Here is a 57671-nt window from a genome sequence, read left to right on the forward strand (position 1 = left end):
TTTCCAGCGGCAGCGCCCAGCCCAGGATCAGCAAGCTATTCACCACGCCGGTCACCAGCACCGCAGCCACCGCGAGATGCCCGTAGCGCGAAAAACGCATCATTGCCGTAATCGCCGGAGTACGCCAGCGCGGCTTGTGCGCCATATGCATACAAACCAGCAAAGGCAGAAGCCCGCCTACCCACCAGCCCGCGCTCAGAAGATGAATCGCGTGATTGATTCGTTGGAAGGCCCCCAGCGCGCCGTCGTGCATGGCGGCGTGCCCGACGCCAGCCAGCATAATCAGCTGCGCCGCGGCTAATAACAGCAATAAACCCGGCATTGCCCGAGGCGCGATCAGCACGGCGGCCAGAGTAGCCACGCCGAGCACCAGCTGCCATATCCATACCGAACCAAAACGCGTCGTCAGGACCGCCTGCCAGACATCCGGCGAGAGAGTATCGCTCCAACCGTCTCCCATCTGGCCTGCCTGAGCCATAAATAACAGGCAGGCGCTAATCAGCGACAGCCAGACGGCAGGCCGCCACTGTGCCCTGAGGCGGCGCACAAGCACGGGCTTAAACTTTTGCGGGGCAAGCAGCGAACAACAGATGGCGCTGCCGAGCAGCACCATCAAAGCAGTGAAATGGATAAAACGCAGCGCGATGTAAAACGCCGACAGCATGGCGATTACTTCACGGAGAAGTGATAGTTACCTTTGGTTTTGTGCCCATCGACCGACACAACATGCCAGTCCACGGAGTAATCACCCGGTTTCAGGGCTTCTTCAACCGGCACAATCAGCTGTTTGTTGTCGGTTTCAGCAACCTTCACTTTCCCGGTTTTTACGGCTGATTTCTGTGGGCCGGTCACGGTCACGCCACTGAAGCCAGGCTCCACGCCTTCAGAGAAGTTCAGGGTCAGCGACTGCGGCGATGCGGTCACGGCAGAATCTGCCGCCGGAGACTGCTGCTTGAGGTGCGCATGCGCAAACACGGCTGGAGAAACGGCCATAGCAGCGACAAATGCCGCCACGGTTGCGATGCGGGAGGAGATGAACGCCATATTAACTATTCCTTTTTGTTATGTGTTGAGGCGGCAAGGATACCCCCGCGTCAATACCAAGTCGAGACGGGAAAAGCTATTGTTGCTTGTCATCCGGGGCGCAAAACAGTAACTTCTGCGCTGACATTGCAGGAGGATATGATGAGCTACAATCTCGCCGATTTACCCCAGGAAGAAATGGATAAAGTTAACGTCGACCTTGCCGCTGCCGGCGTGGCGTTTAAAGAGCGCTATAACATGCCCGTTGTGGCCGAAATGGTGGAACGTGAGCAACCGGAACACCTGCGGACCTGGTTCCGTGAAAAGCTGATTGCCTATCGTCTGGCCTCGGTTAATCTTTCTCGTTTGCCGTATGAACCAAAGCAAAAATAAAAACTTAAGAATTTTCTCTTTGATTCAAAACTAGTGCTACTCTCTTCCTTGTTCAGTTGACCACAAGCTTTGGCTCATCCCTCACGGTTGCAGGATGCAATCGTTGGATGAAAGATTAAGGAAGAACCTATGCCACGCTGGAATGTTGCCGCTGCGCAATACGGTGCTGTTGCCGGAAGTTATCAGGCCAACATCGACCACCACCTCGATTTTATTCGCTGTGCCGCCGAACAAGGCATTGATCTTCTGGTTTTCCCTCATCTCTCTTTATCCGGATTACGCCCCGATAACCACCCTCCGGCGTTTACCGATCCGCTGTTCGACCCGCTCAGCGAAGCTGCCCGCCGCTATCATATGACCGTGATCGTCGGCATGTCGCTCAGTGACGAGGCGCATAGCGCCGCCGGTATGGTCGGATTTCTGTCAGACGGGTCACGAATCGCCTGTTGCAAACGTCCCGCAGAGTCTGTCGGTATGAGCGCTCAAACACCCGTCGCACCACTTTTGGGGCAACGTTCCCGCAATATTGCCCTTGCGGTTTGCGCCCAAAGCGATGATGAAGCCTGGCCCCGAAGTGCGGCTGACATCGGAGCAGACCTTTACGCCACCGGTGCCGCGATGACGGAACTAAGCTACCAGCAAGACGAAATGTATATGCAGCGCTGGGCGCACAAATATGGTCTCACCATTTTGCAGGCCAACTACGCCTGGTCCGGGGCTGAACTTCGCTCCGCAGGCCGCAGCGCATGTTGGGATAATTTAGGCCAGCTCGTCGTCAGGGCTGACCAGGGTGAATTGCTGGCGATTGGCCGCCGGGACGAGAGAGGTTGGCACGGCGAGGTCATTCCTTTACGCTAGTCGCCTGAAGCCTGTTAACGGAGACTGCGATGCTGCGCATTATTGATACGGAAACCTGTGGGTTACAGGGAGGCGTAGTGGAAGTTGCGTCGGTGGATATCATCGACGGCAAGATTGTAAACCCGATGAGCGATCTTGTCCGTCCTGACCGGCCGATAAGTCACCAGGCGATGGCCATCCACAAAATTACCGAAGAGATGGTGGCCGATAAACCCTGGATTGAAGAGGTCATCCCCCGCTATATGGGGAGCCCTTATTACGTGGCACACAACGCCAGTTTCGACAGCCGCATGCTGCCGGAGATGCAGGGCGACTGGATTTGCACGGTGAAGCTGGCGCGTCGCCTGTGGCCGGGCATCAAGTACAGTAACATGGGCTTGTATAAATCGCTAAAGCTGCATGTGGATACCCCCGCCGGGCTGCATCATCACCGCGCCTTGTTCGATTGTTATATTACCGCCGCCCTGCTGTTGAGAATTATGGATGTGTCTGGCTGGAGCGCGGAAGATATGGTCACCATTACCGGGCGTCCGGCGCTGGTGACCACCATGATGTTTGGCAAATACCGGGGCAAACGCATTGCGGAAATAGCGGAAGATGACCCGGGCTATCTTCGCTGGATGCTTAATAACATCAAGGAGCTAGCGCCGGATCTCCGCATGACGCTAAAACATTACCTGGCCGCCAGCGCGGCCGATTAATGCACGCGCCCTGGCAGGGTCCCCTGCGCCAGGGCAATCAGGAAAGCAAACTCCAGCGCAACGCCTTCGTAAGATTTGAAGCGCCCCGACTTACCGCCGTGCCCGGAATCCATGTCGGTACAAAGCAGCAACAAGGTCTCATCCCGCTTATAGTCGCGTAATTTGGCAACCCACTTAGCCGGCTCCCAATACTGCACCTGTGAATCATGCAGCCCGGTAGTCACCAGCAGATGGGGATAAGCCTGCTCGCGAACCTGGTCGTAAGGGCTGTATTGCTTCATGTAGCGGTAATACTCTTCGTCCTGGGGGTTGCCCCACTCTTCAAACTCTCCGGTGGTGAGCGGAATCGACTCATCCAGCATCGTTGTCACCACATCAACAAACGGCACCTGAGCCACCACGCCGTGAAATAACTCAGGGCGCAGGTTGATAGCTGCTCCCATCAGCATCCCACCCGCGCTGCCGCCCATCCCATAAAGCAGTTTAGGATCGCCATATTCCTGCCTGAGCAGCTCGTCGCACACGTCCAGATAGTCGTTAAAGGTATTCATCTTTTTCAGGTATTTACCGTCTTCATACCATTGTTGCCCCAGTTCACCGCCGCCGCGTACGTGAGCAATGGCAAAGACAAAACCTCTGTCCAGCAGGCTCAAACGGCTGCTGCTAAAGTCCGCATCCATACTGCTGCCATAGGATCCATAGCCATAGACCAACAGAGGACTTTTGCCCCGGCGAAAGTGTTTCCGGTGATAAACCAGCGACACCGGAACCTGAACGCCATCCCGCGCCGTCACCCACAGATGCTCGCTGCGGTAATTATTAGCGTCAAAACCGGCAACCTGGGTTTGCTTGATAACCCGGCGCTCTCCGCTGTCCATATCCAGTTCAAAAAGCGTATCCGGCGTAGTCATCGAAGAATAGCCGTAGCGTAAATGCGAGGTCTCCGGCTCAGGGTTGTAGCCAAGCCAGGTAACATAGGCTGGATCGTCAAAAGCGATGCCCGTGGACTCACGCGTATGGCGATTAATCTGACGCAGGCTTGTCAACCCCTGCTGGCGCTCGGCAACCACCAGCCAGTCACGGAACAGCGTAAAGTCTTCAAGCATGACCTGTTCCCTTGCGGCAATTAGCGTTTCCCACTGTTTTTCGTCCCGCACGGCGCAGCGGTAGAGCCCGAAGTTTTTACCGTCTTTGTTGGAACGAATGTAGAACCCATGCTGGTAGTGATCGACAGTGTATTCATGATCTTTCCGGCGCGGGGCAAAAACTTGCGGCTCGGCGTCTGCCAGTTCGGCATCCAATAACAAAGCCTCACTCGTCGTCGCGCTGGCAAGATGGATGACAATAAAATGCTGGGAGGTTGTTTTGTGCACGCTGACGTAAAAAGCGTCATCTTTTTCTTCATACACCAGTTGGTCATCGGCCACCGGGTGGCCCAGCGTGTGCCGCCAGACCTGATAAGGCAGTAAGGTTTTGGGATGCTTGCGCACGTAGTAAAGCGTGGCGGAGTCATTTGCCCAGACAAAACTGGTCGAGACGTTATCCAAAAGCTCCGGGTACCAGTTTCCGGTTTTCAAATTACGCAAACGAATGCCGAACTGACGACGAGAGAGATAGTCCTCCGCCAGGGCCATCACGGTATTGTCCGGCGTAATAGCAAACCCGCCCATCGTGTAAAACTCGCTGTGGGCAGCGCGCTGATTGGCATCCAGCAGCACGTCCCACTCGGCCCACTCTTCTCTGACCGCAGATTGCCGCTGATAAATCGCGTACTCATTACCCTTTTCATAAACCTGGCGGTAGCGATAGCCGTTCTTCACATAGGGGGCGGAAACATCACGAGGCGGAACGCGAGCGATCATCTCTTTGAGCAATTGCTCCTGCAGCGCGCGCTGGCTCTCCATGATCCTTTTACCGTAATCATTTTCCTGCTCGAGGTATTTCAGCACATCGGGATCGGCGCGGTCATCATCCCGCAACCAGTAATAGTTATCCGTGCGGGTATCGCCATGCAGCATCATAGCGTGAGGTATTTTTTTGGCTTTTGGCGGCATCACTTTCATCATTTTCCGTTTAACACCCCGTAAGGGTGGCAAATTCAGCCGGGCTTGCAAGCGGAACATGAAGGATTAAAAGAAAATGCCGGGAGAAACCCGGCACAGGATGATTGCAGGAGGATTAAACCGCGAGCGGTTGTTTTTGCTGCTGAATATCTTGCTCAATACCGGAGCGGACATCCGGCGGTATATTTAGCGCATCGCCCAGAGCGCTCAGATAGCTACGTTCCATAAAGTGATCGATATCGATAGCCGTACAGCTTAGGTAATAAAGCTCGAGCGCTTCTTCCTCGTTTCTCACCCCTTGCGCGAGCTGGTGAGGATCTAACGGCCTGTCGATAGCTCGTTCGACAAGCGCTTTGCCTTCGTCGTCGATGCCGACTTCACGCAGCTGTTGCTCAATAAACTGACGCTCTTTTGCATCAATATGGCCGTCGCTTTTAGCGGCAAAAACCAGCGCGGTAATTAATCTTTCGGTACGAACATCAACCGACGAGTGCGAATGATCATAACCCGCTGAAGCAGGCTGATTCTCACGGACGCGTGCCTTGTATTTGTTCCATAACACGCTTCCGGCCACCGCACCGCCGCCGACCAGGAGCGCACTGGTGCCGTATTTTGTTAACAGTTTTCGGGACGACTTACTCGCCAGCAGTAATCCGGCTAATCCGCCCAGCGCCCCCGGCACCAGAAGTTTACCGATCCCTTCAGGGCCATTACCGGCTGCAGGCTGTGAAGATTGAGGGGAAGTAGATTGCCCCAGGAGCGACTGAAGCTGCTGTAACCAGTTATTCATGACGAAACCCTCTGTTGACTTAACTCGTCGAGAGTAGGTCACAGGACGTCAAGAAACGTCGGGCAGCGCTAAAGATGGGAAAAGAATCGCGCCGGCTGCCCGGCGCTTACTGCTGCAACGTATCACGCGGCTTTGGTGCGCTTACGTCCGGGGTGCTCGCTGACGTTGTCTTCCGCCGCTGGCGACTGCTCAGCCACAGAAGATTCCACATCTGGCTCAGACTGGCTTACTTCAGGCTCTGGCAGCTTGCCGTTTTTCAGCACCCCCGCCAGCAGATCCTTGTTTTCCGCCATCCACATCGCCAGGGTATCGCTCTGCCCTTCATCCAGCGCAATCGGGCTTTGCTGCAGCCAGTCGCCGAGGACTTCAGCCAGATCCAGCATTTTGTCGTAAGCGTCAGCATCCTTTTTACTGGCAAAGGCCATTTTTTCTTGTCCCTCTCTCACCACAACATATTTAATCTCGACCGCCATTTTGCAGCTCCGTTTTACCTGTTCATTTATCCAGTATATCGACATTCATTTTATCACACAAGCCGGAAAGCCGCTGCCAACGCAAACGTTTTCGTTTATACTTCCCCGGTCTTTTTCTTTGTTAAGGCTAAATCACATGTCAACGTTGGGAACTGCTCTGCGCCCGGCAGCTACGCGAGTTATGCTGCTGGGTTCCGGTGAATTGGGTAAAGAAGTGGCCATTGAGTGTCAGCGCCTCGGGGTCGAAGTTATCGCCGTCGATCGCTATGCAAATGCACCAGCGATGCACGTCGCGCACCGCAGCCACGTGATTAACATGCTGGATGCCGCAGCGCTAAAAGCGCTTGTCGCCGCCGAAATGCCTGATTTTATCGTTCCTGAAATTGAAGCCATTGCTACCGATGCCCTGCTGGAGCTTGAAGCCCAGGGCCAGCGCGTAGTGCCGTGCGCCCGCGCCACCAAACTCACCATGAACCGCGAAGGGATCCGCCGCCTGGCCGCAGAAGAACTTCAATTGCCCACTTCCAGCTACCGCTTCGCCGACAGTGAAGACGCTTTCCGCCAGGCCGTGCAGGAAATTGGTTTGCCGTGCATCGTTAAACCGGTGATGAGCTCCTCCGGCAAAGGTCAAAGTTTCATCCGCACCGCAGATCAATTGGCTAAAGCCTGGGAATACGCCCAACTTGGCGGACGGGCTGGCAAAGGCCGCGTCATCGTCGAAGGCGTGGTCAATTTTGATTTTGAAATTACCCTGCTAACCATCAGTGCCGTTGATGGCGTGCATTTCTGCGCGCCTATCGGCCACCGTCAGGAGGATGGCGACTACCGCGAATCCTGGCAGCCGCAGCAGATGAGCGACATCGCGCTGGCAAAATCGAAAGAGATTGCTGAAAAAGTGGTTACCGCCCTGGGCGGCCACGGCCTGTTCGGCGTTGAGCTGTTTGTCTGCGGCGATGAGGTGATTTTCAGTGAGGTCTCCCCTCGCCCGCATGACACCGGCATGGTGACGTTGATTTCGCAGGATCTGTCTGAGTTTGCCCTGCACGTTCGCGCCTTCCTCGGCCTGCCCATCGGTGACATTCGTCAGTATGGCCCTGCTGCGTCGGCGGTGATCCTGCCAGAGCTGCATAGCGACAACGTCAAGTTCAGCAATGTAGGCGCTGCACTGGGCGGCGGTTTACAGGTTCGCCTGTTCGGTAAGCCGGAGATCGCAGGTAAACGCCGTATGGGCGTGGCGTTGGCTACCGGGAATAGCGTCGATGAGGCAGTTTCCAGAGCCGTGGCGTCAGCCGCACAGGTAAAAATTGAAGGATAAAAAAATCGCCCTCAAATGAGAGCGACTGAATCATTAGGCCCGCGTACTGCGGGCTTTTTTATGGCTTACAGCTTAGCGCCTTCCACCGCTTCGCGGGCAAGCTTGGTGATGCGGTCATAATCGCCCGCTTCCAGCGCATCCGCCGGCACCAGCCATGAACCGCCGATGCACAGCACGCTTTTCAGCGCCAGGTAATCGCGGTAGTTAGCCGGAGAGATGCCGCCGGTTGGGCAGAAACGTACCTGAGAGAACGGCCCGGCAATGGCCTGCAGCGCTTTAGTGCCACCGTTAGCTTCTGCCGGGAAGAATTTGAACTCTTTCAGGCCGTAGTCCATCCCCAGCATCAGTTCTGAAACGGTGCTGATGCCTGGGATCAAAGGAATAGTGCCTTCCGTCGCGGCTTTCAGCAGCGGCTCGGTCAGGCCCGGGCTGATGGCGAACTGCGCGCCCGCTTCGGTCACTTCCGCAAGCTGCTGTGGGTTCAACACGGTACCCGCGCCGATAATCGCTTCAGGCACTTCTTTTGCAATCGCACGAATGGCATCGATAGCACAAGCTGTACGCAACGTGACTTCCAGCACGCGGACGCCACCGGCTACCAGGGCTTTCGCCATCGGCACAGCATGTTCCAGCTTGTTAACAACAATGACCGGCACAACCGGGCCAGTTTTCAGGATTTGTTCTGCCGTAGTTTTCCAATTTTTCATCTGAGCGCCTCTTAGCCACTTTTAATCTGTTCCGGGGCAGTGCTGCCACGGGCTTAAAATTTAATGCAGGTTGCGCCTTGTTCAGCGCCCGAAAGCTGTTCGCGCAATGCGCCAAATAACTCCCGACCGGTCCCTACGCGCTCGGCGCTGAGATCCGGGTGATAAGCAGGGCGTGCCGCAAGTACGGCTTCATCGACCAGCAATGTCAGCTCGCCCGTTTGGCCGTTGACGCGAATCATGTCGTCATCCTGCACCTTCGCCAGCAGCCCGCCGTCATATGCTTCCGGGGTAACATGGATTGCGGAAGGCACCTTCCCAGAGGCACCGGACAGTCTTCCATCTGTCACCAGAGCAATTTTGAAACAGCGGTCCAATAATACTCCAAGCGGTGGCATAAGTTTATGCAATTCTGGCATGCCGTTCGCTTTTGGCCCCTGATGGCGGACGACAACAACGCAATCACGGTCCAGTTTGCCTGCTTCAAAAGCGGGCAATACGTCATGCTGACTTTCAAAAATCACCGCCGGGGCTTCAATAACCTGATTTTCTACCGGTACCGCTGACGTTTTCATCACCGCCCGGCCCAGATTCCCGCTCAGCACTTTAGTTCCGCCATGGCGGGAGAACGGTTTTTCCATGGTGGCAATAACATCACTGTCCAGTGGCTCGCTGGCGCCTTCACGCCAGGCAAGCTGGCCGTTGTCGAGCCACGGCTCCATGGTGTAGTGATGCAGGCCAAAACCGGCCACGGTGTTAACGTCTTTATGCAGCAGGCCACCTTTCAGCAGCTCACGCATCAGCACCGGCACACCGCCCGCCGCCTGGAAGTGGTTAATGTCGGCGGGGCCGTTTGGATACAAACGAGCCAGCAGCGGCACGATTTCGGAGATCTCAGAGAAGTCGTCCCAGTTAATAATGATCCCGGCAGCGCGAGCCATCGCGACAAGGTGCATGGTGTGGTTAGTCGAGCCGCCGGTAGCCAGCAGTGCAACAATGCCGTTCACCACCACTTTCTCATCAATCATTTTCCCGAGAGGCATCCATTCGTTGCCGTTGCCGGTCAGGCGAGTGACCTGGCGCGCCGCGGCATCCGTCAGCGCGTGACGCAACTCTGCATCAGGCTGAACAAACGACGACCCCGGCAACTGCATGCCCATAAACTCAACAACCATCTGGTTGGTATTCGCCGTGCCGTAGAAGGTGCAGGTTCCCGGCGCGTGATAAGAGGCGGCTTCCGCTTCCAGCAGCGCAAGGCGGTCAACTTTGCCTTCCGCATAAAGTTGGCGAATGCGAACCTTTTCTTTGTTAGGTAAGCCACTCGCCATCGGGCCTGATGGCACAAAGAGCGCAGGTAAATGACCGAACGACAGCGCAGCCATTGTCAGCCCCGGCACGATTTTGTCGCACACGCCAAGGTAGAGCGCGCCGTCAAACATGTTATGGGAGAGGCCAACGGCGGTAGACATGGCAATCACTTCGCGGCTCAGCAGCGAAAGCTCCATGCCATCCTGACCCTGAGTCACGCCGTCACACATCGCCGGAACACCGCCTGCAACCTGCCCCACCGCGCCCACGGAGTGCAGCGCCTTGCGGATTTGCTCAGGATAATGTTCATACGGCTGATGGGCGGAGAGCATGTCGTTGTAGGACGTAATGATCGCAATATTGTTACGCAACATGCTTTTCAGCGCCGCCTTATCGTCCGGCTGGCAGGCAGCGAAACCATGCGCGAGGTTACCGCAGGCAAGTTCCGAGCGGTGAACCGTGTTGCTCCGGGCTTTCTCAATACGTGCCAGGTAGGCTTCGCGCGTTGGGCGGGAGCGTTCGATAACACGCGATGTTACCCGTAACAAATTTGGATGCATAGAAGTTCCTCAGAAAGTGGCTGTTCTCCCGCATTGATATCGCCATGTTCGGGGCTGATAAAAGTAACTTTGTAGCCCATCAGACTTGATGCCGGGAGCAAAAACGCTTCAGCTAGTGTAAATAAAAAAGCCCCGCGGGTGAATCCACGCGGGGCTATTATTCATAAAAAACTATGCCACTTCTGTGTTAGATCATGTTACCGGTAAAATGAGAACCATTTGTTAGCGACTTTTTACCGGCCATGTTCACAGCCTGTTACTCAAATTCGTTCCAGGAGTGGCCATCACGGGTAATCATCGCCACAGAAGCCACTGGCCCCCAGGTACCGGCCTGGTAAGGTTTCGGCGCATCGTTGTCCGCAGCCCAGGCTTCGGTAATGGAGTCGACCCATTTCCACGCCTCTTCTACTTCATCACGACGTACAAACAGCGCCTGAATCCCGCGCATGGTTTCCAGCAGCAGACGTTCATAGGCATCCGCCAGGTGAGATTCATTGAAGGTCTCGGAGTAGCTCAGATCCAGCTTAGTGGTTTGCAGGTTATGCTTGTGCTCCAGGCCCGGAACTTTGTTCAGGATCTGAATATCCACGCCTTCATCCGGCTGCAGACGAATAGTCAGTTTGTTCTGCGGCAATTCCTGCCACGAATCTTTAAACAGATTCAGCGCAGGGTTTTTGAAGTAAACCACGACTTCAGAACATTTGGTTGGCAGACGTTTACCGGTACGCAGGTAGAACGGCACGCCGGCCCAACGCCAGTTGTCGATATCTACGCGGATAGCCACGAAGGTCTCGGTGGCGCTGGATTTGTTCGCGCCCTCTTCTTCCAGGTAGCCAGGCACTTTCTTGCCCTGCGCAAAGCCTGCGGTGTATTGACCACGCACGGTTTTATCACGCACGTTGGTGCGGTCAATGCGGCGCAGCGACTGCAGAACCTTCACTTTCTCATCGCGAATATGGTCCGCGGTCAGGTCAGACGGTGGAGACATGGCAATCATGCACAGGATCTGCAGCAGGTGGTTTTGGATCATGTCGCGCATCTGCCCGGCCTGATCGAAGTAACCCCAGCGGCCTTCAATACCCACTTCTTCGGCCACGGTGATTTCTACGTGATCGATAGTGCGGTTGTCCCAGTTGTTAGCGAACAGGGAGTTGGCAAAACGCAGCGCCAGCAGGTTAAGAACAGTTTCTTTACCCAGGTAGTGGTCGATACGGTAAACCTGGCACTCTTCAAAGAACTCGCCCACCTGATCGTTGATCTGCTGGGAGGTTTCGAGGGAAGTCCCCAGCGGTTTTTCCATGACGACGCGAGCAGGCTTGGCGTTAAGCTTCGCTTTACCTAACCCTTTGCAGATAGCGCCAAAGGTGCTTGGTGGCATAGCAAAGTAGTTGATAGTGACGCGATTCTGCTGGTCGAGCATTTTGCCCAACTTGGTAAAAGCAGAGGTATCGTTGACGTCCAGGTTACAGAAATCCAGACGACCGCTCAGTTTGTCCCACAGGCTCTCGTCAATCTTCTCTTTCATGAAGGTTTCGAGGGCTTCGCGGACAACTTTGGTGTATGCCTCTTTATCCCACTCTGCGCGGCCAACACCCAGAATACGGGTCTCCGGATGGATTTGACCTGCTTTTTCCAGCTGATACAGGGATGGCAACAGTTTCCGGCGCGCCAGGTCGCCTTTTGCACCGAAAATGACCAGGTCGCACGCCTGGGCTGTTTGCGTTACCGCCATGTTTGTCTCCTCGTTTCGGATATCCCGGCTTTTACCGGCCCTCTGGGCGCGGATAGCATTAAGCCAGGCACGTCTTGTAATTTTATTACGCTGCAATGTACTGCTTTTGCTGAATTGAGGACAACCGTTAACCCCGGTTTGACCGCCTCAATTGCTAACTTTTCCCACAATGCCGCACTAAAGCGTCATTTACTGGCGTTTTTTTGTGCGATGTAACCGTTGCCAAAGTTAGACACCGATCATGTAATGAAAAAAAACAACAACATTAGCCGGGCGACTCGCCCTATCACATTTTAGCAAGAGTATATTCTTGCTAAATCGGCCCACGATTTCTTCTGTTGCTGAAATCGCTAAAACCCATGAGTGCCCGCCTTTATGAATATGCTGGAAAAAATCCAGTCACAGCTGGAACACCTTAGCAAATCGGAACGCAAAGTCGCAGAAGTGATTCTTGCTGCGCCTCAGGACGCCATTCACTCCAGCATCGCGACGCTTGCCCGCAGCGCGGATGTCAGCGAGCCCACCGTGAACCGCTTTTGCCGTCGCCTTGAAACCAAGGGCTTCCCGGATTTTAAACTGCACTTAGCTCAGAGTCTGGCGAATGGCACACCGTATGTAAACCGGAATGTTGATGAAGATGATAGCGTCGAGTCCTACACCGGCAAGATCTTTGAGTCTGCCATGGCGAGCCTTGACCGGGTTCGTCAGTCGCTGGATATGTCTGCGGTCAACCGGGCCGTGGATTTACTTACTCAGGCAAAAAAAATTGCCTTCTTTGGGCTAGGATCTTCCGCCGCCGTCGCGCACGACGCTACCAACAAGTTTTTCCGCTTCAATGTCCCGGTGATTTACTCAGATGACGTTGTTATGCAACGTATGAGCTGTATGAATTGTACCGAGCAAGATGTGGTGGTGCTTATCTCCCACACCGGCCGGACTAAAAATCTGGTTGAGCTGGCGCAGTTAGCCCGTGAAAACGATGCCATTGTGCTCGCCATCACATCGGAAGGCAGCCCGCTTGCCCGCGAGGCGACGCTTTCTCTGCTGCTGGATGTACCAGAAGATACTGATATTTATATGCCGATGGTGTCTCGTCTGGCGCAGTTGACCGTCATCGATGTTCTGGCGACGGGCTTTACTTTGCGTCGAGGGGCTAAATTCAGGGATAACTTGAAGCGAGTCAAGGAAGCGCTCAAAGAATCGCGCTTTGATAAAGAACGTCTTCTCTCAGGCGATGAACGTTAATTTTTGATAACAAAGTTGTAACTTATTAGGCTGTTCGGTTACGTTGTCATGGGTATTCACAGCACACCCTGACCTACCGAGTTTTTGTTCACGCAACACCAAGTTGTTTCAGTCAACGGAGTAATACATGTCCAGACGGCTACGTAGAACCAAAATCGTTACCACCTTAGGCCCGGCAACCGACCGCGATAATAATTTAGAAAAAATTATTGCCGCCGGCGCTAACGTGGTGCGAATGAACTTCTCCCACGGCTCAGCTGAAGATCATCAGCTGCGTGCAGATAAAGTGCGTGAAATTGCCGCAAAACTGGGGCGTCATGTGGCGATCCTCGGCGATTTGCAAGGCCCTAAAATTCGCGTATCTACCTTCAAAGAAGGCAAAGTATTCCTTAACCTGGGCGACAAATTCCTGCTGGATGCCAACCTCGGCAAAGGCGAAGGCGACAAAGAGAGAGTGGGTATTGACTATAAAGGCCTCCCGGCCGACGTCGTCCCAGGCGACATCTTGCTTCTCGACGATGGCCGTGTTCAGCTCAAAGTGCTGGAAGTCCAGGGCCTGAAAGTGTTTACCGAAGTGACCGTAGGCGGCCCGCTGTCCAACAACAAAGGGATCAACAAACTGGGCGGCGGTCTGTCAGCCGAAGCGCTGACCGATAAAGACAAAGCCGACATCGTGACCGCGGCCAAAATCGGCGTTGATTACCTGGCCGTGTCTTTCCCGCGCTGCGGCGAAGATTTGAACTACGCTCGTCGCCTGGCGCGTGATGCAGGCTGCGATGCGAAAATTGTGGCCAAAGTAGAGCGCGCGGAAGCCGTCTGCGATGAAGCCGCAATGGACGACATTATTCTCGCCTCCGACGTGGTGATGGTTGCTCGTGGTGACCTGGGTGTTGAGATCGGCGACCCGGAGCTGGTTGGCATCCAGAAAACCCTGATTCGCCGTGCACGTAAGCTGAATCGTGCCGTGATCACCGCCACCCAGATGATGGAGTCGATGATCACTAACCCAATGCCAACCCGTGCGGAAGTCATGGACGTGGCAAACGCCGTACTTGACGGCACCGACGCGGTGATGCTGTCTGCAGAAACGGCGGCAGGCCAGTATCCTGCTGAAACCGTCGCGGCAATGGCGCGCGTTTGCCTGGGTGCAGAAAAAATCCCAAGCATCAACGTCTCCAAGCACCGCCTCGACGTGCAGTTCGATAACGTTGAGGAAGCCATTGCGATGTCCGCGATGTATGCCGCTAACCACCTCAAAGGGGTTACCGCCATCATTTCGATGACCGAGTCCGGGCGTACCGCGCTGATGACGTCCCGCATCAGCTCTGGCTTGCCTATTTTTGCGCTCTCGCGCCACGAACGCACGCTGAACCTGACGTCACTCTATCGCGGCGTGACCCCGGTTTACTTTGACAGCGCAAGCGAAGGCGTGGCCGCCGCTAACGACGCGGTAAACCTCCTGCGTGACAAAGGCTACCTGATTTCCGGTGATCTGGTCATCGTGACTCAGGGTGACGTGATGAGCACCATCGGCACCACCAACACCACGCGTATCTTGTGCGTTGAGTAAACGTTAGCAGGCGTCCCCCGCCTGCTCTCCCCTGCAACATCCTCATTAAATCAGCGGCGAGTGCCCCGGCATTCTCCGCTGCATTCGCATGCCCTTTTATCCTCCCTGGAGTTATCACGAAATTGTTAACTCTTGAGGAGGATTTAGTAAGTATTCTTTTTATAAAGTGCAGGCATATCTCCATGAGGAGCCTCGTCCTTTCCGCCCGGCTCTCCGTTCTCTCTCTGACACAGGAACATCATGATGCTGGTCATTATTCTTGCTTATCTGGGCGGCCTGCTAACCATTGCCAGCCCTTGTATCCTGCCGGTGCTGCCGTTTGTATTCGCACGTTCCGATCAGCCATTTGTGCGTACCGGGCTGCCGTTACTGGCGGGCATGGCGTTAACGTTCACGTTATTCGCTACTTTGGCTGCCGTCGGCGGTGGCTGGGTCGTCGCGGCTAACCAATATGGCCGCGGCGTCGCATTAGTATTGATGGCTATTTTTGGCATCACGCTGCTATTCCCTCGCCTGGCTGAGCGCGTTATGCACCCTCTGGTTAACGCGGGTAACTCGCTGTCTAACCGCGTGGCACCAGGCCAGCCGGCAGGGCCTGGCGCTTCATTTTTACTCGGTATTGCAACCGGGTTACTTTGGGCGCCCTGCGCTGGCCCCATTCTGGGGCTGGTACTGACAGGCGCAGCGCTGCAGGGGGCAAACGTAGGCTCCACGCTGCTGCTGCTGTCTTATGCCGCAGGCGCGGCCACCTCGCTCGCACTGGCGCTGTTGATCGGCGGTAAAGTCTTCAGCGCCATGAAACGCTCTCTGGGTGTAGGGGAATGGATCCGTCGAATTCTGGGCGCTGGGATGTTACTTGGCGTCGTCGCTATTTCTTTTGGCCTGGATACCGGCGTACTGGCCCGACTTTCTACAGCGTCAACCGGCGGCATCGAACAAGCGCTGGTCAAACGTCTCTCCCCGGACAGCACCACGGCCAATGCCCCAACGTCCACCTCCGTGGTGAAAACCTCAGATGACGACACCATTCCAACGCTAACCGATGCTGGCGTGATGCCTTCGTTGAGCGGCGCGACACAGTGGCTCAACTCGCCACCGCTGACTGCTGAATCGCTGAAAGGCAAAGTCGTCCTCGTCGATTTCTGGACTTATTCCTGCATTAACTGCCTGCGCTCTTTGCCGTATGTGAAAGCCTGGGCCGAAAAATACCGCGATCAGGGCCTGGTGGTGATTGGCGTGCACGCGCCGGAGTTCGCCTTTGAACGTGACGTCAATAACGTCACAAAAGAGGCGAAAAAACTAGGCGTGACTTATCCCATCGCCATTGATAACGATTACAGCATCTGGCGGGCGTTCAATAATCAGTACTGGCCTGCGCATTACTTTATCGATGCCAGCGGCCACATTCGCTACGAGCACTTTGGCGAAGGCGATTATGCACAATCCGAACGCGTCATTCAGGAACTGCTGCGCCAGGCGGGTGCTAAAAACGTTAACAGCGGCATCAGCACTGTTTCTGCCAGCGGCGTAGAACAGGCAGCCAGCGGCCAGAATGATATCTCTCCAGAGACCTATCTCGGCTATATGCGGGCGCAGAACTTTGCCTCTGGCGAAGTCACCGGGGACAAACCGGCAGACTACAAAAAGCCTTCTGCACTGCCTCTGGACAGCTGGGGACTCGAAGGTAACTGGACCATCGGCGGGGAGAACATCACGCTTAATCGCCCGAATGGCCGCATTGTTTACCAGTTCCATGCTCGCGATCTGCATCTCGTTCTCGGCCCGGGTGCAGAAGGCAAACCGGTGCATTTTAAAGTCACTATCGACGGGCAGGCACCCGGTAGCGTCCACGGTTCAGACGTTAACCCGGACGGCAGCGGCACGGTGACGGAACAGCGCCTTTACCAGCTAATTCGCCAGTCGAGCGGCAGCGGCGAACACACGTTCAGCATTGAGTTTGAAGATCTGGGCGTGAACGCCTATGCCTTCACGTTCGGTTAACCGGGGAGAATTACGATGAAACAAACACTATTTTCTGCCAGCAAACGCCGGGTAGCCTTGTTTAGCGCACCGGTACTGATCGTCGCGGCACTTGTCTTTCAGAATACTGCCTGGTCCGAAGCCGAACGCGCGGTGGCTATTCCTGCGCCACTGCAGGACGAGTCGCCCACGAGCCAGCATCTTGAAACCGCCGTCTTTGCCGGGGGCTGTTTCTGGGGCGTCCAGGGCGTATTTCAGCATGTGAAAGGCGTAACCAGCGCAATATCTGGCTATACGGGCGGCAAAGCACGGACGGCGAATTATGAGACGGTAAGCATGGGGATGACCGGGCACGCCGAATCCGTTCAGGTTATCTTTGATCCGACCAAAGTAACCTATGGCCAGCTATTACAGGTCTTCTTTTCTGTTGCGCACAACCCAACAGAGCTAAACCGTCAGGGACCGGATTACGGGACACAATATCGCTCTACCGTTTTCCCGCTCAACGAGTCACAGGCGAAAGTTGCCAAAGCGTATATCACGCAGCTTAACGCCAGCCACAAGTTTAGTGCGCCGCTGGTCACCACGGTGGAAGAACATGCGCAGTTCTACCCGGCGGAGAAGTATCACCAGAATTTCCTGAACGACAACCCAAATTACCCTTACATTGCGATCAACGACATTCCGAAAGTCGAGCAACTTAAACAGCTCTTCCCGGAGCTGTGGAACAAAGATCCGGTGCTAGTGAAAGGGTGAAAAAAACCGCGCCAGTGAAATACAGTGGCGCGGTTTTCCATTTCGCAATATGCGCTATTTTTTCTTTTTCGGGTACAACTCATCCCGGCAGTACGGCTCTATCTCGCCTTCTTTGCGGGTCTTCAGGAGCTTGAGGATCCAGGTATATTGCTCCGGATGCGGGCCCACCAGCAATTCCACCTCTTCGTTCATCCGGCGAGCGATGGTATGGTCATCGGCCTCCATCAAGTCATCCATCGGCGGGCGGATAAAAATATCCAGCCTGTGGGTGTCGCTGTTATAAACCGGGAACAGCGGGATCACGCGGGCGCGACAGACTTTCATCAGGCGGCCAATGGCCGGCAGCGTTGCCTTGTAGGTCGCGAAGAAATCGACAAATTCGCTGTGCTCAGGGCCGTGATCCTGGTCGGGAAGATAGTATCCCCAGTAACCCTGACGAACGGAACTGATAAACGGTTTGATGCCGTCGTTGCGGGCATGCATGCGGCCGCCAAAACGACGACGCACCGTATTCCAGACATAGTCAAACAGCTGATTGCCCTGGTTATGGAACATCGCCGCCATTTTCTGGCCTTCAGAGGCCATCAGCATGGCGGGGATATCGACAGCCCAGCCGTGTGGCACGAGGAAAATCACGTTTTCCCCTTTGGCGCGGATCTCGTCCACAATCTCTTTGCCGTGCCAGTCCACGCGGGACATGACCTTCTTCGGGTCACGCAGTCCCAATTCCGCCATCAGCACCATCGCCTGCGGCGCCGTGGCGAACATGCGATCGATGATTGCCTCACGCTCGGCTTCCGGTAAATCAGGGAAGCAGTAAAGCAGGTTAATTTGCGCCCGGCGTCTGGCGCTTTTGCCCAGTCGCCCTGCTAAGCGCCCCACTTTCCCCAGCAAAGGATCCCGGAGCCCCGGAGGAAGAAGCGCCAGCCCCACAAAAGCGCCAACGCCAAGCCATGCCCCCCAGTAACGCGGGTGCAAAAAGGCTCTTTGAAATTCAGGGATAAACTCACTGTGGTTTTTTTTTGCTTTTTCCATGCGGCTCTCTGCAGTTCGCCAGCAGTCTGGCGAGACAAATTTATCGTTATTTTAGCGGGGCAACGGCCGGCAGACAAAAGAAAAAGCCGGCCACTGGAGCCGGCTTTTCGTTAAAGGGAAAAATCAGTCGATGCGCAGTTGCGGCAATACGTCTTTTACCTGCGCCAGGTAATCGCTGCGATCGGATCCGGTCAGGCCCTCAGAACGCGGCAGCTTGGCCGTCAGCGGGTTAACCGCCTGCTGGTTGATCCACACTTCATAGTGCAGGTGCGGGCCGGTAGAACGTCCGGTATTACCCGACAGTGCAATACGGTCACCGCGCTTCACTTTCTGGCCAGGTTTCACCAACAGCTTCTTAAGGTGCATGTAACGGGTGGTGTAAGTGCGACCATGGCGGATAGCCACAAAGAATCCGGCCGCGCCGCTGCGCTTCGCCATTACCACTTCGCCATCCCCGACAGCCAGCACAGGCGTACCCTGCGGCATCGCAAAATCAACGCCTTTATGCGGCGCAACGCGGCCAGTTACTGGGTTAAGGCGGCGTGGATTGAAGTTCGACGAAACACGGAACTGCTTCACGGTTGGGAAGCGCATAAAGCCTTTGGCCAGGCCCGAACCGTTACGATCGTAGAACTTGCCGTCTTCAGCGCGAATGGCGTAGTAATCTTTGCCGTCGCTGCGCAGGCGCACGCCGACCAGTTGGCTTTGCTCGCGCTTGCCGTCCAGCATTTCGCGGGACATCAGCACGGAGAATTCATCGCCCTTTTTCAGCTTGCGGAAGTCCATCTGCCACTGCATCGCTTTGATAACTGAGCTAATCTCCGCGCTGGTTAAACCGGCATCACGCGCGCTGGAAACAAAACTTGCCCCCACCGTGCCCTTCAGCACGCTGTTAACCCAATCGCCCTGCTGGGTTTCGCTGCTCATTTTGAAACCGTTATCAGTGCGATCGTAAGTGCGCGTTTCGCGGCGCGACATTTCCCAGGTCAGACGCTGCAAATCGCCGTCTGCGCTAAGTGTCCAGGAAAGCTGCTGACCAATTTTCATGTTTCGCAGGTCTTTATCAGCTGCAGCGAGCTGACTGATGTCACCCATGTCGATGCCATACTGATTCAGAATGCTGCTTAGCGTATCGCCTGTAGATACGACATATTCATGAACGCCTGCTTCACCGGAGGTTTTATCATCCAGTTCATCCTGAGGCAGAGTGTCATCTTCGGCGTCCGGGGACTGATCAAGGGGTTCGCTGGCTTCCGGCAGCAGCGAATGTATTTCGCTTTTTTGAAGTTCGATGGTCTTGATTATCGGACTGGACTGCGGATGGTAAATTGACGGTCGCCATACTGCGACCGCCAGAGTGAGAACCGTAAGCGACCCCAGCATAACGCGATGGGGCCGTGATAGATTGTCAAATGCCATGGCGACAGAGCGGGCTATCTGTTGCACGTATTCACTTCCTCGTTAATCTCCTTTCAGGCAGCTCGCATACTGGTTCGCAAGTCCGGTCATAAACTGCATATAGCTGTTTTTACCCAATGCGACTTCAATTCCCAGAGGATCTAAGGTGCCGGAGCGGACATTAGTGCCTCTGGCAACGGCGTTAATTACCGCTGGCCTGAATTGTGGCTCAGCAAAAACGCAAACCGCTTTATGCTCAACCAACTGTGTTCTTATTTCATGTAAACGCTGTGCACCAGGCTGTATTTCAGGGTTAACGGTAAAGTGGCCAAGCGGCGTTAAACCGTAGTGCTTTTCAAAGTAGCCATAGGCGTCATGAAAAACGAAATACCCTTTTCCTTTCAGCGGTGCCAGCACGGAACCCACCTGTTTATCGGCGTCGGCTAAGCCTGACTCGAAATCTTTCAGGTTGGCGTCAAGTTTGGCTCGATTTTCGGGCATAAGTTCCACTAATTTATCGTGGATTGCAACCGCCGACAGCCGCGCCACCTCTGGGGAGAGCCAAATGTGCAAGTTGTATTCACCGTGATGGTGATCTGCGTCACTCTTTGCGCCATGGTCGTGTTCATCGCTGTGCTCATGGTCATCGTCATCACCGCCTTTCATCAGCAGCGGTTTCACGCCGGTAAGAGCCGCCAGCTCAAGCTGTTTTTGTTCGGGAAGCTGGCGCACGGACTTCTGCATAAAGGCTTCCATTTCAGGACCAACCCAAACGACTAAGTCCGCGCCCTGTAAGCGTTTTACATCAGACGGGCGAAGTGCATAATCGTGCTCAGAGGCACCATCAGGCAGTAATACTTCTGTGCTAGTCACCCCGTCGGCAATGGCTGAAGCGATAAAGCCCAGAGGCTTAATGGACGCCACAACGGCGGCGTTGGTGCCGGTGACAGCAGAGCCCCAGAGGGCGGCGGAAAATGCAGCGAAAAGAAGTGTCTTTTTATGTAACATAATGCAACTTATCATCGTGATAACCAGAATAATTGTGATATTATAACATCCGCTAACTTATGCAACCCCTGAAATTGTCATGACAAATTTGGTTGAACTGGAAAATATCTCGGTCTCTTTCGGCCAGCGACGCGTGCTGGCCGATATCTCACTTGCGCTAAAGCCTGGCCGTATTCTTACGCTGCTAGGGCCAAACGGTGCAGGTAAATCCACCTTAGTGCGCGTCGTGCTCGGGCTGGTTACCCCCGACCAGGGCGTCATTAAGCGCGATCGGCATCTGCGCATTGGCTACGTCCCGCAGAAACTTCATTTGGACGCCACGCTGCCGCTCACGGTCAGCCGTTTCCTGCGGCTGCGTCCGGGAGTAAAAAAAGCAGACATTCTTCCTGCGCTTAAACGCGTGCAGGCCGCCCATTTGATAGATGCGCCGATGCAGAAGCTCTCTGGCGGTGAAAACCAGCGAGTTCTGCTGGCGCGCGCATTGCTTAATGAGCCTCATCTGCTGGTGCTGGATGAGCCCACCCAGGGCGTGGACGTCAACGGCCAGCTCGCGCTTTACAATCTGATTGACCAGCTTCGCCATGAGCTGAACTGCGCCGTGCTGATGGTGTCTCATGACCTGCACCTCGTCATGGCCAAAACCGATGAAGTGCTGTGCCTGAATCACCATATTTGCTGTTCCGGCACGCCAGAAGTCGTTTCTACTCATCCGGAGTTTATCTCGATGTTTGGGCCCATCGGTGCTGAACAGCTGGGCATTTATCGCCATCATCATAACCACCGTCACGATCTGCAGGGTCGCATCGTTCTGCGCAGAGGGAATGGACAGTAATGCTTGAATTGTTGTTGCCCGGCTGGCTAGCCGGGGTTTTGCTTGCCTGCGCGGCGGGGCCATTGGGCTCTTTTGTGGTCTGGCGCCGGATGTCCTATTTTGGCGATACGCTGGCTCACGCCTCATTGCTGGGGGTCGCGTTTGGTCTGCTACTCAACGTGAACCCCTTTTATGCCGTTATCGCGGTGACGTTGTTACTTGCCATTGGTCTTGTCTGGCTGGAGAAACGCCCTCACCTCGCCATTGATACTCTGCTGGGCATTATGGCGCACAGTGCCCTGTCGCTCGGTCTGGTGGTGGTCAGCCTGATGTCTAACGTCCGTGTCGACCTGATGGCATACCTTTTCGGCGATTTACTGTCGGTTACGCCGTCGGACATTATCTCCATTGCCGCTGGCGTTGCCGTCGTGCTTGGCGTGCTTGCCTGGCAATGGCGTAGCCTGCTGGCGATGACCATCAGCCCGGACCTGGCCCACGTAGACGGCGTCAATCTTCAGCGAGTGAAAATGCTGTTGATGCTGGTGACCGCCCTCACCATTGGCGTTGCAATGAAATTCGTCGGGGCGCTCATCATTACCTCACTGCTAATCATCCCGGCCGCAACCGCACGTCGCTTCGCCCGGACGCCTGAGCAAATGGCAGGCTTTGCGGTTCTCATTGGTATGATTGCCGTCACCGGCGGGCTGGCTTTCTCGGCGCTTTACGATACTCCTGCAGGCCCGTCTGTCGTGCTGGCCGCCGCTATGCTGTTTATTTTGAGCATGGCCAAAAAGCAGCCCGCTTAAATCTCACGCAGACACAAAAAAGGCGCCCTGAGGCGCCTTTTTTATTGCGGAATATTCACGGCTGAGCCGGAGGGACAATACCAAAGTGAGTCCAGGCCCGCGGCGTCGCAATACGCCCGCGCGGCGTTCGCTGCAGGAAACCCTGCTGAATCAGGAACGGCTCCAGCACATCCTCAATGGTTTCTCGCTCCTCGCCTATCGCTGCGGCAAGGTTGTCCAGCCCAACCGGGCCGCCGAGGAACTTGTCGATCACCGCCAGCAACAGCTTACGGTCCATGTAATCAAATCCTTCGCTATCCACATTCAGCATGTCCAGCGCCTGCGCTGCTACTTCGGCAGTAATTGCCCCGTCATGCTTCACTTCGGCAAAGTCGCGCACGCGGCGAAGTAAACGGTTAGCAATACGCGGCGTACCGCGTGCGCGGCGGGCAACTTCCAGAGCACCATCATCACTCATCTCCAGCCCAAGCACACTGGCGCTGCGCCCGACAATATGCTGCAGATCGGCCACCTGATAAAATTCCAGGCGCTGCACAATGCCGAAACGGTCGCGCAGCGGCGAAGTCAGGGAGCCCGCGCGGGTGGTCGCGCCAATCAGGGTGAACGGAGGGAGATCGATTTTAATCGAACGTGCAGCGGGGCCTTCGCCAATCATGATATCCAGCTGATAGTCTTCCATCGCCGGATACAGCACTTCTTCCACCACCGGGGAAAGACGGTGAATCTCATCAATAAACAGTACGTCGTGAGGCTCAAGATTGGTCAGCATCGCCGCCAGATCGCCGGCTTTTTCCAGCACCGGACCGGAGGTGGTTCGCAAATTCACGCCCATCTCGTTGGCCACGATGTTAGCCAGGGTGGTTTTCCCCAGCCCCGGAGGGCCAAAAATCAGCAGATGATCGAGCGCATCGCCGCGCAGCTTGGCCGCCTGAATAAAGATTTCCATCTGCGAGCGCACGTGCGGCTGCCCGACATACTCTTCGAGCAGCTTCGGGCGAATGGCACGATCGATTAGCTCATCCTGGGTAATATTTCCTGGGGATACCAGGCGGTCTGCTTCAATCATCCTCTACCTCATAGCGCCGCGCGGAGCGCTTCGCGGATCAGGGTTTCGCTGTCGGCACCGGCGCGGCCCACTTTGCTGACCATTCGGCTGGCTTCCTGTGGTTTATAGCCCAGAGAAACGAGGGCAGCAACGGCTTCCTGCTCCGCATCGTCCGCCTGGCCGTTATCCGGCGAGGTCAGCACCAGATCGGCCGCCGGCGTAAACAGGTCGCCATGCATGCCTTTGAAGCGGTCTTTCATTTCAACGATCAGGCGTTCGGCGGTTTTCTTACCCACGCCCGGTAGCTTGATCAGGGAGCCAATTTCTTCACGCTCGACGGCGTTAACAAATTGCTGAGCCGACATCCCGGAAAGAATAGCCAGCGCCAGTTTTGGCCCTACGCCGTTCACCTTAATCAGCTCGCGGAACAGCGTCCGCTCCTGCTTATTGTTAAACCCGTAGAGCAGTTGAGCGTCTTCACGCACCACGAACTGAGTGAACACCACCGCTTCTTTGCCAATGTCCGGCAGCTCATAGAAGCAGGTCATCGGCATATACACTTCGTAACCCACGCCGTTGGTTTCCAGCAATACCAATGGGGGCTGCTTTTCCAGAACGATGCCTCTGAGTCGACCTATCACATTGTACTCCTGCGTTTTTACGTTGATGCGCGAAAAAGTAACGCTATGATATAAAAAAGGCTGGATAGATATCCAGCCTTAATTATTTTAATCGTCCCCGCGCCAGGTTAAGCCGCGATTCGCTCATCTGGGCCGCGTTTTGCGTCACGTGGCAATGCGTGATGGCGATAGCCAACGCATCCGCCGCATCAGCTTGAGGATTAGCCGGGAGCTTAAGCAACGTGCGCACCATGTGCTGCACCTGACTTTTCTCCGCGCTGCCTATGCCCACCACGGTTTGCTTTACCTGACGTGCCGCGTACTCAAACACCGGCAGGTCCGCATTCACCGCCGCGACAATGGCCGCGCCGCGCGCCTGCCCCAGCTTAAGCGCGGAATCCGCATTTTTCGCCATAAACACCTGCTCGATGGCAAAATACTCGGGCTGGAACTGGGTAATGATTTCGCTCACCCCCGCGTAGATAAGCTTCAGACGCGAGGGTAAGTCGGCAACCTGCGTTCGGATACAGCCGCTGCCCAGATAGGTCAACTGCCGCCCGGTCTGGCGAATAACGCCGTAACCGGTGACGCGTGACCCCGGGTCGATGCCGAGAATAATCGCCATCACGCGTCTCCTGAGTACAGGTCAGATATTGGCTGCGCCATTAAAGGGTAGCCGCCACCTCGTCGGAGATCTCACCGTTGTGGTAAACCTCCTGCACGTCATCACAATCTTCCAGCATGTCGATCAGACGCATCAGCTTAGGCGCGGTGTCCGCATCCATGTCTGCTTTGGTGGAAGGGATCATTGAAACTTCTGCGTTGTCCGCCTTCAGGCCCGCCGCTTCCAGCGCATCTTTCACTGCGCCCATCTCTTCCCACGCAGTGTAAACGTCGATAGCACCGTCGTCGAAAGTCACGACGTCTTCAGCACCGGCTTCCAGCGCCGCTTCCATGATCTGATCTTCGTCGCCAGCTTCGAAGGAGATAACGCCTTTCTTGCTGAACAGATAAGCTACGGAGCCGTCGGTGCCCAGGTTCCCGCCGCATTTGTTGAACGCGTGGCGCACTTCGGCAACGGTACGGTTACGGTTGTCACTCAGACATTCCACCATCACAGCAGAGCCGCCAGGGCCGTAACCTTCATAAATGATGGTTTCCATGTTCGCATCATCATCGCCACCCACGCCGCGTGCAATCGCACGGTTCAGGGTGTCGCGCGTCATGTTGTTTGACAGCGCTTTATCGATAGCTGCGCGCAGACGCGGGTTAGACCCTGCATCGCCGCCGCCCAGACGGGCAGCCGTCACCAGCTCGCGAATAATTTTGGTGAAAATCTTACCGCGCTTGGCATCCTGTGCCGCTTTGCGGTGTTTCGTGTTGGCCCACTTACTATGACCTGCCATAACAATCTCCAAAAGCGCCTGTATCAGGCGGCATCAATTACAAACTCTTCAATCGCCTGCCGGTTGCTCCATGACTTGGTCATCAGGGCCGCCTCTTCGGCGGGCACCCATTTCCAGGCCAGATGTTCGGTAATCGTAATCTGGCGTTCATGAGGCAGCGCAAGACAGAACCACGATTCCGTATTGCGCGTGATCCCCGGCGCATAGCGATGACGCAAATGAGTAAATATCTCAAACTCCACCCGGCGCTGGCAGTCAACTAACGGCAGAGGCTCATTGAGCACGTCGATAGCGACCTCTTCCTTTACTTCACGCCGGGCGGCATGCAGCGCGCTTTCTCCTTCTTCGAGGCTGCCGGTGACCGACTGCCAAAAATCCGGATCGTCGCGCCGCTGTAACATCAGCACCCGCTTCGTATCTTCTGCGTAAATGACCACCAGAACCGAAACGGGACGCTTATAAGGCATCAGTTTTTCTCTGCCTTTTTGATGACTTCAATCCCCAGCTCGGCAAGCGAAGCCGGGTTAGCGAAGCTTGGTGCTTCGGTCATCAGACAGGCGGCAGCCGTGGTTTTCGGGAAGGCGATAACGTCACGGATGTTGTCGGTGCCGGTCAGCAGCATGGTCAGGCGATCCAGACCAAACGCCAGGCCTGCATGAGGCGGCGTGCCGTACTTCAGCGCATCCAGCAGGAAGCCAAATTTCTCGCGCTGTTCCTGCTCGTTGATGCCCAGAATGCCGAACACGGTCTGCTGCATCTGACCGTTATGAATACGCACGGAGCCACCGCCCACTTCGTAGCCGTTGATAACCATATCGTAGGCGTTGGCAATCGCGGTTTCCGGCTGAGCCGCCAGCTCTTCAGGCGTCATGTCTTTCGGCGCAGTGAACGGGTGGTGCATCGCGGTCAGGCCGCCTTCACCGTTGTCTTCAAACATTGGGAAGTCAACCACCCACAGCGGTGCCCATTTTTTCTCATCGGTAATCTGCAGGTCTTTACCGATTTTCAGACGCAGTGCGCCCAGCGCGTCGGCAACCACTTTCTTGCTGTCCGCGCCGAAGAAGATCATGTCGCCGTCGGCTGCGCCAGTACGTGCCAGGATAGCTTCAACGATATCCGCGTTCAGGAACTTGGCGACCGGGCTGGTGATGCCTTCAATGCCTTTCGCACGCTCGTTAACCTTGATGTACGCCAGGCCGCGAGCGCCGTAAATTTCAATGAACTTGCCGTAGTCGTCAATCTGTTTACGGCTGATCTGTGCGCCACCCGGCACACGCAGCGCGGCAACGCGGCCTTTCGCGTCGTTTGCCGGGCCAGAGAAGACTTTAAACTCTACGTCTTTGACCAGGTCAGCCACATCCACCAGCTCCAGCGGGTTACGCAGGTCCGGCTTGTCGGAACCGTAGCGGCGCTCAGCTTCGGCGAAAGTCATCACCGGGAAGTCACCCAGGTCAACGTTAATGGTATTGATCCACAGTTTGCGCACCAGATCTTCCATCACTTCACGCACCTGTGGCGCGGTCATGAAGGACGTTTCAACGTCGATCTGGGTAAATTCTGGCTGACGGTCAGCGCGCAGGTCTTCGTCGCGGAAACATTTCACGATCTGATAGTAGCGGTCAAAGCCGGACATCATCAGCAGCTGTTTGAACAGCTGAGGAGACTGCGGCAACGCGTAGAATTTGCCTTTATGGACGCGTGAAGGCACCAGATAGTCACGTGCACCTTCTGGCGTGGCTTTGGTCAGCATTGGGGTTTCGATATCGAGGAAACCGTGGTCGTCCATAAAGCGGCGCACGAAGCTGGTAATTTTTGCGCGAGTTTTCAGGCGCTGAGCCATTTCTGGGCGGCGAAGATCCAGATAACGGTACTTCAGGCGCGCTTCTTCGGTATTAACGTGGTTGGAGTCCAGCGGCAGCACGTCAGAGCGGTTGATGATGGTCAGTTCGGTGGCAAACACTTCCACTTCACCAGTCGCCATATCTTTATTAACGTTGCGCTCGTCGCGAGCACGCACGGTGCCAACAACCTGAATACAGAACTCATTACGCAGTTCAGAGGCGAGCTGGAACGCTTCCTGACGGTCCGGGTCGAAAAACACCTGCACGATGCCTTCACGATCGCGCATATCAATAAAGATAAGGCTACCGAGGTCACGGCGACGATTGACCCACCCACTAAGCGTTACTTGCTGTCCCACATGGGATTGATTGAGCTGCCCGCAATATACTGTACGCATGAGATATCCCTTAATCAGCTGCACGCGACCCGCCACCTGCGACGGCAGGCGCTTTGGTGGCAGCTATTTCGACTGTCACAACTGGATGAAAAAAGGGGGCTATTATACTGGAAATAATGGCTGGCGATAACCCCGAAACCGCCGACTGGCGCGAATCACAGCGCCGGTATTGCAGATTCTCACAAAAATTAACAAAATTTGTAAACTCAGCAACCTGGCTTCCAGCGTAAGGTATTGACCCTTAACCCCAATGTTAACCGGAGTCACAATGACACAACTCAACGCATCTCGTACTGCCCTGGTGGTGATTGACCTGCAGGACGGCATTTTACCGTTTGCCGGCGGGCCCCACAGCGCCAGCGACGTCGTGGCTCGTGCAGCGCGCCTGGCGGAAAAATTCCGCGCCAACGGTTCGCCGGTGGTGATGGTGCGCGTGGGCTGGTCAGCCGATTACGCCGAAGCCCTGAAACAACCTGTTGATGCCGCACCTCCGGGCCATGCCCTGCCTGAAAACTGGTGGAGTTACCCGACCGCGCTCGGTAAAAAAGAGAGCGACATTGAAGTCACTAAACGCCAGTGGGGCGCGTTTTACGGCACCGATCTCGAGCTACAATTGCGCCGCCGCGGCATCGACACCATCGTGCTTTGCGGTATTTCGACCAATATTGGCGTCGAGTCCACCGCTCGTAACGCATGGGAAATGGGCTTCTCGTTGGTTCTGGCTGAGGACGCCTGCAGCGCAGCCAGCGCCGAGCAGCATAATCACAGCCTGAAGTTCATCTTCCCGCGCATCTCCCGCATTCGCAGCACCGAAGAGATAATCGCTTCGCTATGATTTATATCGGCCTTCCTCAGTGGCAGCACCCGAAATGGAACCGGCTGGGCATCACGTCGCTGGAAGACTATGCCCGTCACTTCAACTGTGTGGAAGGCAACACCACGCTGTACGCTCTGCCAAAAGCGGAAATCGTACAGCGCTGGCGGGAAATGACAGGCGACAGTTTTCGCTTCTGTTTTAAATTTCCCGCCACCATTTCCCATACCGCCGCCCTTCGCAACTGCGGCGATCTCACCGCCGAGTTTTTTGACCGCATGTCGCCGCTGGCGGGCAGGATAGGCCAATACTGGCTGCAATTGCCGGCCACCTTCGGGCCTGGCGATCTCCCGGCGTTATGGAATTTTCTGGATGCATTGCCCGCAGAGTTCACCTATGGCGTTGAAGTGCGGCACCCGGCCTTTTTCGACAAAGGTGCGGATGAACAGGCACTGAACCGTGGCCTGCATGACAGGAAAGTGAATCGTGCCATTCTCGACAGCCGCCCTATTCACAGCGCCGTACCGCACAACGAGGCGGTACGAGAGGCCCAGCGTAAAAAGCCAAAAGTCCCGGTGCATGCCATCGTGACCGCCTCAAACCCGCTGGTGCGGTTTATCGGCAGCGACAACATGGAACAAAACGCCGCCCTGTTCGACGTCTGGTTAAAAAAACTGCCGGAATGGGCGACAAAAACAACACCCTACCTGTTTCTGCACACTCCGGACATCGCCCAGGCGCCGGAGCTGGTTCATACCCTGTGGCCCGCGCTGCAGCACGCTTTTCCTGAATTAGGTGCCCCGCCCGCCATCCCGCAGCAGGCCACACTTTTCTGACCACTAGCGACAGTACTTCACTTGCGAGCTATCATAGCCTGAGCCGTAACTATTTCGACATGGAGTTAATATGGTAAGCGCGCTTTATGCGGTGCTGGCTGCTCTGCTGTTAATTAAGTTTTCGTTCGACGTTGTTCGCCTGCGAATGCAGTACCGGGTCTCCTACGGCGACGGCGGCTTTAGTGAACTCCAAAGCGCCATTCGTATTCACGGTAATGCGGTGGAATATATCCCCATTTCCCTGCTGCTTTTATTGCTGATGGAGATGGACGGCGCCGAAACCTGGATGGTGCATATTTGCGGTATTATGCTGCTGGCCGGACGCCTGCTGCATTACTACGGATACCATCATCGTCTTATTCGCTGGCGTCGTTCCGGCATGAGCGCCACATGGTGTGCGCTATTGCTGATGGTGCTGGCTAACTTATGGTATATGCCGTGGGAGTTGGTTTTCTCGCTCCATTAACGCAAAATACGCCCCTTTCGAATTTCCGGATTTAACGTTATGTCTGACCGCGATACGCTGTTTTCCGCCCCGATAGCCAAACTGGGCGACTGGACCTTTGATGAACGGGTAGCCGAAGTCTTCCCCGATATGATCCAGCGCTCGGTGCCAGGTTACTCCAATATCATCTCCATGATTGGCATGCTGGCGGAGCGCTTCGTACAGCCCCACAGCCAGGTTTACGATCTTGGCTGCTCTTTGGGCGCGGCAACATTATCGGTACGACGCAACATTCATCATGATAGCTGCAAAATCATCGCCGTCGACAACTCGCCGGCCATGGTCGAACGCTGCCGTCGTCATCTTGACGCCTTTAAAGCGCAAACGCCCGTCGAGGTCATCGAAGGCGATATCCGCCATATCGCCATCGAAAATGCCTCGATGGTGGTGCTGAATTTCACGCTGCAATTCCTTGAGCCCGACGACCGTCAACTGTTGCTGAATAAAATCTGGCAGGGCCTGAAGCCGGGCGGCGCGCTGGTGCTTTCCGAGAAATTCAGCTTTGAAGATGCCGAAGTCGGCGAACTGCTGTTCAACATGCACCACGACTTTAAGCGCGCCAACGGCTACAGCGAACTGGAAATCAGCCAGAAGCGCAGCATGCTGGAAAACGTGATGCTGACCGACTCGGTCGAAACCCATAAAAAACGCCTCAAGCAGGCGGGCTTTGAGCACGCCGAACTGTGGTTCCAGTGCTTTAACTTTGGCTCTCTGGTAGCCGTCAAATCCGGAGAAGTCGCGTGATTGATTTCGGTAATTTTTATCAGCTGATTGCAAAAAACCACCTGGCCCCGTGGCTGGAAACCCTGCCCGCGCAAATTGCCAGCTGGCAGCGTGAATCCCTGCACGGCCAGTTCAAGCACTGGTACAACACGGTGAACTATCTGCCGGAGATGATGCCTCATCGTCTCGATCTCCTGCATAGCGTTACCGCAGAATCTGCCACGCCGCTAAGTGAAGGCCAACAGCTTGGCATTGAAAAGCTGCTCCGCAACCTGATGCCCTGGCGCAAAGGGCCCTACTCGCTGTATGGCGTAGATATCGACACCGAATGGCGCTCAGATCTTAAATGGGATCGTGTCTTGCCACATATCTCCCCTCTTGCCGGGCGAACCGTCCTCGACGTGGGCTGCGGCAGCGGCTATCACCTGTGGCGCATGATTGGCGCAGGCGCGCAGTTGGCGGTTGGTATTGACCCGATGCAGCTGTTTATTTGCCAGTTCGAAGCCGTGCGCAAGCTGTTGGGCAACGATCAGCGCGCCCACGTTCTGCCGCTGGGTATTGAGCAGCTTCCGGAGCTGAATGCCTTTGATACCGTGTTCTCTATGGGCGTGCTTTACCATCGCCGCTCGCCGCTGGATCACCTCTGGCAGTTGAAAAATCAGCTGGTCAAAGAGGGCGAACTGGTGCTGGAAACGCTGGTCGTGGAAGGCGATGAAAATACCGTCTTAGTGCCGGGCGAGCGTTACGCGCAGATGCGCAACGTTTACTACATCCCGTCCGCGCTGGCGCTAAAAAACTGGCTGGAGAAATGTGGTTTTGTCGACGTGAAGATTGTCGACCACTGCGTCACCACTCAGGAAGAACAGCGCCGCACGTCGTGGATGATCACCGAATCGCTGGGTGACTTCCTCGACCCGAACGACAGCAGCAAAACCATTGAAGGTTACCCCGCCCCACTTCGTGCCGTACTGGTGGCCCGCAAGCCATAATCCGCAAATAAAAAACCCGGCGCTGATTGCCGGGTTTTTTATCTTCGCCATCGCTTAGCGATAGACCTGTGCGGTTCCGCTCCACAGGCTGGAGTCGCTCGGGGTGCTGAGGCCAGTAATGTTAATCTTGCTACCACCGATTTTTTCGGCTTTGACCTGGAGCTGATTGATGGCGTCATCGGTGCTACCGGATACGCCTCGAACGGACACAACGCCAATCTGCTCCTCACCAGCAGCGCTACCGTTAAGTACTTGAGGCAACGGTGCGGCAAAAGCGGCAGATGCAAAGACGGATGACAGAGCCAGGATGACAGTTGCAGTTATTTTTTTCATTTTTAATTCCCTCTAACATGGATAGTTGTCGGAGAGGATTATTCACAATGGGGTGTTTTGTAACGTAAGTGGCTGGCAAACGATGTTAAACAATGTGTGCAAAAAATGCAGAATCCGTTACACAACGCGTCACTGGTTACAAAATAAAAAAAGCCCCAGCAATACGCCGGGGCCTGGTACGAGCAAGCATCATATTGGGCGACATGATGCGCGGTAGAAATCTTTTCAGCGCGGCGAGTTTGCGCTCGCAAGCGCGTTTTTCATGGCCGCTACTACATCACCATCCACGCAGTAGCGATTAAATTCATCGGCTTCAGCATCGGCGCTCATCGACACGCCTGCTTTGCGATAGCGCATCGGGGAAGGCACCGACCGCCCCGCCGAACTGTGCAGCTCCTCAATGCCGTTTGCAACAAACTTATTGAGGTTGCTCAGACGCACGCCTGCGCCAGCCATAATAATTGGAGCACCAGAATGCTGTTTTAGTTCCCGAAGAAGTGAGATTCCCGTTTCAGCCGTTTGCTGCTGCCCTGAAGTCAGTATTCTCGCTACGCCTAACGCCGCCAGTTGCTCAAACGCCTGCAGCGGATGATGGCACATATCAAAAGCCCGGTGGAACGTCACGGCCATGCCCTCAGCGGCCTGCATCACCTGCTCCATCCGCGGCAAATTAATATTACCGTCTTCGTCCAGCATCCCGATCACAAACCCAGGGAAACCGAGTTCGCGCACAAATGCAATATCCTCGAGCATGGTGGCAAATTCGCCGTCGGTGTAGCAAAAATCACCGCCGCGCGGGCGAATAATCGGATGCACCGGAATCGATACTTTTTGTCTCACCTGGCGCAACACCCCAGCAGAGGGTGTCAACCCGCCTTCTTTAGGCGCCGAGCAGAGTTCAATTCTGTCCGCGCCGGCCTGTTCTGCAGTCACCGCACAATCTATTCCATAACAGCATATTTCAAGCAAAGCCATTGATTACTCCTGATAAAACCTGCAGTTCGCCGGTTGTGTCCCCGTCACTGAATGATAATCTTAAAAGAGGTCCACAAAAAGGTAGCGTACTATGGCATTCAATTTTGATGAATGGATCGACAGGCGTCACAGCGACAGTTCGAAGTGGAATAAATTTGCTGAAAACGTGCTGCCCATGTGGGTTGCTGACATGGATTTTCGCTCCCCACCCTGCATTCTTGAGGCACTTCAGGCGCGCGTCCGGCACGGCGTATTTGGCTACGGCAAGCGCCCGCATGAACTGATAGATGTTCTGACCGAAAGACTCGCCAGCCGCTACCAGTGGCGCATCAAACCAGAATGGCTGGTCTTTTTGCCTGGCGTTGTTTCCGGCCTGAATCTCTGCGTTCGAGCCTTTACCGCCGCCTCTGAATCGACGATAGCCCCAACGCCGATATACCCGCCGTTTCGTAAAGCTTCCGAACTTGCACAGCGTACGCAGATTAACGCGCCGCTCAGGCTGAAAGAGAAACGCTGGATTCTCGAGCTTGAGGCATTAACGGCTGGTATGACGGGGAATGAAAAACTATTAATGCTTTGCAACCCGCAGAACCCAGGCGGCACGGTTTACCGCCGTAACGAACTCGAGCAGCATCTGGCCTTTGCACAGCGCCACGATTTAATTGTCTGTTCCGACGAAATCCACTGTGACTTATTGCTTGAGCCCGGCGTAACACACATTCCTTTCGCGACATTAAGTGAAGATGCTGCGCAGCGTTCGGTGACGCTACTCTCCCCGTCCAAAACCTTTAATATTGCCGGGCTTGGCGCCTCGGTGGCGGTTATTCCCAACCCTGAACTGCGGCGCAAATTCAAAGCCGCGCGAGCCGGTATTGTTCCGGAGGTAGATATTCTTGCCCTGACGGCGGCGGAAGCGGCCTGGCGAGACGGCGATGCGTGGCTCCAGGCGCTGCTGGTTTATCTGCGCGCTAACCGGGACAGGCTGACGCAAGCGGTAAATGCCACGCCAGGTTTAACGATGATATCGCCGGAAGCCACTTATCTCGGCTGGGTTGATGCCAGCGGATTAGGCGTAGAGAACCCGGCGGAATTCTTCCTCAACGCCGGGCTGGGCTTTTCTCCCGGCATAGATTTCGGCGAGCAACAGTTTGTCCGAATCAATTTTGGCTGCACGGCGGCGCTCCTTGAAGAAGCCATCATCCGCCTGCAAAACGCGGTGCAAAAGCGCTGATCAGTCGCCCTGTTCGCTGGCGACTATCTGCTCAATACTCCAGGGATGGAATTTGATGGTCACTTTACCGTCGGTGACCGCAAGCGTTGGGTTAGGCAATCTTTCGCGATCGCCTTTCGGTGAGCTGGTTTTCACTGAAATGCCCGTTTCACGCAGCCCGGCGTCAGACAACAAGTCCAGCGCCCGCGCGTTAAGCGTTGCTGGTTCGCCCGGCAGCACAATCTCAACGTGTTCCCAGCCTTCATGCGGGTAACGTTTTTCCCCAGGCCACGGCAGTTCCACAACCGTAAACCGCCAGTGTTCAACGCACACCGGCTCATCGAGCTTGAATAAACAGATCGGGCGGCCATTGATGATATTTTCACTCAGCAGCGTGCCGCATTTTTCCAGCCCTGCACGCCAGCGTTCGGCAGTCGCGTTCTGGTGGCAGCGCAAAGAAATGTGATCGGCATCCAGGGGCGCAATCTCCAGCCCAAGCCGGGTGGCAAGTTCTGTTAACGCTTTCGTAAATCTTGGCAGATCTGCCGAAATATCATGCAGTTCATCTACCGCCTGCCAGTGTGCCATGCCGCCATCCTCTTTTTCAGAAACCGCGTAATCTACCCTGTTCCTGACAGGTCGCCAACTCCCCGTCAGAGCCAAATACCGATGAATGGTTATTCATTGCGCCGTTAATAATAATTGCATTGCCCGCAAGCGAGGCTTTTGCTGACGTCAGAGCGCAAATAACGTTATACTCACGCCCTGTTTTCTTTCCTCATTTTTAGGCGGCCCTTGAGTGGCAGCCCAGTACAAATTGTAAGGTATCCCGGTGAATATTCAGTCTCTTCTCTCAGAAAAAGTCAGCCAGGCGCTGATTGCTGCAGGTGCGCCAGCGGACTGCGAACCGCAGGTTCGTCAGTCAGCAAAAGTCCAGTTCGGCGACTATCAGGCCAATGGCGTGATGTCCGTTGCCAAAACGCTGGGCATGCCGCCGCGACAGGTTGCAGAGAAGGTCATCGCTAACCTCGATCTAACCGGGATCGCCAGCAAAGTAGAGATTGCCGGTCCAGGCTTTATCAACATCTTCCTCGACCCGGCATTTCTGGCGAAAAACATCGATGAGGCAGTAGCGTCCGATCGCGTTGGCGTGAGCGTGTCTGAACCGCAAACTATCGTCGTCGACTATTCCGCGCCAAACGTTGCCAAAGAAATGCACGTGGGCCATATCCGCTCCACCATCATCGGTGACGCGGCTGTGCGTACCCTCGAGTTCCTTGGCCACAAAGTCATCCGTGCCAACCACGTTGGCGACTGGGGCACTCAGTTCGGCATGCTCATCGCGTTCCTGGAAAAACAGCAGCAGGAAAACGCGGGCGAAATGGCGCTGGCCGACCTGGAAGAGTTTTACCGCGCGGCCAAAAAACACTACGACGAAGACGAAGTCTTTGCCGAGCGCGCCCGTGGTTACGTGGTTAAGCTGCAGGGCGGCGATGAATACTGCCGTGAGATGTGGCGCAAGCTGGTCGACATCACCATGACGCAGAACCAGAAAACCTACGAACGCCTCAACGTGACGCTCACCCGCGATGACGTGATGGGCGAAAGCCTCTACAACCCAATGCTGCCTGGCATTGTGGCGGATCTGAAAGAAAAAGGTCTGGCGGTAGAAAGCGAAGGCGCGACCGTGGTGTTCCTGGATGAGTTCAAGAACAAAGATGGCGACCCGATGGGCGTGATCATCCAGAAGAAAGATGGCGGTTACCTGTACACCACCACCGACATCGCCTGTGCCAAATATCGCTACGAAACCCTGCATGCCGACCGCGTGCTCTACTTCATCGACTCCCGTCAGCACCAGCACCTGATGCAGGCGTGGACCATCGTGCGTAAAGCAGGCTACGTACCGGAGTCCGTCACCCTGGAACACCAGATGTTCGGCATGATGCTGGGCAAAGACGGCAAGCCGTTCAAAACCCGCTCCGGCGGCACCGTGAAGCTGACCGACCTGCTGGATGAGGCAATGGAACGCGCCCGCGGTCTGGTTGCGGCGAAGAACCCGGACATGCCTGCGGACGAACTGGAAAACCTGGCCAAAGCGGTAGGCATTGGCGCGGTGAAATACGCCGACCTGTCCAAGAGCCGTACCACCGACTACATCTTCGACTGGGACAACATGCTGGCCTTCGAAGGGAACACCGCGCCGTACATGCAGTACGCTTACACCCGCGTCCTGTCCGTGTTCCGTAAAGCCGACCTCGACGAAGCTGAACTGCTGAAAGCGAAGGTCGTCATTACCGAAGATCGTGAAGCCCAGTTAGCCGCCCGCCTGCTGCAGTTTGAAGAGACACTGAACGTGGTAGCTCGCGACGGTACGCCGCATGTGATGTGTGCCTATCTGTACGATGTTGCCGGCCTGTTCTCCGGCTTCTACGAGCACTGCCCGATTCTCAGCGCCGCCGATGAAGCGACCCGTAATAGCCGCCTGAAGCTGGCACTGCTTACCGCGAAAACGCTGAAGCTGGGTCTGGACACGTTGGGTATCAACACCGTAGAACGTATGTAAGTCTCAGACGTAGAAACAACAAACCCGGCCACTGTGCCGGGTTTTCTTTTTTAGACGAATCAGACATTGTCAGGAGAACAATGCATTAACACGCATACAGCACGGTTGGCGAAACCAGAGGCTTACTGGACGTAGTTAACGATAACTTGATTACTGCGCACCCGCAGCGGCGGATACATAGAACCGCCGCCGGGCACTTCCCAGACAAACCGTAAGGGCTGATTTGCATCGGTGTTGGTCAGGCCGCGCGTGGTGCCATTTTCCCCCTCAAGCGGGGTGCAATTCGTCGGCGAACAAAGTTTGACAGTCAGCCCCGCAGGCGTCGGGCCATCCAGCACGTAGGTCCAGGCGATCAGCGTCATTCTGCCGCTGACGGGCTGCATCGGTTTCAACGGGCGGGACGAGGCCGTTACGCCCCGATTAGCGAGAGTCACGCCAATCCCGCTGTCCTGCCAGGAGCCCTCACCTAACGCCAGCGCGCCAAACGGCACCAGCAGCATCAAAAGTAACGCTTTCATTTTTTATTTCGCTCCGATCGTGGCCGTCATGCGGATGTTGCGGTTGTCGGACAGCTCCAGGCTAGAAAGCACCACCAGCTGCGGCAAGGTTCTGCGTAAGAAACGCGCCAGCAGCGGACGCAGGGCGTGGTTCACCAACAGCACCGGCGGCGCACCCAGCATTTCCTGGCGCTGTAACGCATCCTGAGTCTGTTCCAGCAGGCGATCCGCCAGCCCCGGTTCAAGACCGCCCCCGCCCTGCAGCGCCTGCAGCAGCAGACGTTCAAGGGAAGCATCCAGGCCGATAACCTGCACTTCACCGGTGCCAGGGAACCATTGCTGCGTGATAGCCCTGCCCAGCGCCACGCGAACCACGGCGGTAAGCTCATGCGGATCGCTTTGAATAGGCGCGTGCTCCGCCAGCGTTTCGAGAATGGTACGCATATCGCGGATCGGCACCTTCTCTTCCAGCAGGTTTTGCAGCACTTTATGCAGCGTGGTCAGCGTCACCACTGCCGGGATGAGATCTTCCGTCAGCTTCGGCATTTCCTGCGTCACGCGGTCAAGCAGCTGCTGCGCTTCCTGGCGGCCAAACAGCTCTGGCGCAAACTGCCCGATAAGGTGGTTCAGGTGCGTAGCCACCACGGTACTCGCTTCAACCACGGTAAAGCCCTGAATCTGCGCCTGCTCTTTCAATGCGCTTTCAATCCAGATGGCAGCCAGGCCAAAGGCCGGATCAATGGTCGCCTCGCCCGGTAACGTCCCGGCGGCCGTGCCGGGGTTGATCGCCAGCCAGCGACCAGGATAAGCATCCCCGCTGCCGATTTCTACGCCCTTCATCAAAATACGGTAGCGCGCAGGCGGCAGATCCATATTGTCGCGGATATGCACCACCGGCGGCAGGAACCCCATCTCCTGGGCGAATTTTTTACGAATACTGCGAATACGGCCCAGCAGTTCGCCGTCCTGTTGGAAATCCACCATCGGAATCAGGCGATAACCCACTTCCATGCCCAGCGGATCTTCCAGCTGTACGTCATTCCAGGTGGCTTCCACAGCCTGAGCATTCTCCGGCATTTTCACTGGCTGAGGCGCTTCCGGCGCGGCCATCTGACGGCCACGCATCCACCAGGCTAAGCCCAGTAACGCCGCGGTAAACAGCAGGAAAACAAAGTTCGGCATGCCCGGCACCATGCCGAGCAGTCCCAGTACGCCAGCGGCCAACAGCATCACGCGCGGGTTATTGAACAGCTGGGTCACCATCTGCTCGCCGACGTCCTGGTCAGTCGCCACGCGGGTAACGATCACGCCCGCTGCGGTGGAAATCACCAGCGCCGGGATCTGCGCTACCAGGCCGTCACCGATGGTCAGCAACGTATAGCTCTGTGCCGCCGCCCCCATCGCCATATCGTGCTGGATAACCCCGACCATCAGGCCGCCCACCACGTTAATCACCATGATGATAAGCCCGGCCACGGCGTCGCCGCGCACGAACTTACTTGCCCCGTCCATTGAGCCGTAAAAGTCGGCTTCCTGGGTGACTTCCGAGCGGCGTTTTTTCGCTTCCTCTTCACCAATGATCCCGGCGTTCAGATCGGCATCAATAGCCATCTGTTTACCCGGCATCCCGTCCAGCACAAAACGCGCCCCGACTTCGGCGATACGCCCTGCACCCTTGGTGATAACCATAAAGTTGATGATAACGAGGATGATAAACACCACGATACCGATGGCGAAGTTGCCGCCCACCAGGAAGTGGCCAAAGGCTTCAACCACTTTACCCGCCGCCGCCGCGCCGGTATGGCCTTCAAGCAGGATAATTCGGGTAGACGCTACGTTCAGCGCAAGGCGCAGCAAAGTGGTAAACAGCAGAATGGTCGGGAATGCCGCGAAATCCAGCGTGCGCTGGGTGAACATCGCCACCAGCAGCACCATGATCGACAGCGCGATGTTAAAGGTAAACAGCAGGTCGAGGACAAACGGCGGCAGCGGCAGCACCATCATCGACAGAATCAGCAGGATCAGTACAGGTCCCGCAAGAATTTGCCATTGCCCAGATTTCATGTTGCCCGGCAGGCGCAACATCGCAGCCAGATTAGCCATCGGAGTCCTTCTCGTTTGCAAAGTCCAGCGCCTCAGGCACCGGCAGATTTTCAGGTTTCTTCGGAATTAAGCCGCCCGCCACGCGCCAGCGGCGCAGCTGCCAGACCCAGGCCAGCACTTCCGCCACGGCAGAATAAAGCTGGCCGGGGATCTGCTGCCCAATTTCCGCATGGCGGTACAGCGCACGCGCCAGCGGGGGGGCTTCCAGCATCGGGATGCGGTTTTCATTGCCAATTTCTTTAATGCGCTGAGCGATCAGCCCGGCACCTTTCGCCAGGACTTTGGGTGCGCTCATTTTGTTTTCGTCGTACTGCAGGGCCACCGCATAATGGGTCGGGTTGGTCACGATAACGTCAGCTTTTGGCACATCGGCCATCATGCGACGGCGGGCAATCGCTCTTTGCTGCTGACGAATACGCCCTTTAATGTGCGGGTCACCCTCGTTCTGTTTGTACTCGTCACGAATGTCCTGGCGGGTCATGCGTAACTTTTTAATGTGGCTGTAGATCTGGAAGAAGACGTCAAATCCCACCATAGGGATGAGGCCCAGAATCACCAGCAGGGCGCAAAGCGCCACCATGTTGAGCGCGCTGGCCAGGGCAGTAACCGGAGACTCACTCATCAGGCGCATCATCGCCGGCCAGTTGTGCCACAAATACCAGGCGGCCACGCAGCCCACCAGCACCGCTTTCAGCAGCGCCTTGAGCAGCTCGGCTGCCGTCTGCATGGAAAACATTCGCTTAATACCGGCAATCGGGTTGAGCTTGCCGAGATTAAACTTGATCGACTTGGCGCTAAAGTTCACGCCCCCCAGCAGCATCGGCGCGGCTATCGCGACAATAACCAGGCCGGAGATCAGCGGCAGCAGCGCCATCACCGCAAGTTTTATCAAATGGCTAATCTGATTCACGATCAGGCTGGGGTCGTTGATGATTTTATGGTCAAAGTGCAAGCCATCAGACAGCATCGCGCCGAGCATCTTGCCCAGCGACGCTCCGCCCATCCAGATAATGCACAGCCCCACCAGCAACATCAGTAGAGAAGTCAGTTCACGGGAACGCGGGATCTGCCCCTCTTCACGCGCCTTTTCAAGTCGGTGGGCCGTGGGGGCTTCTGTTTTTTCCTGATCGCTATCTTCAGACACCGCAACAATCTCGTGGCCGCATTTTCAAGGACAGCATGCCAGAGCACGGTTGGGCTAATAGAGGAATTACAAACGTTTTTGTACGTTTATTTTGACGTTAACGAGCGGCCTCCCCCACGCGCGTGAGAGCGGCCGCCGCTATTTTAAAAGCCTAAGCTGTCCAGCAAATCATCAACCTGATCCTGGCTTGCCACCACGCCGGCGGCGGTAGCATCAAGCTGTGGCCCGTTCAGCAAGCCTTCGTTCACGCGCTTGGCGCGAGCGTCCGGCTCCGGCATGTTTTCCAACAGCACCATCAACAGCTGGCGTTCGATCTCCTGGATAACGTCCATCATGCGCTTGATAACCTGGCCGGTAAGATCCTGGAAATCCTGCGCCATCATGATTTCCAGCAGTTGGGCGTTGGTGAAGCTGGTGTGCTCCGGGACGCCTGACAGGTAGCTGCGGGTGTCGGTTACCAGTTCGCGCGCATCTTTCAGCTCGATCGGATTTTCAAACCATGCATCCCAGCGGCCGCTCAGCGCTTTCGCTTCGCTTTCCAGCTGGTTCTGGTGAGGCTGCGACAGCTCCACACAGTTCAGGGCGCGCTCGGCGGCCTGTGCGGTCATCTGCACGACATAGTCCAGGCGATCGCGGGCATCAGGAATAGCTTCAGCCGCTTCAGCAATAGCCTGGTCGAGCCCCAGTTCACGCAGGCTGTCGCGCAGCATGCGGGTCAGGCTGCCGATACGTGCAATGATATCGGTCGGTGAATGCTCGTGTATCTCTGTTGCCGGGTTTGTTGATGAGTGCATTTGCGCCTCCTTACATGCCGAGCTTTTCGAAAATTTTGCCCAGTTTCTCTTCCAGTGTTGCCGCAGTGAATGGCTTAACGACGTAGCCGCTTGCCCCGGCCTGTGCGGCTGCAATGATGTTTTCTTTCTTCGCTTCTGCCGTGACCATCAGCACCGGCATCGCTGACATTGCGCCGTCGGCACGAATGGTTTTCAGCAGTTCCAGACCGTCCATGTTCGGCATGTTCCAGTCAGAAATCACAAAACCAAAACCACCGGCCTGCAGTTTGTTCAGCGCATCTACGCCGTCTTCCGCTTCTTCAACGTTATTAAAACCCAGCTCTTTAAGCAGGTTACGCACGATACGGCGCATGGTTGAAAAGTCGTCTACGACCAGAAACTTGAGTTCTTTGTCCGCCATAAAATCCGGGCTCCTTCAGTTAAATACGTATTGCCTGTCCGGCACTAATTTTCGCCAGCATCTGCTGGCTAACCTGGCTTAAATCGACCACTTCGCTGACGCCACCGGAATTGATGGCCTCACGCGGCATGCCGAACACCACACAACTTGCTTCGTTTTGGGCGATGGTCCACGCCCCTGCCTGGTGCATCGCCAGCATCCCGGCGGCACCGTCATTACCCATCCCGGTGAGGATCACGCCCACGGCGTTACGCCCCGCGTGTTTCGCCACCGAATGGAACAGCACATCCACGGCCGGGCGATGCCGGTTCACGGGTGGGCCGTCATGTAATTTGATTTGATAGTTTGCGCCGCTGCGCGCCAGCTCCATATGCTTATCGCCCGGGGCGATATAGGCATGGCCCGGCAGCACGCGCTCACCGTCTTCGGCCTCTTTAACGCTGATCTGACACAGCTTGTTCAGCCGCTCGGCAAACGAACGGGTGAAACCCGGCGGCATATGCTGGGTAATCAACAGCGCCGGGCTGGAAAGCGGCAGCGGCTGCAGCACATGGCGAATCGCTTCTGTACCGCCGGTTGAAGCCCCAATCGCAATCAATTTTTCCGAACTCAGCAGCGGCCCGGCCTTCAGGGTTGCTGGCACGGCGGCTGGCGCATGGGCAGCAATCTTAGCCCTGGCGGCGGTTCGCACCTTTTCAGCAATCATTTCGCTGTAGGCCAGCATCCCTTCGCGAATGCCCAGCTGCGGCTTGGTCACGAAGTCGATCGCCCCCAGTTCCAACGCGCGCAGCGTCACTTCTGAGCCTTTGCCGGTCAGCGAAGAAACCATCACCACCGGCATAGGCCGCAGGCGCATCAGCTTTTCAAGGAAGTCGAGGCCATCCATACGCGGCATTTCGACATCCAGCGTTAACACATCCGGATTGAACTTTTTAATCAGATCGCGCGCCACCAGCGGGTCCGGGGCGGTGGCAACCATTTCCATATCGCTATGACTGTTGATAATTTCCGTCATTATCTGCCGCATCAGTGCAGAGTCATCGACCGATAAGACACGTATTTTCGTCATGTTCTTTCCTTACTCAGGCCATAGACCGTCTGACCACGCAGCCAGAAGTCACGGCTGAGGTTACTGAAGTTCTCCGAATGCCCGGCAAACAGCAGCCCGCTGGGTTTCAGCAGCGGAACAAAGCGCTGCAAAATCGCCTGCTGTGTAGGTTTATCGAAATAAATCATTACATTGCGGCAAAAAATGGCGTCAAACGGCCCCGGCACCGGCGCCTGCTTGTCCAGCAGGTTGATCGGCGCAAAATCGATATGATTCGACAGTTCACTGCGCACCCGGACCAGCCCCTCATGCGGCCCCGTGCCGCGCATGAAATAGCGCTGCATCTGGACCGGGGAAAGCGTTTTCAGCTCTTCCTGGCGATAAACGCCGCTCTGTGCTTTCTCCAGCACTTGCGTGTCGATATCGCTGGCAAACACCTTCCAGCGGCCCGCGCCGCCCCCCAGCACATCCGCCAGGGTGATGGCGATGGAATAGGGTTCTTCGCCAGTCGAAGCCGCGGCGCTCCAGACTTTATAGTCCCCGCTGCGTTTGCGGGCATGTTCCGCAAGAATGGGGAAATGGTGTCCTTCGCGAAAAAAAGCGGTCAGGTTAGTGGTCAGCGAGTTGATAAACGCCTGCCATTCGGCGCTGCTGGAGTTGGCTTCCAGCATGCCTAAGTAGCGGCCAAAATCATCCAGACCCAGCAGACGCAGGCGACGAACCAGACGGTTATAAACCATGTCCCGTTTATGGTCGGCCAGCACGATACCCGCGCGCTGATAGATCAACTGGCATATCCGACGAAAATGCGCGTCGGACAGCGGCAGACGCTGTGTCATCTGTAGCATTAATGACTGTTGCCCGGTGGGCGTCGATGATGTCATAGCGCCTTCTTTATTCCCTTCAAGATGTTACCCATTCTCCGGTCGCGGCGAATTCACTGGCTGCGGGCTCAGCGTCGGCACCGCTCAGGTGAAATACCGCCACCACACCGGAAAGATATTCAGCCTGCCCCGCCAGCGCATCGGTGGCGCTGGCGGCTTCTTCCACCAGCGCGGCGTTTTGCTGCGTGACCTGATCCATCTGGCTGACCGCCTGGGCGACTTGCTCAATCCCACGGCGCTGTTCATCTGACGCCGAGGCAATTTCGCCCATAATGTCGTTCACCTGGGTGACCGAACGGACAATTTCAGCCATCGTTGTCGCCGCCGTATCCACCAGCTTCGACCCCTGCTGTACGCGATCAACTGACTCTTCGATTAACACTTTGATCTCTTTGGCCGCCTGCGCGCTGCGGCTGGCCAGGTTGCGAACTTCCCCGGCAACCACCGCGAACCCACGCCCCTGCTCCCCGGCTCGTGCAGCTTCTACCGCCGCGTTCAGCGCGAGGATATTGGTCTGGAACGCAATACCGTCGATCACACTGGTAATATCACTAATCTTCTGTGAACTTCCCGCAATATCACGCATGGTATTTGCCACATTTGCCGCCTGCTGCCCGCCCTGTTTCGCGGTATCAGCCGCGCTGCGGGAAAGCTGCGCCGCCTGGCGAGCGTTATCGGCGTTCTGCCCGACCGTGGCCGTGAGCTGTTCCATGCTGGCTGCGGTTTCGGCCAGGGAAGCCGCCTGCTGCTCGGTGCGCGCAGACAGATCGCTATTACCTGCGGCAATTTCGCCAATACCGGCGTGCATTGAGCGAGTGCCGCTGCGCACCTGGCTGACCGTCTCTTTTAATGCCGTCTGCATGTTTTTCAGGCTGGCGAATATCTCCGAGATCTCATTGCGCCCGAAGACCGAAATAGGCTTCGCCAGATCCCCGGCGGCGATGCTGTCAAAGTGGCTCCGCACAATCGCCAGCGGCTGCACAATCATCTTGCGCGACCAGGCCAGGGAGCCGAGCAAAAGCACCACGGCGATGATCGTCACCACGGTGAATATCACCGCGGAGATATGGTAATTTTTCTGGCTGTCGCCGCTCGCGGCTTGCACAATCTGATTAATGCTCTGCTGCCAGGCATTAAAGTTCGCATCAAAAACACCCTGCGATTTCTGTACTGGCGCGGTCATAAAATCGGAAAGCTGGTTGTTCTCGAGCCATGTTGCCTGATGCTGGAGATCGTCTCTGAATGCCGCATAGCTCTCTTTCGTCGACGCCAGCATTGTCTCGGCCTCGCCCCCTTTCTGCGGGATCTCAAGGAACTGGTTAAACAGCATATCCGCCTGCTTCAGGCTGCTGCGGGCATCCGCCATCAGGCGCTTAATATCGTCCGGTGGATAGCTGAGTGCCGTCAGCGTGCCCGCCCGGTTCAAGGCATTGCTGGCCTGCAGTAACGCGGCCCGGCTTTGGGTTAACGCGTCGCGCTGCTGATTGCTAACCTCAACCCTTTTCAGGTTCTGGAAATCGTCACGAAAAGCCCAAAAAGACAACCCATTACTGCCAATCTGCAAAACGCCGCAGACAATCAAAATCAGGAAAAGCGTGGTCGAGATCCGGATACGGTTTAACATCAAAGCTTCCCTCTGCCGGCCTGCAGGCCGGTATTCATCTGATCAGAAAGTTTCCCAGTTATCGTTATCCCCGGCCCGGGCCGGAGTACGCGGGGCATGAACCACAGGGCTTTGCGCTACCGGCGCGGCCGCTGCAGGTTTTTGACTACCCGCATTCCCTTGCAAACGGAACGTCGCGACCGATTGAGTCAGGCGGCTGGCCTGCTCCTCCAGCGCGGCGGCCGCAGCAGCAGACTCTTCCACCAGCGAGGCGTTCTGCTGCGTCACTCTGTCCATCTCAGACACGGCGAGGGCGACCTGGTCGATACCCCGGCTTTGCTCGTCAGAAGCGGAGGCGATTTCTCCCATGATGTCCGTGACCCGCGTCACCGCGTTCACGATGTCGCTCATGGTTTCCCCTGCGCTTTCAACCAGCACGGAACCCGTGTCCACGCGTGAAACGGAATCTTCAATCAGCAACTTAATTTCTTTCGCCGCCTGGGCACTGCGGCTGGCTAAGTTACGCACTTCCCCGGCGACAACCGCGAAGCCGCGTCCTTGCTCACCCGCACGTGCAGCTTCTACCGCCGCGTTCAGCGCCAGAATGTTGGTCTGGAAGGCAATGCCGTCAATCACGCTAATGATGTCGGCAATTTTCTTGGAGGAACCCGCGATGTCATGCATGGTTTTCACCACGCCATCCACAACCTTACCGCCGCGCTGCGCGGTTTCGGACGCATTCAGCGCCAGCTGAGAAGCCTGACGTGCGTTGTCGGCATTTTGCTTAACGGTGGCGGTGAGCTGCTCCATGCTGGCAGCGGTTTCTTCCAGGGACGCCGCCTGTTGCTCGGTGCGGGATGAAAGATCGTTGTTGCCTGCGGCAATTTCGGTGGTGCCGCTGTAAATGGCATCCGACCCTTCGCGCACGCTGCTGACCGTGGTAATCAGTTCCTGCTGCATGTGCTGCACGCTGGAGGCCAACTGGGTCAGCTCGTTTTTGCCTTCAACGTTAATTTTTTCCGTCAGGTTACCGGCCGCAATCTCGCGGATATGGCCAATCACCACGTTCAACGGTTTCAGCAGGATCTGACGCATCCCGACCCAGACCAGCAGAATGACTGCGGCCAGCGCCAGGGCTAAAACCCCCAACTGCCAGATAGCAAAGGTGTAACCGTCGCGGCTGTCGACGTACGAGGCCTCATACATGCGATCGTTCAGCGCCAGGTAGCCGTCGTAGGCTTTTTCGAGCGCATTCTGCATGCCCTGGGTCGACTGGCCGAAATAGGCATCCATGTTGCCGCTTTCCAGGTAGCCAATCAGCTCCGCCAGCGCCTGATGGTAGGTCTGGTAATCACCGTCGATATCTTTCACCACGGTGTTCATCTCGGCGGAAATGGGCGCAACCTGTTTAAATTTGTTGTAGTGCTGCTCGGCGCTGGCGAGGGATTTCTTCGCATTGTTCAGCAGATCGGTTTTGGCGGCGCTCTGACTATTGGCCGGATCCATCATCATGCGCGCGGCGGAGCGACTAAGGTTAATGCGCGTGTGCAGCATCAGAACCCATGCCTGATTTAATTCAGCCTGCTGCACCCGGAGTTCGCGGGAGACTTTGGAGTTATCATTATTGTTTTTTAACGAATTAAAGAACATTCCACCGGAAATGATTTGCAGCAGCGCGAACACCACCAGCACCATCATCAGCATGGTGACAACGCGAATACGCTTTAACATAGGACGCCCTTTTAACGACTTGTTCCCGAGGTTATCGGCACGGCCCGCGGGAACTTTACGTTAAGTCACAGGGAAATTAACCGGTTGCGCCACGGCAACCGGCTATCTGTCAGGCAGGGGAACGATCAATAGGTTACGGTGATGGTTACCGTGTCGGCATAGTTGTCTGGCGTGTAATTGGTGCTCGGAATAGTGACATAGACCGGGAACTGCTGCGCAGACCCAGTGCCGGTACTGGACGGCATGTTCTGCGACGTATTGCCCCACACCGCCCCGGATGTTCCGGTAGCTTGCCTTAGCTGATAAGGCACCTGGTCGGTATTACTTCCTGTGCCTGACAATACCCCGGTGCCGCCCGTGTTACCGTTCGATGGCGTCAGGCCCACGGTGTAAAGCGTGCCGTTGGTGCAGGCAATCCCAATGGTGTTATTCGACGCCACATTGGTTTGCGTGGCCGTCACCGGCCCAAAGCTAACGTTATTGGCATAGCTGACGTTGCACTGCTTGCCCACTGTCGCCACCACGTTGAAGGGAAAGTTTGCCGTCACGCCCGTACCGCAGCTTGCGGGCGGTGCCAACAGGCCGGTGTTCATTGTGACGGTCATCATGCCGCTGGTGTAAGTATCTTGATAGCCGCCTGGCGCGGCGGATATTTGCGGCAGCGTCATTTGGGCGTAGACCGTCAGGCTGCCGGTGACGGGCGTCAGGTTAAGCAAATTGAGCTGCACCACCGGGTACGTTGTTCCCGACTGGAACTGGCTTCCCCACGCCCCCCCGCTCAATGTGCCCTGATAAAGCTCATAGGACAGCGTACTGGCCGGTGGCCCGGCAAAGGACATTTTGTGGTTCCCTACCCCGGCCCCGTCGATATTGAAGCAGAGCGTCACCCCGGCAAGCAGATCGCCCAATTGTTTGGAACAGCTGTAATCGAAGGTCATCGACGTGTTCGGCGTGCCTGTCGCCAGCGGGTTGAGGGTGCCAAAGTTAACGTTTTGCACGTTACTCACCGAGCACACGACCGCATGGCTAATCCCGGGGGACAGCAAGAGCACCGCCAGCAGCAACAATTGTTTTAATCTCATGCGGTTCACTCCTGTAGCAAAGTCCACAGTTACGCTATCGGCACACAACCGGGCCAATAGTCGGTACGTTTTTCTGATTCTCTGGATAGTCAAACTCAGCCACACAAATGCCGCTTCCTGTCGTCACCCGGAGCTGATTATGTAGCTCAAGCGCATCGAAATAGGTCATGCCATCAAACCCGACAATCGAGTCCTGCCCGATGCCCGTCATCAGCCTGACCGGGCTGCCTTCGGCGATAGTTTTGCCTTTAGCGTCAACCAGACTTATCTGGGCAGCGCGAACCGGCTTGATATCAAAATTCACCAGCGTCCCGGAGCGGTCGGCTGGGGTCGCGTTCAGGCTAACGCTGCGGATCCGCATGTTGGCCGGCAGGTTCATCGGATCGATACTGATCAGGTTGTTCTGGTAGCTGTTGAGCGGCGTCACCAGCAGCCGTCCGCTGCTGTCGCTGTTGCCTACCAGATTATGCTGCAGCTTGACCGGTACATCGGGGATCCCGTCCGTAGAGACCACGGCAAACCCGTTGTTGATTTCCCGGGCGGCAAAAACGCCGCCGCCCATCATCACCAGCGACCCCGTCGCCCCCGCATAGCCATAATTGTTGTCAGGAATGCTGCGGAAGCCGGTATATACGCGGCCATAGCGCCCCAGGTAACCCACTTCGCCCTGCCCGGTTTGCTGGGAACTTTGCTGGCTGGCAGCTACGTTCCAGCCGACACCGCCCTCGGACGGTGGATTCTGGCTGGCATTGAGCTGGTAGCCCATCTTGTCACCGGTGCGCTGCACTGTCGCGCCGGCCGTCAGGCTATTGCTGGTACTGACTGTCAACATCAGGTAGACGCTGCGGTCGCGGGTATCATCAATGTTCTGGTTAAAGCTGGCGCTTAAAGAGATGTTTTCCGTGATCGGTTTAAACCAGCTGGCGTTGGCGTAACGAATAGCGCTTTGGTCAGGGTAGCGAAACTGCAGGTAACTCAGACTGAGATTCCCCCCTACGCCAAAGTTATACCCCACCACCGCGCTGCCGCTGAAGGCAGCCGGCGGGGCGCCATACCGCGTCGCCACATCGTGATAGTCGCCGGAGGTAGCCGTGGCGCTGGAGCTAAAGTTGAAGCGCCCGCCGGACCAGCGGTACCCGAGACTATATAAATAGCCGCTCTCCCCGGCGTCCGAGCTTGCCGCCAGCGCGGTTGAAATCGTCCCGGACTGACTCCAGGGGATCCAGTCGCTGCTAACGCCCCCGTTGACCAGGCTGTCGCTGGCCTCCATATGGCCGCCTGCAGTCAGGCTGTTGCTAAAGCCACGTCGCCAGGTGCCGCTGATCGCCGGTTCGCTGGCGTAATCGAAAGAGGAATAGCCGTAGTTTTTTCTGACCACGCCCAGCTCAAGCGACCAGTCCGTCAATCCTTCCCTCAGCAGAAGCTGATCGTTGTAAAAAGAGAAGTTCTGCACGCTGGTTCTGCCGAGGGCATCAGTCATCATCACCTGAGCATCCCCTGCGCCGGTGATGTTTGGCAGCGTATTTAACTGGAAACTGCCCGCCGGAACCTCGCCGTTATAGTATTTTACCCCGTTGACATACAGCTCAACGCTTGAGGGCAGCGTGGCCGAACCCAGAAACGCGGGCAGCGGCGTCGTCGGCATATAAGGGTTGAGGCCAAAATCCGTCCCAATTTTCACCCCGGCAATGCGGGTCTGGCGGGACCAAGAAAGCGAGCTGGTGAGCGTATCGCCGAGGGTTACCGCCAGCATTTTATCGGGAAAGGAGGTGCGCCAGCTGGTGTCCAGGCGGCTAAAAGACTGATTGCTATTCTGTTCCGTGCTGTAGCGGGTAAGCTGGGTCGAACTCAGGACGCCTGCCGAGTTAAACGCACGGAACTCACTGAACGTGTTGAAGTTGTTGCTCTTGCCACTGTCGCCGTAGAGGTCGTAATTCAGCAATGCCCCAAAGGCATTGGCGGCCTTCGGCGCAGACATGTCGGACTGGTTGAGCTGGGTGGTTTTCAGATCTAACAGGCTTAGCGGTGCGGTCAGGGCCAGGGTTTGTTGCTGGACGTTATAGTCAACTTTGACCTGAGCAATGTCATCCAGGTAATACGGCGGCTTTGCATTTTCCGGCAGGCGAAATCCCAACTGACGCAGGGCCATTGCGTCGCCGTAAAGTTTTCCCTGCGCGTAGCCAAGATGAACCAGACCCACGGCATTCCCGTTCACCGTCGTGTCCAGATATAAATCCACGCCTACAGGCTGAGCTGTATCATTGCTGGCCGCATTCTGAGGTAAGTCATTATTAGTATTTTGTGCTGCTGTCATGCCTGAGAAAAATAAACCATTAAGCAATACAATATTTACCAAAGAATATGGCCAGTCATAGATTTTGTTCTGTTTTTTGACCATTGATAGTGACTTCAACCTTTCCACTGTGATAAGCATCACTGGCAGACGAAGATATTATCCACCGCATAGTTGAACCTGGAAGAACATAACCTAACAGACCTGGCGTAATCGTTTTTCGCGCCCCATTAGCCTGAATAAATGTCATGGCAGAAAGCTGGGCGTGGCTGTTTCCCTGATTACTCACATCGACAAATGTTTTGCCATCGGTTTGCACCAATGCCCATTTTAGCTTCGCTGTGTTTTCAGCCTGCCCGACAGGCTGCAAAAACACCGGGACGGAATAGCGCATAACAAATTGAAGGGTATTTTTCTGCACTTTGGCAGGCGGAAGTTCATCAATAAACAAACGGTAGGCCTGTTCCACCTGATTGGTGGCAGGCGTCGTGCGGATCACGCGGACAAGCTGACGCTCCCCGGCGGGCAGCGTCACGATGGGCGGACTAATGACCAGCCCCTGAGAGGTTGACAGCCTGTCGGCATTGCCGCTTTGCTGCCAGTTAAACACCCGAACCTGCGCGTTGAGCGGCGCAGTCCCTTCATTACTTAACCATATACCGTCCGCATTTTGTGCGGCGCTCAACGTCAGGTTAACCGGCGATATCTGCAGACCACCGGCCAACGCATTTTGTCCCACGGCCAGCGCCAGCAACAGGCATGCGCAGGCCGGGCGTCCGCCTAATTTCATTTTCATCCGTTGTCCTGAAATCAGTAGTTAACGTTGACGGTCACAGTATCCGCATAGCTGTCTGGCGTGTAGTTGGCGCTCGCCGCAGTGGCATAAACCGTATACGAGATAGCAAGCCCTGTGCCCACCCCCGCCACGCCGTTGCCCACTGTCGTTGTGGTAGCGGTGTTACCCCAAACTGGCCCGGTAGCCGAGGTTTGGTTCAACTGATAAGGGACTTTGTCGGTGTTGGTTGCGGCGTTAAGCACGGACGACATTGCCCCCGAACCGGTGGTGGTTCCGCCGTTGGCCGCAGAAGGCGCAAGCCCAATAAAATAGGGCGTTGCCTTGGAGCAGTTAACGGTGAAAGTATTACTTTGCGAGGTGTTTACTGCGCTAGCTGCAACCGAACCCAGGTTAATATTCGAGGCCGTACCCGCCGTTACTGCACAGGACTTTGTAATAGTAATGAGGACCTGAAATGTACCGTTTGCCACCGCAGCATTAGCCGATGGAATAATCGCAAACGCAGTACAAGAGAGAATTAAGCGTGCTGCAGTGGCTGAATTCATATCCTTACCCTCATTCAAATGACTCAATCGTGCTTCGTGAATACACAACGAAGCGGCACGGGATGATTTAACGTTAGTTTATATTCCGCTTTAATAAAGACGGCGGACACCATAACTTGTCGTTTATATAATTCGTCATGAAGCCAAATGGCTGACTCTAAATACCGTTCATGCTGCGGGGAGCATGGTTCTGCCCACAAATTAATCCCAATCGTTCACTTCACAAGCAGGCAGAACAGTGTCTGACCGCACCCTTTATAGACCTCACGGTAAGAAAAAAATCAGTACGTTACGCCATCACTTAGTTGAAATTTAGTTTAGAGAATGGGAAATAACCAGACTCCCCCCCAAAATTCGCCTTAGCGGCCGATTGACACATTATTACCAATCAAAACAAGTCGTTAACCAGCACACACCTCAGAAGCCTGCAAAGTGAAAAGAATATATCCGCTATTTTGTGATGTTAATCACAAATAATGATTAAGTGCTGCTTAATTAACAATTAACAGAATTTATAAAAAAGAGTTGTATATCGGCGCGGTTTGATTCAATTTATGCTCCGCGCATTTACGGCCCGGAAACAATAATTATATAGGGGTCAGTAAGTTACAAAAAAACACACATTAACTACAGTCAACTACGGGGTTACTAAGTCAGTGGCAAGTTCAAACAAACTCACGCTATTCATCATTCTGTTCATGATAGCGGGGATCTTCACCGGCGCGGCCATCCACGAATACGCCGCCGCCGACGTTATCAAAAGCTACGCCGATAACATCACGCTGTTTACCGATATCTTCCTGCGACTGATCAAGATGGTGATTGCGCCATTGGTCTTTAGCACGCTGACGGTCGGTATCATGAAGCTGGGCGAAACCTCCACCATTGGCCGCGTAGGCGGTAAAGCGATGATCTGGTTTGTCTCTTCTTCCGTGCTGTCTATTCTGGTCGGCTTGTTTATTGTCACCCTGGAGCATCCGGGTGCGGGCATGAACCTGGAAGTGCCGGCTGAAGCCGTGCAAACAGGTCTGGCGGTCAGCGGGATGACGCTGAAAGCCTTTATTTCCCATACCATCCCAACCAGCATTGCCGGGGCGATGTCGGACAACGAAATCCTGCAGATTGTGGTGTTCTCGATGTTCTTCGGGATTGCCGGTGCTTCTTTGGGTGAGAAATTTAATGCACCGCTGGTGAGCGCGCTGGACGTTGTCTCCCACATCATGCTGAAAGTGACCGGTTACGTGATGTATGTCGCGCCGCTGGCTATTTTCGCCGCCATCTCTTCAGTGATTGCCACCCAGGGCCTGGGCATTCTGCTCAATTACGCTTCGTTTATCGGCGGCTACTATGTGGCTATCGTGCTCACCTGCATCGTGCTGATTAGTGTGGGTTACATGGTGCTGAAGCGTGATGTGTTCCGCCTGCTGGCGATGCTGAAAGATCCCGTGCTGGTGGCCTTTACCACCAGCAGCTCCGAAGCGGCCTATCCGAAAACGCTGGATCAGCTGACGCGCTTTGGTTGCTCCCGTAACATCGCCTCGTTTGTGCTGCCCATCGGCTACTCCTTTAACCTGGTGGGGTCGATGGTCTACTGCTCCTTCGCCTCCATGTTTATTGCCCAGGCTTACAACGTGCACCTCTCCTTCTCTGAGATTGCCGTGCTGATGCTGACGCTGATGCTGGCGTCCAAAGGGATTGCGGGCGTGCCGCGCTCCGCGCTGGTTGTACTGGCGGCAACAATTCCAAGCTTCAATATTCCGGTGGCGGGGATCCTGCTGTTAATGGGGATTGACCACTTCCTGGATATGGGTCGCTCGGCGATCAACGTGCTGGGCAACGGCGTGGCTACCGCGATGCTGTCCAAGAACGAAGGGATGCTGGAAGACACCGAGACTGACACCGTGCCGGTGGAAGAAGTTAAGGCATAAAAAAAGGGCTACCCTCGGGTAGCCCTTCTTATTTTAGCAAACCGGATTAAGCAACCGCAGAATCCAGCAGTTCCATCTCTTCGCTGTTCAGCAGCTTCTCAATGTTCACCAGAATCAGCATACGTTCACCCAGCGCGCCCAGACCGGTAAGATATTCGGTCGACAGCGTGACAGCGAACTCTGGCGCAGGACGAATCTGGTCGGCGGTCAGCGACAGCACGTCAGACACGCCGTCAACCACAATCCCGACCACGCGTTTTTCCAGATTCAGCACGATAACCACGGTATTGTCGTTATATTCCACGCCATCCTGTTCGAACTTCAGGCGCAGGTCGATAATCGGCACGATAACGCCGCGCAGGTTGGTAACGCCTTTGATAAAAGCAGGCGTGTTCGCGATGCGCGTCACCTGATCGTAACCGCGGATCTCCTGCACTTTCAGGATATCAATGCCGTACTCTTCAGCGCCGAGGGTGAACACCAGAAACTCCTGGCCTACGTTTTCCCCGGTCAGTTTTGTCACATTCGTTAGTGCAGTCATTTGCGTACCTATTCTTTTAAGCGGTTAATCAGGCGACGGTTAGCGCCAGACGTTGTTCACGGTTTAGCCCCTGCAGCGCAGAAACATCGACGATCAGCGCCACGCTGCCGTCACCCAAAATGGTGGCTGCAGAAATGCCCGGCACCTTGCGGTAGTTGCTTTCAAGGTTTTTCACCACAACCTGATGCTGGCCAATCAGCTGGTCGACCAACAGCGCGTAGCGGCGTCCGGCGCTTTGCAGGATCACAACGATGCCCTGCGTGGCTTCGGTTTTGGCGCCCTGAACGTCAAAGACTTTCCACAGCTCAACCAGCGGCAGATATTCCCCACGCACTTCCAGCACGCGCTCGCCGCCCGCCAGCGGGTGCAGATCTTCTTCCTGCGGCTGCAGAGATTCCATCACCGCGTTCAGCGGCAGAATAAAGACTTCATCACTCACCTTAACCGACATGCCATCGAGGATAGCGAGCGTCAGCGGCAGCAGAATGCGAATGGTTGTCCCTGCCCCGGCTTTCGACTGGATTTCGACGTGGCCGCCCATTTCCTGGATGTTACGTTTCACCACGTCCATGCCCACGCCGCGGCCAGACACGTCGGTGACCTGCTCGGCGGTGGAGAAGCCCGGGGCGAAAATAAGCATCCCAACTTCGTCGTCGGTCATGCTTTCACTGACCGGCATCCCCTGGGAAATGGCCTTCGCCAGAATACGTTCGCGGTTAAGCCCAGCCCCGTCATCGGTTACTTCGATACAGATATTCCCGCCCTGATGCTCCGCAGACAGAATCAGGTTACCGACTTCGGACTTCCCTGCCGCACGGCGTTTTTCCGGCGACTCGATACCGTGGTCAAGGCTGTTACGTACGAGGTGCGTTAACGGGTCGATAATGCGCTCGATCAGGCTCTTATCCAGCTCGGTGGAGCTGCCCATCAGCGTCAGTTCTACCTGCTTGTTCAGCTTCCCGGCCAGATCGCGAACCAGGCGTGGGAAACGGCTGAAGACGTATTCCATCGGCATCATGCGGATAGACATCACCGATTCCTGGAGGTCGCGCGCGTTACGCTGCAACTGCCCCATGCTGGTGATCAAATCGCCATGGTTGACCGGGTCGAGCTCGTTAGAACGCTGGGCCAGCATGGACTGGGTGATCACCAGTTCACCAACCAGGTTAATCAACTGGTCAACTTTCTCTACCGCCACGCGAATGCTGGTCGATTCGGATGCGCGAGCAGCAGGTTTATCGCGCTCAACGCGCCCTGTCGCAGGGGTTAGCGGCTCAGGCAAACCAGCTTTTTGCACGGCAACTGCCGTTTGAGCAGGCGCTTCAGGCACCGCCACCGAAGTGGTTTCTGCCACCGCTGGCGCGCTGGCTGCTGTAACCGGCACAAAGCTGATTTGCTCTGGCTCAATCACGAAGCAAAGTACGGCAGTAATATCGTCTTCGCTGACGCTGGTTTCCAGCGTGGCCGTTACGGAAGCGGTATCTTTAACCACTTCGCTCAGGGTCCCCAGGTTCCCCAGCTCTTCGAGCATCAGGTCACGCTCAGCCTCTTTCAAGCCATCAATCACTACGCGCAGCTTACCGCCGCTGTCGGCAGGAGCCGACGCAGGTTGTTCAGTTTCAACCACGGAGAGTTTGGCCGGCGCCGAGGGTGCCTCGCCTTTGGCTTCCAGGGCAAGCTGACGCAACGCTTTGCAGATGTAGTCGAAGCTTGCGGCATCCGGCTCTTCAGAGTTTTTATAGGCGTCCAACTGTTCCTGCATAATATCCTTGGTTTCCAAAAACAGGTTGATGATATCGGTGTTGAGCTGCATCTCACCGCGCCGCGCTTCGTCAAGCAGGTTCTCCATCAGGTGGGTCGTTTCCTGCAGGATGGAGAAGCCAAATGTACCCGCTCCGCCCTTGATGGAGTGGGCCGCACGGAAAATAGCGTTCAACTGTTCGGAGTCCGGCGCCTCAGGCACCAAATCCAGGAGATGCTGCTCCATATCGGCCAACAGTTCGTCGGCTTCGTCAAAAAATGTCTGGTAAAAATCGCTAATATCCATGCTCACGCTATCACCTCGTGCCTGGTTGTGGCGCAACTGTGTTATTCGCCGGAGCCGCCGTTGGATCCTGCTGCAGAACGCTGAGAGGCTGGTTCTCGCTCTCTGAGTTCTCATGCATGATGGCGTCTTCGGTCTGTTTATTAAGCACCAGCAAACTGATGCGACGGTTAATGGCGTCCCCGCCTCCGCGTTTGGAGAGGCTCATCTGCGAGGACATCCCGATGACGCGCAGCACTTTGCCATCGTCGAGGCCGCCTGCCACCAGCTCACGGCGGGAAGCATTCGCACGGTCGGCGGAAAGCTCCCAGTTGCTGTAGCCGCGCTCGCCGTTGGCATAAGGCAGGTCATCGGTATGGCCGGACAAACTGATCTTGTTAGGAATACCGTTCAGCACCGGGGCGATTTTGCGCAGGATGTCGCGCATGTAAGGCTCGACCTCCGCACTACCGTTTTTAAACATCGGGCGGTTCTGGCTGTCGATAATCTGAATCCGCAACCCTTCCTGAACCAGGTCGATTTGCAGATGCGGACGCAGCGCACGCAGCTTAGGGTCAGACTCAATCAACTGGTCCAAATCCCCTTTGATTTTCTTCAGGCGGTTGGCTTCCATGCGCTTGCGCAGTTCTTCGATGTTGGGCTGTTTTTTCACTTCGCCCTGCTGCTGAGTGACGTCGTCACCGCCACCGGGAATAGGGCTTTCGCTGTCGGCGATACGCTGGCCGCCGGTAATGGCCTGAGCCAGCGGAGTGCGGAAGTAATCAGCAATTTGCGCCAGCTCTTTCGGGCTGGAGATGGAAATCAGCCACATGACCAGAAAGAAAGCCATCATCGCGGTCATAAAGTCCGCGTAGGCAATTTTCCAGGAGCCGTGAGCCGCCCCGCCGTGTCCCTTGTGCTTGCGGCGCTTTACGACAACGATGGGATGGGACTGATTTTTCATACTTCTTCTTCCGTCGCGCGCTGCGCGTTCGGGGAACGTACCGCTCTGACGTGTTCTTCCAGCTCAATGAACGATGGACGCTCGCTGGAGTAAAGCGTTTTACGGCCGAATTCCACCGCGATTGGCGGCGCATAACCGTTGAGGCTGGAGAGTAAAGTGACCTTCACGCACTGCATCATTTTAGTCGTTTCAGCGCTTTTTTGGCGCAGCACGCTCGCTAATGGGGAAATAAAACCGTAGGCCAGTAAAATACCGAGGAAAGTTCCCACCATGGCGTGCGCAATTAATGCGCCTAATTCCGCTGCGGGGCGGTCAGCGGATGCCAGGGCATGAACAACCCCCATTACCGCAGCAACGATACCGAAGGCCGGTAATGAATCCCCCATTAACGCAAGGCTGTTGGCCGGTATTTCCGCTTCGCTTTCATGGGTCTCGATTTCTTCATCCATCAGCGCTTCAATTTCGAATGTATTCATATTTCCGCTGATGATTAAACGCAAATAAT

Annotated in this window: 55 protein-coding genes (2 of these 55 only partly in view); 18 read left to right on the top strand and 37 right to left on the bottom strand. The window is 55.7% G+C overall.

Annotated elements, in window-relative coordinates; all coding sequences use genetic code 11:
• Both copD and yobA read right to left on the bottom strand, forming a co-directional pair.
• A protein-coding gene (gene copD / locus LH23_RS18885) for a copper homeostasis membrane protein CopD (protein WP_039294522.1) crosses the window boundary here: on the bottom strand, positions 1–664 show its 5' portion. The gene continues 212 nt to the left of window position 1, outside the view; only the first 664 of its 876 coding nucleotides appear in the window; the start codon lies at positions 662–664; its stop codon lies beyond the left edge, outside the window.
• 5 nt (positions 665–669) lie between these two features.
• Positions 670–1044, bottom strand: a complete 375-nt coding sequence (yobA, locus tag LH23_RS18890; protein WP_039294526.1) for a CopC domain-containing protein YobA — start codon at positions 1042–1044, stop codon at positions 670–672.
• Between the two features lie 141 nt (positions 1045–1185).
• Between yobA and LH23_RS18895 the strand changes: the two genes are divergently transcribed.
• The 3 genes from LH23_RS18895 to exoX all read left to right on the top strand — a co-directional run bounded on the left by LH23_RS18895 (position 1186) and on the right by exoX (position 2975).
• The gene (locus LH23_RS18895) at positions 1186–1416 is read left to right on the top strand and encodes a DNA polymerase III subunit theta (RefSeq protein ID WP_008453979.1); all 231 of its coding nucleotides are present in this window, start codon (positions 1186–1188) and stop codon (positions 1414–1416) included.
• Positions 1417–1545: 129 nt separating this feature from the next.
• Positions 1546–2274: a carbon-nitrogen hydrolase family protein gene (locus tag LH23_RS18900; RefSeq protein WP_039294529.1), complete on the top strand. Its 729-nt coding sequence runs from the start codon at positions 1546–1548 to the stop codon at positions 2272–2274.
• Positions 2275–2303: 29 nt separating this feature from the next.
• Positions 2304–2975 carry an exodeoxyribonuclease X gene (exoX, locus tag LH23_RS18905; protein ID WP_039294532.1) on the top strand — a complete coding sequence of 224 codons (672 nt, stop codon included), beginning with the start codon at positions 2304–2306 and terminating at the stop codon, positions 2973–2975.
• Here the strand turns inward: exoX and ptrB are convergent.
• The 3 genes from ptrB to LH23_RS18920 form a co-directional block, all read right to left on the bottom strand.
• Positions 2972–5029: an oligopeptidase B gene (ptrB, locus tag LH23_RS18910; RefSeq protein ID WP_039296905.1), complete on the bottom strand. Its 2058-nt coding sequence runs from the start codon at positions 5027–5029 to the stop codon at positions 2972–2974. The two genes, exoX and ptrB, sit on opposite strands and share 4 nt — an antisense overlap.
• Before the next feature lie 124 nt (positions 5030–5153).
• Entirely contained in the window at positions 5154–5828 is a 675-nt protein-coding gene (locus LH23_RS18915; RefSeq protein ID WP_039294534.1) for a tellurite resistance TerB family protein, read from the bottom strand.
• A gap of 122 nt (positions 5829–5950) precedes the next feature.
• Positions 5951–6301: a YebG family protein gene (locus LH23_RS18920; protein ID WP_039294536.1), complete on the bottom strand. Its 351-nt coding sequence runs from the start codon at positions 6299–6301 to the stop codon at positions 5951–5953.
• A 136-nt stretch (positions 6302–6437) separates the two neighbouring features.
• Between LH23_RS18920 and purT the strand changes: the two genes are divergently transcribed.
• Positions 6438–7616 (top strand): formate-dependent phosphoribosylglycinamide formyltransferase, encoded by a 1179-nt coding sequence (gene purT, locus LH23_RS18925; protein ID WP_039294540.1) that lies wholly within the window; start codon positions 6438–6440, stop codon positions 7614–7616.
• Between the two features lie 65 nt (positions 7617–7681).
• On the opposite strand, the gene kdgA is transcribed toward purT, so the two are convergent.
• The 3 genes from kdgA to zwf form a co-directional block, all read right to left on the bottom strand.
• Positions 7682–8323 carry a bifunctional 4-hydroxy-2-oxoglutarate aldolase/2-dehydro-3-deoxy-phosphogluconate aldolase gene (kdgA, locus tag LH23_RS18930; protein WP_039294543.1) on the bottom strand — a complete coding sequence of 214 codons (642 nt, stop codon included), beginning with the start codon at positions 8321–8323 and terminating at the stop codon, positions 7682–7684.
• Positions 8324–8376: 53 nt separating this feature from the next.
• Positions 8377–10188, bottom strand: a complete 1812-nt coding sequence (gene edd, locus LH23_RS18935) for a phosphogluconate dehydratase (protein ID WP_039294545.1) — start codon at positions 10186–10188, stop codon at positions 8377–8379.
• A gap of 256 nt (positions 10189–10444) precedes the next feature.
• Positions 10445–11920: a glucose-6-phosphate dehydrogenase gene (zwf, locus tag LH23_RS18940; RefSeq protein WP_008453964.1), complete on the bottom strand. Its 1476-nt coding sequence runs from the start codon at positions 11918–11920 to the stop codon at positions 10445–10447.
• A gap of 375 nt (positions 11921–12295) precedes the next feature.
• On the opposite strand from zwf, the gene LH23_RS18945 reads away from it, so the two are divergent.
• The 4 genes from LH23_RS18945 to msrA all read left to right on the top strand — a co-directional run bounded on the left by LH23_RS18945 (position 12296) and on the right by msrA (position 17471).
• Positions 12296–13165, top strand: a complete 870-nt coding sequence (locus LH23_RS18945; RefSeq protein ID WP_008453963.1) for a MurR/RpiR family transcriptional regulator — start codon at positions 12296–12298, stop codon at positions 13163–13165.
• Positions 13166–13292: 127 nt separating this feature from the next.
• Positions 13293–14735 carry a pyruvate kinase gene (gene pyk, locus LH23_RS18950; protein ID WP_039294548.1) on the top strand — a complete coding sequence of 481 codons (1443 nt, stop codon included), beginning with the start codon at positions 13293–13295 and terminating at the stop codon, positions 14733–14735.
• 240 nt (positions 14736–14975) lie between these two features.
• Positions 14976–16736 carry a cytochrome c biogenesis protein DipZ gene (locus tag LH23_RS18955; protein ID WP_231560151.1) on the top strand — a complete coding sequence of 587 codons (1761 nt, stop codon included), beginning with the start codon at positions 14976–14978 and terminating at the stop codon, positions 16734–16736.
• Positions 16737–16751: 15 nt separating this feature from the next.
• Positions 16752–17471, top strand: a complete 720-nt coding sequence (gene msrA / locus LH23_RS18960; protein WP_039294551.1) for a peptide-methionine (S)-S-oxide reductase MsrA — start codon at positions 16752–16754, stop codon at positions 17469–17471.
• 54 nt (positions 17472–17525) lie between these two features.
• Here the strand turns inward: msrA and lpxM are convergent, their stop codons facing one another.
• The 3 genes from lpxM to znuA all read right to left on the bottom strand — a co-directional run bounded on the left by lpxM (position 17526) and on the right by znuA (position 20912).
• On the bottom strand, positions 17526–18506 hold the full coding sequence (lpxM, locus tag LH23_RS18965) for a lauroyl-Kdo(2)-lipid IV(A) myristoyltransferase (protein ID WP_039294554.1): 981 nt from the start codon (positions 18504–18506) through the stop codon (positions 17526–17528).
• Positions 18507–18629: 123 nt separating this feature from the next.
• A complete protein-coding gene (gene mepM / locus LH23_RS18970; protein ID WP_071842750.1) occupies positions 18630–19952 on the bottom strand; it encodes a murein DD-endopeptidase MepM in 1323 nt (440 codons plus the stop codon).
• Between the two features lie 15 nt (positions 19953–19967).
• Positions 19968–20912: a zinc ABC transporter substrate-binding protein ZnuA gene (gene znuA, locus LH23_RS18975; protein ID WP_039294559.1), complete on the bottom strand. Its 945-nt coding sequence runs from the start codon at positions 20910–20912 to the stop codon at positions 19968–19970.
• Between the two features lie 79 nt (positions 20913–20991).
• Here znuA and znuC point away from each other — a divergent pair, with 79 nt between their 5' ends.
• Positions 20992–21744: a zinc ABC transporter ATP-binding protein ZnuC gene (gene znuC, locus LH23_RS18980; RefSeq protein ID WP_039294562.1), complete on the top strand. Its 753-nt coding sequence runs from the start codon at positions 20992–20994 to the stop codon at positions 21742–21744.
• Complete coding sequence (gene znuB / locus LH23_RS18985; protein WP_039294565.1) at positions 21744–22529, top strand: zinc ABC transporter permease subunit ZnuB; 786 nt, start codon at positions 21744–21746, stop codon at positions 22527–22529. Before znuC ends, znuB begins: the two co-directional genes overlap by 1 nt.
• Positions 22530–22584: 55 nt before the next feature.
• On the opposite strand, the gene ruvB is transcribed toward znuB, so the two are convergent.
• From ruvB to aspS, 6 genes are all read right to left on the bottom strand, one after another.
• A complete protein-coding gene (gene ruvB, locus LH23_RS18990; protein WP_008453938.1) occupies positions 22585–23595 on the bottom strand; it encodes a Holliday junction branch migration DNA helicase RuvB in 1011 nt (336 codons plus the stop codon).
• An 8-nt stretch (positions 23596–23603) separates the two neighbouring features.
• Entirely contained in the window at positions 23604–24215 is a 612-nt protein-coding gene (ruvA, locus tag LH23_RS18995) for a Holliday junction branch migration protein RuvA (protein WP_008453936.1), read from the bottom strand.
• A gap of 82 nt (positions 24216–24297) precedes the next feature.
• The gene (gene ruvC / locus LH23_RS19000) at positions 24298–24819 is read right to left on the bottom strand and encodes a crossover junction endodeoxyribonuclease RuvC (RefSeq protein ID WP_016536954.1); all 522 of its coding nucleotides are present in this window, start codon (positions 24817–24819) and stop codon (positions 24298–24300) included.
• A gap of 40 nt (positions 24820–24859) precedes the next feature.
• Positions 24860–25600, bottom strand: coding sequence for a YebC/PmpR family DNA-binding transcriptional regulator (locus tag LH23_RS19005; protein ID WP_039294570.1), 741 nt, complete (start codon positions 25598–25600; stop codon positions 24860–24862).
• 23 nt (positions 25601–25623) lie between these two features.
• Entirely contained in the window at positions 25624–26067 is a 444-nt protein-coding gene (gene nudB / locus LH23_RS19010) for a dihydroneopterin triphosphate diphosphatase (RefSeq protein WP_008453929.1), read from the bottom strand.
• On the bottom strand, positions 26067–27839 hold the full coding sequence (aspS, locus tag LH23_RS19015; RefSeq protein ID WP_039294575.1) for an aspartate--tRNA ligase: 1773 nt from the start codon (positions 27837–27839) through the stop codon (positions 26067–26069). The genes nudB and aspS overlap by 1 nt, the downstream gene beginning before the upstream one ends.
• Positions 27840–28107: 268 nt before the next feature.
• Here aspS and LH23_RS19020 point away from each other — a divergent pair, with 268 nt between their 5' ends.
• From LH23_RS19020 to cmoB, 5 genes are all read left to right on the top strand, one after another.
• Positions 28108–28674, top strand: coding sequence for a hydrolase (locus tag LH23_RS19020; RefSeq protein ID WP_039294578.1), 567 nt, complete (start codon positions 28108–28110; stop codon positions 28672–28674).
• Positions 28671–29489, top strand: a complete 819-nt coding sequence (locus tag LH23_RS19025) for a DUF72 domain-containing protein (RefSeq protein WP_039294581.1) — start codon at positions 28671–28673, stop codon at positions 29487–29489. Before LH23_RS19020 ends, LH23_RS19025 begins: the two co-directional genes overlap by 4 nt.
• A 70-nt stretch (positions 29490–29559) precedes the next feature.
• Positions 29560–29955, top strand: coding sequence for an MAPEG family protein (locus tag LH23_RS19030; RefSeq protein WP_039294583.1), 396 nt, complete (start codon positions 29560–29562; stop codon positions 29953–29955).
• A 39-nt stretch (positions 29956–29994) separates the two neighbouring features.
• Positions 29995–30738, top strand: coding sequence for a carboxy-S-adenosyl-L-methionine synthase CmoA (gene cmoA, locus LH23_RS19035; protein WP_039294586.1), 744 nt, complete (start codon positions 29995–29997; stop codon positions 30736–30738).
• Positions 30735–31706, top strand: coding sequence for a tRNA 5-methoxyuridine(34)/uridine 5-oxyacetic acid(34) synthase CmoB (gene cmoB / locus LH23_RS19040; protein WP_039294589.1), 972 nt, complete (start codon positions 30735–30737; stop codon positions 31704–31706). Before cmoA ends, cmoB begins: the two co-directional genes overlap by 4 nt.
• A gap of 54 nt (positions 31707–31760) precedes the next feature.
• Here cmoB and LH23_RS19045 read toward each other — a convergent pair whose 3' ends face one another.
• Both LH23_RS19045 and cutC read right to left on the bottom strand, forming a co-directional pair.
• Positions 31761–32039, bottom strand: a complete 279-nt coding sequence (locus tag LH23_RS19045; protein WP_039294590.1) for a DUF1471 domain-containing protein — start codon at positions 32037–32039, stop codon at positions 31761–31763.
• A 225-nt stretch (positions 32040–32264) separates the two neighbouring features.
• Positions 32265–33014, bottom strand: coding sequence for a copper homeostasis protein CutC (gene cutC, locus LH23_RS19050; protein ID WP_039294593.1), 750 nt, complete (start codon positions 33012–33014; stop codon positions 32265–32267).
• Between the two features lie 91 nt (positions 33015–33105).
• Between cutC and LH23_RS19055 the strand changes: the two genes are divergently transcribed.
• Positions 33106–34245, top strand: a complete 1140-nt coding sequence (locus LH23_RS19055) for a MalY/PatB family protein (RefSeq protein WP_039294595.1) — start codon at positions 33106–33108, stop codon at positions 34243–34245.
• Here LH23_RS19055 and LH23_RS19060 read toward each other — a convergent pair whose 3' ends face one another.
• Complete coding sequence (locus LH23_RS19060; protein ID WP_039294597.1) at positions 34246–34812, bottom strand: VOC family protein; 567 nt, start codon at positions 34810–34812, stop codon at positions 34246–34248.
• Positions 34813–35056: 244 nt separating this feature from the next.
• Between LH23_RS19060 and argS the strand changes: the two genes are divergently transcribed.
• The gene (gene argS / locus LH23_RS19065) at positions 35057–36790 is read left to right on the top strand and encodes an arginine--tRNA ligase (RefSeq protein ID WP_008453907.1); all 1734 of its coding nucleotides are present in this window, start codon (positions 35057–35059) and stop codon (positions 36788–36790) included.
• Positions 36791–36912: 122 nt separating this feature from the next.
• Here the strand turns inward: argS and flhE are convergent, their stop codons facing one another.
• From flhE to LH23_RS19130, 13 genes are all read right to left on the bottom strand, one after another.
• Positions 36913–37308, bottom strand: coding sequence for a flagellar protein FlhE (gene flhE, locus LH23_RS19070; protein WP_039294599.1), 396 nt, complete (start codon positions 37306–37308; stop codon positions 36913–36915).
• 3 nt (positions 37309–37311) lie between these two features.
• A complete protein-coding gene (flhA, locus tag LH23_RS19075) occupies positions 37312–39390 on the bottom strand; it encodes a flagellar biosynthesis protein FlhA (protein ID WP_039294601.1) in 2079 nt (692 codons plus the stop codon).
• Entirely contained in the window at positions 39383–40534 is a 1152-nt protein-coding gene (gene flhB / locus LH23_RS19080) for a flagellar biosynthesis protein FlhB (protein WP_008453902.1), read from the bottom strand. Before flhB ends, flhA begins: the two co-directional genes overlap by 8 nt.
• Before the next feature lie 143 nt (positions 40535–40677).
• On the bottom strand, positions 40678–41328 hold the full coding sequence (gene cheZ / locus LH23_RS19085) for a protein phosphatase CheZ (protein WP_039294603.1): 651 nt from the start codon (positions 41326–41328) through the stop codon (positions 40678–40680).
• Positions 41329–41338: 10 nt separating this feature from the next.
• On the bottom strand, positions 41339–41728 hold the full coding sequence (gene cheY / locus LH23_RS19090) for a chemotaxis response regulator CheY (RefSeq protein WP_008453900.1): 390 nt from the start codon (positions 41726–41728) through the stop codon (positions 41339–41341).
• A 19-nt stretch (positions 41729–41747) separates the two neighbouring features.
• Positions 41748–42797 carry a protein-glutamate methylesterase/protein-glutamine glutaminase gene (locus LH23_RS19095; RefSeq protein WP_039294605.1) on the bottom strand — a complete coding sequence of 350 codons (1050 nt, stop codon included), beginning with the start codon at positions 42795–42797 and terminating at the stop codon, positions 41748–41750.
• Positions 42794–43660, bottom strand: a complete 867-nt coding sequence (cheR, locus tag LH23_RS19100; protein ID WP_039294608.1) for a protein-glutamate O-methyltransferase CheR — start codon at positions 43658–43660, stop codon at positions 42794–42796. Before cheR ends, LH23_RS19095 begins: the two co-directional genes overlap by 4 nt.
• A gap of 19 nt (positions 43661–43679) precedes the next feature.
• Complete coding sequence (locus LH23_RS19105) at positions 43680–45284, bottom strand: methyl-accepting chemotaxis protein (protein ID WP_039294611.1); 1605 nt, start codon at positions 45282–45284, stop codon at positions 43680–43682.
• A 42-nt stretch (positions 45285–45326) separates the two neighbouring features.
• Positions 45327–46994 (bottom strand): methyl-accepting chemotaxis protein II, encoded by a 1668-nt coding sequence (tar, locus tag LH23_RS19110; protein ID WP_039294614.1) that lies wholly within the window; start codon positions 46992–46994, stop codon positions 45327–45329.
• Between the two features lie 125 nt (positions 46995–47119).
• Positions 47120–48076 (bottom strand): spore coat U domain-containing protein, encoded by a 957-nt coding sequence (locus LH23_RS19115; protein ID WP_039294616.1) that lies wholly within the window; start codon positions 48074–48076, stop codon positions 47120–47122.
• A 34-nt stretch (positions 48077–48110) separates the two neighbouring features.
• Positions 48111–50390 carry a fimbria/pilus outer membrane usher protein gene (locus LH23_RS19120; RefSeq protein ID WP_039296912.1) on the bottom strand — a complete coding sequence of 760 codons (2280 nt, stop codon included), beginning with the start codon at positions 50388–50390 and terminating at the stop codon, positions 48111–48113.
• A gap of 55 nt (positions 50391–50445) precedes the next feature.
• A complete protein-coding gene (locus LH23_RS19125) occupies positions 50446–51165 on the bottom strand; it encodes a molecular chaperone (protein ID WP_039294618.1) in 720 nt (239 codons plus the stop codon).
• 14 nt (positions 51166–51179) lie between these two features.
• Complete coding sequence (locus LH23_RS19130) at positions 51180–51710, bottom strand: spore coat U domain-containing protein (protein WP_039294621.1); 531 nt, start codon at positions 51708–51710, stop codon at positions 51180–51182.
• A gap of 656 nt (positions 51711–52366) precedes the next feature.
• On the opposite strand from LH23_RS19130, the gene LH23_RS19135 reads away from it, so the two are divergent.
• The gene (locus LH23_RS19135; RefSeq protein ID WP_039294624.1) at positions 52367–53638 is read left to right on the top strand and encodes a dicarboxylate/amino acid:cation symporter; all 1272 of its coding nucleotides are present in this window, start codon (positions 52367–52369) and stop codon (positions 53636–53638) included.
• Between the two features lie 46 nt (positions 53639–53684).
• Here LH23_RS19135 and cheW read toward each other — a convergent pair whose 3' ends face one another.
• The 4 genes in view from cheW to motA are tightly spaced (at most 28 nt apart) and all read right to left on the bottom strand, a layout consistent with a single transcriptional unit that may run on beyond the window.
• Positions 53685–54179 (bottom strand): chemotaxis protein CheW, encoded by a 495-nt coding sequence (gene cheW / locus LH23_RS19140; protein ID WP_008453882.1) that lies wholly within the window; start codon positions 54177–54179, stop codon positions 53685–53687.
• Positions 54180–54207: 28 nt separating this feature from the next.
• Positions 54208–56226 carry a chemotaxis protein CheA gene (gene cheA / locus LH23_RS19145; RefSeq protein ID WP_231560196.1) on the bottom strand — a complete coding sequence of 673 codons (2019 nt, stop codon included), beginning with the start codon at positions 56224–56226 and terminating at the stop codon, positions 54208–54210.
• A gap of 10 nt (positions 56227–56236) precedes the next feature.
• Entirely contained in the window at positions 56237–57166 is a 930-nt protein-coding gene (gene motB / locus LH23_RS19150; RefSeq protein WP_039294631.1) for a flagellar motor protein MotB, read from the bottom strand.
• On the bottom strand, positions 57163–57671 hold the 3' portion of the coding sequence (motA, locus tag LH23_RS19155) for a flagellar motor stator protein MotA (RefSeq protein ID WP_008453872.1). 382 nt of this gene lie beyond the right edge of the window; only the last 509 of its 891 coding nucleotides appear in the window; the start codon falls outside the window, past its right edge; it ends in the stop codon at positions 57163–57165. The genes motB and motA overlap by 4 nt, the downstream gene beginning before the upstream one ends.

Source organism: Cedecea neteri (genome assembly GCF_000758305.1).
Taxonomy (GTDB): Bacteria; Pseudomonadota; Gammaproteobacteria; order Enterobacterales; family Enterobacteriaceae; genus Cedecea; species Cedecea neteri_C.

What these genes read in the sequence shown, in the direction of transcription:
- LH23_RS19055 (WP_039294595.1), top strand. Translation starts at nt 33,106, where the DNA reads ATGGCATTCAATTTTGATGAATGGATCGACAGGCGTCACAGCGACAGT.
- znuA (WP_039294559.1), bottom strand. Translation starts at nt 20,912, where the DNA reads ATGTTACATAAAAAGACACTTCTTTTCGCTGCATTTTCCGCCGCCCTC.
- cheA (WP_231560196.1), bottom strand. Translation starts at nt 56,226, where the DNA reads ATGGATATTAGCGATTTTTACCAGACATTTTTTGACGAAGCCGACGAA.
- cheW (WP_008453882.1), bottom strand. Translation starts at nt 54,179, where the DNA reads ATGACTGCACTAACGAATGTGACAAAACTGACCGGGGAAAACGTAGGC.
- flhA (WP_039294601.1), bottom strand. Translation starts at nt 39,390, where the DNA reads ATGGCTAATCTGGCTGCGATGTTGCGCCTGCCGGGCAACATGAAATCT.
- znuC (WP_039294562.1), top strand. Translation starts at nt 20,992, where the DNA reads ATGACAAATTTGGTTGAACTGGAAAATATCTCGGTCTCTTTCGGCCAG.
- lpxM (WP_039294554.1), bottom strand. Translation starts at nt 18,506, where the DNA reads ATGGAAAAAGCAAAAAAAAACCACAGTGAGTTTATCCCTGAATTTCAA.
- LH23_RS19130 (WP_039294621.1), bottom strand. Translation starts at nt 51,710, where the DNA reads ATGAATTCAGCCACTGCAGCACGCTTAATTCTCTCTTGTACTGCGTTT.
- yobA (WP_039294526.1), bottom strand. Translation starts at nt 1,044, where the DNA reads ATGGCGTTCATCTCCTCCCGCATCGCAACCGTGGCGGCATTTGTCGCT.
- cheZ (WP_039294603.1), bottom strand. Translation starts at nt 41,328, where the DNA reads ATGCACTCATCAACAAACCCGGCAACAGAGATACACGAGCATTCACCG.
- LH23_RS18955 (WP_231560151.1), top strand. Translation starts at nt 14,976, where the DNA reads ATGATGCTGGTCATTATTCTTGCTTATCTGGGCGGCCTGCTAACCATT.
- msrA (WP_039294551.1), top strand. Translation starts at nt 16,752, where the DNA reads ATGAAACAAACACTATTTTCTGCCAGCAAACGCCGGGTAGCCTTGTTT.
- cheY (WP_008453900.1), bottom strand. Translation starts at nt 41,728, where the DNA reads ATGGCGGACAAAGAACTCAAGTTTCTGGTCGTAGACGACTTTTCAACC.
- pyk (WP_039294548.1), top strand. Translation starts at nt 13,293, where the DNA reads ATGTCCAGACGGCTACGTAGAACCAAAATCGTTACCACCTTAGGCCCG.
- flhE (WP_039294599.1), bottom strand. Translation starts at nt 37,308, where the DNA reads ATGAAAGCGTTACTTTTGATGCTGCTGGTGCCGTTTGGCGCGCTGGCG.
- znuB (WP_039294565.1), top strand. Translation starts at nt 21,744, where the DNA reads ATGCTTGAATTGTTGTTGCCCGGCTGGCTAGCCGGGGTTTTGCTTGCC.
- motB (WP_039294631.1), bottom strand. Translation starts at nt 57,166, where the DNA reads ATGAAAAATCAGTCCCATCCCATCGTTGTCGTAAAGCGCCGCAAGCAC.
- LH23_RS19095 (WP_039294605.1), bottom strand. Translation starts at nt 42,797, where the DNA reads ATGACGAAAATACGTGTCTTATCGGTCGATGACTCTGCACTGATGCGG.
- LH23_RS18920 (WP_039294536.1), bottom strand. Translation starts at nt 6,301, where the DNA reads ATGGCGGTCGAGATTAAATATGTTGTGGTGAGAGAGGGACAAGAAAAA.
- cmoA (WP_039294586.1), top strand. Translation starts at nt 29,995, where the DNA reads ATGTCTGACCGCGATACGCTGTTTTCCGCCCCGATAGCCAAACTGGGC.
- LH23_RS19025 (WP_039294581.1), top strand. Translation starts at nt 28,671, where the DNA reads ATGATTTATATCGGCCTTCCTCAGTGGCAGCACCCGAAATGGAACCGG.
- LH23_RS19115 (WP_039294616.1), bottom strand. Translation starts at nt 48,076, where the DNA reads ATGAGATTAAAACAATTGTTGCTGCTGGCGGTGCTCTTGCTGTCCCCC.
- nudB (WP_008453929.1), bottom strand. Translation starts at nt 26,067, where the DNA reads ATGCCTTATAAGCGTCCCGTTTCGGTTCTGGTGGTCATTTACGCAGAA.
- aspS (WP_039294575.1), bottom strand. Translation starts at nt 27,839, where the DNA reads ATGCGTACAGTATATTGCGGGCAGCTCAATCAATCCCATGTGGGACAG.
- ruvB (WP_008453938.1), bottom strand. Translation starts at nt 23,595, where the DNA reads ATGATTGAAGCAGACCGCCTGGTATCCCCAGGAAATATTACCCAGGAT.
- ptrB (WP_039296905.1), bottom strand. Translation starts at nt 5,029, where the DNA reads ATGCCGCCAAAAGCCAAAAAAATACCTCACGCTATGATGCTGCATGGC.
- LH23_RS19030 (WP_039294583.1), top strand. Translation starts at nt 29,560, where the DNA reads ATGGTAAGCGCGCTTTATGCGGTGCTGGCTGCTCTGCTGTTAATTAAG.
- LH23_RS19020 (WP_039294578.1), top strand. Translation starts at nt 28,108, where the DNA reads ATGACACAACTCAACGCATCTCGTACTGCCCTGGTGGTGATTGACCTG.
- LH23_RS18895 (WP_008453979.1), top strand. Translation starts at nt 1,186, where the DNA reads ATGAGCTACAATCTCGCCGATTTACCCCAGGAAGAAATGGATAAAGTT.
- LH23_RS19125 (WP_039294618.1), bottom strand. Translation starts at nt 51,165, where the DNA reads ATGAAAATGAAATTAGGCGGACGCCCGGCCTGCGCATGCCTGTTGCTG.
- LH23_RS19105 (WP_039294611.1), bottom strand. Translation starts at nt 45,284, where the DNA reads ATGTTAAACCGTATCCGGATCTCGACCACGCTTTTCCTGATTTTGATT.
- ruvC (WP_016536954.1), bottom strand. Translation starts at nt 24,819, where the DNA reads ATGGCGATTATTCTCGGCATCGACCCGGGGTCACGCGTCACCGGTTAC.
- kdgA (WP_039294543.1), bottom strand. Translation starts at nt 8,323, where the DNA reads ATGAAAAATTGGAAAACTACGGCAGAACAAATCCTGAAAACTGGCCCG.
- LH23_RS18900 (WP_039294529.1), top strand. Translation starts at nt 1,546, where the DNA reads ATGCCACGCTGGAATGTTGCCGCTGCGCAATACGGTGCTGTTGCCGGA.
- LH23_RS19060 (WP_039294597.1), bottom strand. Translation starts at nt 34,812, where the DNA reads ATGGCACACTGGCAGGCGGTAGATGAACTGCATGATATTTCGGCAGAT.
- zwf (WP_008453964.1), bottom strand. Translation starts at nt 11,920, where the DNA reads ATGGCGGTAACGCAAACAGCCCAGGCGTGCGACCTGGTCATTTTCGGT.
- LH23_RS18945 (WP_008453963.1), top strand. Translation starts at nt 12,296, where the DNA reads ATGAATATGCTGGAAAAAATCCAGTCACAGCTGGAACACCTTAGCAAA.
- purT (WP_039294540.1), top strand. Translation starts at nt 6,438, where the DNA reads ATGTCAACGTTGGGAACTGCTCTGCGCCCGGCAGCTACGCGAGTTATG.
- cheR (WP_039294608.1), bottom strand. Translation starts at nt 43,660, where the DNA reads ATGACATCATCGACGCCCACCGGGCAACAGTCATTAATGCTACAGATG.
- LH23_RS19005 (WP_039294570.1), bottom strand. Translation starts at nt 25,600, where the DNA reads ATGGCAGGTCATAGTAAGTGGGCCAACACGAAACACCGCAAAGCGGCA.
- LH23_RS19120 (WP_039296912.1), bottom strand. Translation starts at nt 50,390, where the DNA reads ATGACAGCAGCACAAAATACTAATAATGACTTACCTCAGAATGCGGCC.
- edd (WP_039294545.1), bottom strand. Translation starts at nt 10,188, where the DNA reads ATGCATCCAAATTTGTTACGGGTAACATCGCGTGTTATCGAACGCTCC.
- cutC (WP_039294593.1), bottom strand. Translation starts at nt 33,014, where the DNA reads ATGGCTTTGCTTGAAATATGCTGTTATGGAATAGATTGTGCGGTGACT.
- tar (WP_039294614.1), bottom strand. Translation starts at nt 46,994, where the DNA reads ATGTTAAAGCGTATTCGCGTTGTCACCATGCTGATGATGGTGCTGGTG.
- LH23_RS18915 (WP_039294534.1), bottom strand. Translation starts at nt 5,828, where the DNA reads ATGAATAACTGGTTACAGCAGCTTCAGTCGCTCCTGGGGCAATCTACT.
- exoX (WP_039294532.1), top strand. Translation starts at nt 2,304, where the DNA reads ATGCTGCGCATTATTGATACGGAAACCTGTGGGTTACAGGGAGGCGTA.
- LH23_RS19045 (WP_039294590.1), bottom strand. Translation starts at nt 32,039, where the DNA reads ATGAAAAAAATAACTGCAACTGTCATCCTGGCTCTGTCATCCGTCTTT.